This is a genomic window from Nonomuraea sp. NPDC004580, assembly GCF_040609855.1.
GTDB lineage: Bacteria > Actinomycetota > Actinomycetes > Streptosporangiales > Streptosporangiaceae > Nonomuraea > Nonomuraea salmonea.
Genome location: NZ_JBEXLH010000056.1, coordinates 1 through 55,548 on the forward strand (window position 1 = coordinate 1; position 55,548 = coordinate 55,548).

Consider the following 55,548-nt stretch of genomic DNA (forward strand, 5'->3'; position numbering starts at 1 on the left):
GGCAGCGCGACGGGCGGCAGCCGCACCTCGTCCAGGGTGGCGGCGGGGGTGGCGGGGTCGCGGACGCCGAGCAGGTCGTGCAGCAGCTTCCTGACCTGCTCGGGCAGCTCGCGGGCGCGGGCGGGGTCGCCCCAGCCCGACCACAGCATGGGTTCTCCAGTCACGTATACACTGTGACACATGACGTCGAATCGTCACAATGACGACGTGCTGGACGCGGCCCGCGACTGCGTGCTCGCCTACGGGGTGCGCAGGACGACGCTCACCGACGTGGCACGCCGGGCGGGCGTCTCGCGGATGACGATCTACCGTCGCTGGCCCGACGTGCGCACGCTGGTCGCCGATCTCATGACCAGGGAGTGGGTACGGGTGGTGTCGGAGCTCGACCTGTCCGACCCGGTGCGCGCGGTGGTGTCGGGGGTCAGGGGGCTGCGCGAGCACCCGCTGTGGCGCAAGATCGTGGAAGCGGACCCCGAGCTCCTGCTGCCGTACCTGCTCGACCGGCGCGGCGCCAGCCACGAGGCCGTGCTGGAGGTGCTCGAGCCGGTGGCCGGCGGCCCGCGCAGGGCGCGCGCGGTGCTGCTGGTGGCGCAGTCGTTCCTGCTGTCCGCGCCGACCATGCTCGACCCCGTGACCATGGACGAGCTCGACGCGGAGCTCGCCGCGCTGCTGGAGGCCTACCTTGGATAGCTCGCTGAACGCCGCCAGACGCTCCCGCGAGCTGCGCGAGGTCGCGGAGGAACGGCTGGACGTGCTGGTCGTGGGGCTGGGCGCGACGGGCGCGGGCGCCGCGCTGGACGCCGCGTCCCGGGGGTTGAGCGTAGCGGCGATCGACGCGCACGACCTGGCTTTCGGCACCTCCAGGTGGAGCTCCAAGATGGTGCACGGCGGCCTGCGCTACCTGGCCAAGGGACAGGTGGACGTCGCGTACGAGAGCGCGGTCGAGCGCGGCATCCTGCTCAGGAGGACCGCCCCGCACCTGGCCAAGGCGCACCCGTACGTGCTGCCGCTGACCGACGACGTCTCCCGCCGGCAGGCCGCGCTGGTGATGGCCGGCTACCGGCTCGGCGACGCGCTGCGCGCCGCCGCCCGCACGCCCCGCCGCCTGCTCCCCGGCCCCACCCGGCTCAGCGCGGCCCGCGCCCACACGCTCGCGCCGGTCCTGCGCGACGACGGCGGGCTGCGCGGCGGCCTGCTGTCGTGGGACGGCCGGCTGCTCGACGACGCCCGCCTGGTCGTGGCCATCGCGCGGACCGCCGCAGGTCACGGGGCCCGCGTGCTGACCCGCTGCCGCGCGCTGCGCCTCACCGGCAGCGGCGCGGAGGTGCGTGACGAGCTGACCGGCGAGGAGTTCACGATCCGGGCGCGGGTGGTGGTCAACGCCACCGGCGTGTGGGCGGGCGGCCTCGACGACCGCGTACGCCTGCGCCCGTCGCGCGGCACCCACCTCGTGCTCGCGCCCGGCGCCCTGCCCGGCCTGATCGCCGGCCTGCACCTGCCGGTGCCCGGCGAGAGCAACCGGTTCGCGCTGGTGCTCCCCCAGCCCGACGGCCGCACGTACGTCGGGCTCACCGACGAGCCGGTGGACGGGCCGGTGCCCGACGTCCCCGAGGCGCCCGAGAAGGACGTCAGAACGCTGCTGAGCGTGCTCAACGGGGTGCTTGAGACTCCGGTGACCAGAGAGGCGGTCGCGGGCGCGTACGCGGGTCTCAGGCCCCTTCTGGCGGCCGACGGCAGGACGTCCGACCTGTCGCGCCGGCACGCGGTGGTCGCCGGCGACGGCGTGGTGACCGTCGTGGGCGGGAAGCTGACGACATATCGGCGGATGGCGGAGGACGCGGTGGATGAGGCGGTCTCGCACGCGAACCTCAAGGCCCGCCGGTGCCGTACGCGGCGAATCCCGCTCGTGGGCGCCGGGACCCGGTCTCAGAAGCCGCCGCAGAAGCTGTCGCAGAAGGTGCCGCCGCGGCTGGCCGAGCGGTACGGCGCCGAGGCGGAGGCCGCGTACGAGCTGGTCAGGACGCATCCGGAGGAGGTCGGGCTGGGCCTGACGGCCGGCGACCTGCTCTGGTCGGCGCTGCACGAGGGCGCGCTCGACGAGGGCGACCTGCTCGACCGCCGCACCAGGATCGGCCTCGTCCGGCAGGACAGAGAACGGGCACTGCCGACGACACGGGAGATAGTGGACCGGGCCTCCCGCGGATAGCCCCTCCGAACCGTTAGGTTAGTCTTACCTAAGTCGGTTCGGAAGGGGTAGGGAAGTTGGCAAGGGGCTGCGAGCATCCGGCCGGGTGCCACACCGGGGAGGTGCCCACTCTGGCCAGTGCCACGGTGGGCGCCAGGCTGTGGCTGCTCGTCGAATACACCGGAACGTGGCCCTCGCGCCTGGAAAACTTCGAACTTCCTCAAGAAATCTCGGAACTCGTCCGCAGAGCGCTAGAACGCGGTATCAGGCCCCAGCTGATCCGCCGCCCCGGGAGGCGGACCCGCCAGCGGGAGCAGGGAATCCGTGTGCTAGTGGGCTACGCCGCAGGCGAGCGCCCATGGCTCGCGTCAGGCGTCATCGCAGGTCCTGACGATCTTGACCTGGACGCGCTGGTGGCCGGAGTGGTCCCCGAGTCCTGCATACTTGAAGACGAGCCGGTATTTCTGGTCTGCACGCACGCCAAGCGCAATGCGTGCTGCGCCCGCATTGGACTACCCCTCGCTCGGTCCCTGGCCGAAAAACTGCCGGACAGAGTGTGGGAAACGTCACACGTTGGCGGCGATCGCTACGCCGCCAACCTCGTGTGCTTGCCACACGGAATTTTCTACGGCAGCATGTCTCAGGCTGCTGCACTGGCAGCGGCTAACGCGTACCGGTCGGGCGAGGTCATCCTCGACCGTTTCCGGGGACGCGCAGGCATCCCTGAGCCATTGCAGGCCGTCGAGCACTTCGCCCGAGCCCATACGGGAGAGCGCTCCGTCGGCGCGGTGGCCGTGGAATCCTCCAGGATGGACGGCGACGTCACTGAAGCCATCGTGCGCTGCGGTGACGTCCGGCTCCAGGTTGTGATCGAACCATCGGCGTTCACCGCGCCGTGTGGTACGGCTTGCGCCGAGACGATCGCCACCTACCGGCTGGTTTCGCTGGACAGGCTCACGCCTGTGCGGTACGCCACGCCCGCCCTCGCCTGATCAGGGAACATCACGGCCCAAGGTTGCGTTGGAACAGTGACGCCAAAAGCGTCCAATGCGGCTCAAAACCCGAAATACCTCTCACGAAGGTGGTTTTCTCATGTCTCAGGTACGTCGGCAGCTCGCCCGCCCGCGCCCCAGCTGGGGTTGGCAGGATGATGCCGCGTGCCGGGGTGAGGACCTCGTGCTCTTCTTCGGCCCCGATGGGGAGCGGCAGCCCGAGCGTGACGTACGTGAGCGGAAGGCCAAGGCGATCTGCGCCCAGTGCCCTGTCCGCAACGAGTGCCTTGACTACGCGCTGTCCCGGCCCGAGAAGTACGGCACGTGGGGCGGTCTCAACGAAGACGAGCGCGCGAGCGAGCGTCGCCGTCGTATGCGCCGCGCGGCCAGCGCCGGCATCTCCGCCGCCTGACACACACCCGGCAGCCATCATCGCGTGATCACGCAGTTGTCCCGATGAACCGGAGCCTGGCATCCCATGCCCAGGCTCTGGCGAACCCGGTCGGGACAACTGCCTGATCAGGCCACCAGCATCCCTTCGCCATCGGGCGGGGGGATCTCCTCTTTCCTGACCGCGGATGCCAGCCGCGGCGGGAGACGCCTCATGTCCGCCGGTCCCGCCCTTCGCGTAGGAGCGGGGTCTCCGTGGCGCACGGCCCCTGCGGACCCTCATGCGTGTCGGCGCCCCTCTCGTGTCCCTGTCCTCACGGATGGCACGTTAGCCGACGCTTCCGACATTTTTCGTCACTGCACCAATTCAGCATCTTCTCCCGCATAACCCTGCCTGCTCATGGCATCATCCGCCGTGCGCCACCGATACCCTCGCGGCCATGCCGACTTCGCATGACGCATCCGCATGGGCCGACGATCTGCAAGACGTCGTGGCGCAGGCCATCCGTACACTCGCGCACGCCGGCGAGCCCGCCGCCTGGGAGGGCAGGGCGGGCTCGCTCGAATGGACGTGCTGGGAGACGGCCGAGCATCTGGCCGACGATCTGTTCGCCTACGCCGTGCAGCTCGGGCTGACCGTGCCGCCGCTCGATGTCTATGTGCCGTTCACCGGCGAGAGCCGCAGGCCCGGCGGCCCGCGCAACAGCGTGCACGCCGACCGCGCGGCCGGCGTCACCGGATTGCTTCAGGTGCTGCAGAGCAGCGGCGCGCTGCTCGTCGCGGTCGTGCGCACCGCGCCGCCGCAGGCCCGCGCCCACCACATCTTCGGCCCCGCCGACGCCTCGGCCTCGGCCGCGATGGGCCTGGTGGAGACCCTCGTGCACGTGCACGACCTCGCGCAGGGGCTGGGGCTGGCATGGACGCCGCCCGCCGGTGTCTGCGCGCGCGTACTCGACCGCCTCTTCCCCGACGCCCCGGCCGGCGGCGACCCTTGGGCCACCCTGCTCTGGGCGACGGGACGCGGCGACCTTCCCGGACGGCCGCGCCTGACGCGGTGGCGCTGGCACAACGTGCCGCCGTCACGAACCGCCTGACCGAAAAGCGGCTATGACAGACGGAGGTGTCAGACGATCAGGTCGTCGAACTCGCCGTCCTTGGCTCCCAGGACGAACGCGGTGATCTCGGCCGGCGTGTAGACCAGCGCAGGACCGTCGGGAAAGCGTGAGTTGCGCATGGCGATCTCCCCCGTGGGCAGGTTCGCGACCTCGACGCAGTTGCCGTTGGGGTTGCTCCGCTTGCTCTTGCGCCAGACGACGGGAAGGCGGCCGGCGGGCGTTCCGTTCAGGAACTCTTGCATGGGGGCAGCTCCTCGCGATCTTACGGATGCACGTGCATCCGCGTTTGCGAGGTGACAATACGGCAACACGAGAAGCTCCATATAGCGGACGACCAAAATCCCGATATGGAGTGAATCACAGGGGGCTGCGACTCAGTCGGAGAGCAGCCGCTCCAGGAAGCGCCGGGTGGCCTTCGGCTCCTCGGCCTGGACGCTCAACCGGTCCATGACCTCCATGTAGTGGTCGGAATCCTGCGGCTTGTCCAGGTAGAGGGCGCTGGTGAGCTGCTCCATGTAGACGACGTCGGGCAGCTCGCGCTCGGGGAAGCGCAGGATGCTGAACGGGCCGCCGGCCGCGGCGTGCCCGCCCCGCTCGAACGGCATCACCTGCACGGTGACGTTGCGCTCGGCGGTGATGTCGAGCAGGTGGGCGATCTGCGCGCGCATGACCTCGCGCCCGCCCAGCATGCGGCGCACGACGGCCTCGTCGATCACCGCCCAGAGGGTCAGCCCGCTCTCCAGCCGCTTCTGCCGGATAGTCCGCAGCGTCACCCGGCGGTCGAGCTCGTGCCTCGGCGCCTTCTCGTGCGCCAGCTCGATCACCGCCCTGGCGTATTCGGGAGTCTGCAGCAGGCCGGGGACGAACTGGTTCTCGTAGGTGCGGATGCTGGAGGCGGCGCCCTCCAGGCCGATGTAGACCTCGAACCAGGCGGGCAGCAGGTCGCCGTACTTGTGCCACCAGCCGGGGGCGTTGGCCTGCTTGGCCAGGGCCAGCAGCGGCTCGCGTTCGGCCGGGTCGGTGACGCCGTACAGGGTGAGCAGGTCGGCCACGTCACGCTGCTTGAAACTGACCTGACCCAGCTCCAATCGGCTGATCTTTGCATGAGATGCGCGAATCGAGTACCCGGCGTCCTCCCGCGAGATACCCTTCTCCGTGCGGAGCCTGCGCAGCTGGGTCCCCAGCAGGATCCTCAGCACCGTAGGGCTTCCCGGCGTATGGCTGAGCAGCTTCCCCTCTGTGCTCTCCGCGCTCACTCCACCGCTCCTCGGACTCTCCTGCACGTGCAGATGCGATTCGCATCCGTAAACTACGAAAAGTCTTGCATCAGTAAGCACTGGCCGTAAAGATGGGTATTGGATCACCAAACCGCGCTTCGGGGGCCAGGATGACGACTTTCGACGCTCGGCCGCAAGCCGCCATCGGTTCCCGGCCACCGGCATGGCTCTCGTCCATCCTGGTCGACGGGCGGCCCGGCGCGTGCGACGCCGTCTTCCCCTTTCAGCATCGCTCGGCGGTGGAGCCCGCGTGCGTGTCCACCGCTCGGCGCTTCGTCGACCAGACGCTCGGCACCTGGGGCGTGCTCGAAGCCGCCTTCGACATGCAACTGGTGGTGTCGGAGCTGGTGACCAACGCGATCCGGCACGGCGGCGGCGCCGCGCAGCTCCGGTTGCTGTCCCACGAGACCGAGCTCGCCTGCGTCGTCACCGACCACAGCCGTACGGTGCCGGTCGCGGCGGCGCCCGACGTCTTCTCCGAGTACGGGCGCGGGCTTCGGCTCGTCGACGCCCTCTGCTCGGCGTGGGGCTGGTTGTCGGCCGGCGGCTCACGCAAGCTCGTCTGGGCCGTCATCACCAGCTAGACGCGGCGTCGAGCAGGTCCAGCACGTCGTCGTCGTCGAGCTGCTCGAAGTGCTCGTACCACTGGCCGACCGCACGGAAGTCGACCGGCGTCGCCAGCACCACCACCTCGTCGGCCTCCCCGCGCATCGACGCCACCGTGTCCGGCGACCCCACCGGGACGGCCAGGGTGACCTTGGCGGGCTTGGCCGCGTTGACCGCCCTGAGCGCGGCCCGCGCGGTGCCGCCGGTGGCCAGGCCGTCGTCCACCACGATCACCTCACGGCCTGCCAGCTCGGGCAGCGGCCGGTCGCCCCGGTACGCGCGTACCCTTCTGGCCAGCTCCCGCCGCTCCCGCTCCACCACGTCCGCGACCGACTCGGGTGTCATGCCGAGCCGCCGCAGCAGCTCGCGGTGGAACACCGGCTCGCCGCCCTCGGCCACCGCGCCCACCCCCAGCTCGGGGGACGGCGGATAGCCGATCTTCCTGGTCACCAGCACGTCGAGCGGCGCACGCAGCCGGCGTGCGATCGGCGCCGCCACGGCCACCCCGCCCCGCGGCAGCGCGAGGATCACGGGATCACGCGCGCCCTCCAGCCGCTCCGCGAGCAGCTCCCCCGCCTGGGCCCGATCTGCGAACACCACCATGCCCTGCCCCTACCCCCTCCCCGCCACCCCTCCCCTTGAGGAGAGATGACGGGAAGAGACCCGCACACGGAGTGGCGGGGGTGCCACGCGACACTCCGCCGCCCCGCCAGCTACCGGCGCAAGGGCGGCGGGCGTGTTGCGGTCACGAGCGGCGGGCGTGTTGCGGTCAGGGGCGGTTGCGGCCGGAGCGGCGCATCTCCTTGTGGATGATCTTCCACTTGTTCTGCTGCTCCTTGCGCAGCCGCGCGTCCGTCCGCGACGCCATCCACGCCGCCTCGCGCTGCAGCTTGCGCCAGCTCTGCAGGCGGCGTTCCGGCAGGTCGCCGCGCTCCAGGGCGGCCAGGACCGCGCAGCCGGGCTCGCCGTCGTGGCCGCAGTCGCCGAAGCGGCACTCGGCGGCCAGGTCCTCGATGTCGGAGAAGACGCGATCGACGCCCTCCCCGATGTCGTAGAGGCCGACCCGCCGGATGCCCGGCGTGTCGATGACCAGCCCGCCGCCGGGCAGCGGGATCAGCTCGCGGTGGACGGTGGTGTGCCGGCCGCGGCCGTCGGCGGCGCGTACCTGCTGGGTATCCATGACCCCCTCCCCCGCCAGCGCGTTGACGAGGGTGGACTTGCCGGCCCCTGAAGGCCCGAGGATGACGGCGGTGCGCGAGCCTTCGAGGTAGCCGCGGGCCAGCTCGACGCCGTCGCCCAGCAGGGAGGACACGGCGTGCACGGCCACCCCCGGCGCGGCCGCGCGGACGTCGGCGAGCAGGTCGTCGAGGCCGTCGTCGAACAGGTCGGACTTGGTGACGAGCACGACGGGCGTGCCGCCCGACTCCCACGCCAGCGCGACCAGGCGCTCGATGCGGCCGAGGTCGGCGAAGTCGGTGGAGTGCATGGACGGCTCGGCCACGAAGACGATGTCGACGTTCGCGGCGAGCACCTGGCCCTGGCCGTCGCCGGACAGGCCGCCGACGGAGTCGCGGCTGACGCCGCCCCGCACGAACGCGGTGGTGCGCGGCAGCACCTCGTCGAGCTCGTAGCGGCCCTCGGGCAGCCAGGTGAGCGCCACCCAGTCGCCGACGCAGGGCAGCGCGACGGGATCGGTGGCCGAGGCGCGGCGGACGCGGGCGCCGTAGCGGACGTGGTGCTGCCCGTCGGCCGCGATCACCTCGGCGGCGCCGCGGTCGACACGGGAGACCCGGGCGGGGACGGTGCCGTCAGGAAGGCCGGCGGCGCGCAGGTCGGTCCAGCCGAAGGACGAAAGATCGTAAGACAACGCAGTGAAACCTTTGATCGAGAAGGTGAAAGAGAAAGAACGGGGCCGCTCAGGCGAGCGCCCGGAGGTGGACTGAAGGCATGCGGAAGACGGTGACCCGCATAGTCCTCACCTCCTCGATCAGTTGCCGAGCCGACTCTACGCAAGAGCTCCCCGGCCATGCAATCGCATCATCTTCCGGCGTTCGTTGAACCGTGTCAGGGCGGCCGGCCGTACCACCTGCCGACGGACTGAGAAAGGGGAAGCATGCGAACCAGCACGTATCCCCCGCCCTCGGCCGAGGGAGCCGCCCCGTTGGGCAAGCCGCGCTTACGCCACTGGATCCGGCGCGTACGCCCGGACGACGAGGTGGTCGTGTCCGCGCTCTACCGGGAATACCACAGGCCGCTGCTGGCCTTCGTGATCCGGCTGACCGCGGGCGATCGGCAGTGGGCGGAAGACGTGGTGCAGGAGACGATGATCAGGGCGTGGCGCAGTGCGGAGCGGCTCGACCCCGACGCGGTCTCGCTGATGCCCTGGCTCGCCACGGTCGCCAGACGTATCGTGATCGATGACCGGCGGCGAAGGGACGCCCGCCCCCAGGAGTCGGGCGCCGCACCGCTGGAGAGCCTGCCCGTGCCCGACGAGATGGAGGGACTGCTGCATCAGGTGGTCGTGTCCGAGGCGCTGAAGGCGTTGTCGCCGGCACATCGCGAAATCCTCAACGAGACGATCCTGCGGGACCGGTCGGTCAACGACGCGGCCGCCGCCCTCGGCATCCCCGTGGGCACCGTGAAGTCCCGCGTCTACTACGCCGTCCGCGCGCTCCGCATCGCACTGGAGGAGAGGGGGGTGACGGCGTGACTTCGAGGGTCGAGCACACCGACGTCGGCGCATACGCGCTCGGGCTGCTGGACGAGGACGACCGGCTGGCGTTCGAGGCCCACCTGCTGGGCTGCAACTCCTGCCGGTACGAGCTGCACGAGCTGTCCGGCGTGGCGAACGTGCTCAACGGCATCGCCCCCGTCGAGGACCCCTACCCCCCTTCCGGTGACCGCCAGGACGACGTGGTGGGCCTGCTGCGGCGCAAGAAGGCGGCCGACCGGCGGGCGCGCAGGGGGACGTTCCTGATCGGCATGGCGGCGGCGGTCACGCTGGTCGCCGGGGGGCTGACGATCGGCACCCAGCTCGACGCGGGCGACGCGGCGCCGCTCGCGCAGGGCCAGGGCGGTCGCATGGGCACCGGCATGGGCCCGGCGGAGCAGTTCTACGCCGAGGGCCGGCCGATGCAGGGCAAGGGGGCCGACGGCGTCACCGGGGGGCTGGTGGTGGAGTCGAAGGGGTGGGGCACGCACGCGGCGCTGAAGCTCGCGGGGGTGAAGGGTCCGCTGCAGTGCGAGCTGGTCTCGGTCGCCAAGTCGGGCGAGCGCAGGGTGATGACCGGGTGGTCCGTACCTCCAGCCGGGTACGGAGTGCCGGGGTCGCCTGACCCGCTCTACATGCACGGGGGCAGCGCGACGCAGCTCAAGGACATCGATCACTTCGAGGTGGTCACCTCGGGGGGCAAGCGGTTGCTCACCATCCCGGCCTGAACGGCCGTGACTCGAACCGTACGTACCAACCCATGATCGACGGGGCACTCCGGCCGGCCCCGCTCGCGACAGCGCCCCGCCGCGCACGGAGCCCGTGCGGCGGGGCGCTTCGCCGTCCGGCCGGTCTTACAGGCCGGGAGCGGGGAACTGCGAGGTCAGCTCGGTGACCTCGTGGTGCACGCGGGTGATGACGTCTTCGGCGTCGCCCTTGGCCACGGCCGTGACGACCTCGTCGATCCAGGCGCCGATCTGCCGCATCTCGTTCTCGCCCATGCCGCGCGAGGTGACGGACGGGGTGCCGATGCGGATGCCGGACGGGTCGAACGGCTTGCGCGGGTCGAACGGCACCGTGTTGTAGTTGGTCTCGAGCCCGGCGCGGTCGAGCGCCTGCGCGGCCGGCTTGCCGCCGATGCCCTTGGGCGTCAGGTCGAGCAGGATGAGGTGGTTGTCGGTGCCGCCGGAGACGAGGTCGAAGCCGCGCGAGGACAGCTCTTCCGCCAGGGCCTTGGCGTTGCGCACGATCTGGTGCGCGTAGTCGCGGAAGGCCGGCTGGGCGGCCTCGTGCAGCGCGACCGCGATGGCGGCGGTGGTGTGGTTGTGGGGACCGCCCTGCAGGCCGGGGAAGACGGCCTTGTTGAGCGCGGTGGCGTGCTCGTCGGTCATGGCCATGAGCATCGCGCCGCGCGGGCCGCGCAGCGTCTTGTGCGTGGTCGTGGAGATCACGTCGGCGTGGCCGACCGGCGACGGGTGGGCGCCGCCCGCGACCAGGCCCGCGATGTGGGCGATGTCGGCCGCGAGCACGGCGCCGACCTCGCGGGCGATCGAGGCGAAGCCCTCGAAGTCGATGGTGCGCGGGATGGCGGTGCCGCCGCAGAAGATCAGCTTCGGCCGGTGCTCGAGAGCGAGCTGCCGCACCTCGTCGAGGTCGATGCGGCCGGTGTCCTTGCGCACGCCGTAGCGGACCGGGTTGAACCACTTGCCGGTGGCCGAGACCGACCAGCCGTGGGTGAGGTGGCCGCCGAACGGCAGGCCCATGCCCATCACGGTGTCGCCGGGCTGCAGGAAGGCCATGTAGACGGCGAGGTTGGCGGGCGAGCCCGAGTAGGGCTGGACGTTCGCGTGGTTGACGCCGAACAGCGACTTGGCGCGCTCGATGGCCAGGGTCTCGACCTGGTCGATGACCTGCTGGCCCTCGTAGTAGCGCTTGCCGGCGTAGCCCTCGGAGTATTTGTTGGTCAGCACCGTGCCGGTGGCCTCGAGCACGGCCTTGGACACGTAGTTCTCGGACGCGATCAGCTTGACGGTGTCGGCCTGGCGCCGCTCCTCCGCCTGGATGAGCTGGGCGATCTGCGGGTCGACGCTAGCGAGAGAACCCATGACTCTCCTGTCATCTTGACGATCTGCGAAGACCCAGGCGCACGGCCTCCGCTCCTTTCGCTCCCTGGTGGTCGTTCCCACCTGATGCGCCAGTCGCGTCTCGCCCTAGACGATAGCGGATGTGACGAGGGCTTATCTCTTCGTGATCACCACGTTGGCGTAGTGCCCGAGGTTCTTCATGGGGTCCAGCTCGGCGCAGAGGACGGAACGGCTATTTCGCCCGGCCCACGCCCGGCCAGAGCCGGTCGACCTCCGCGTTGAGGATGGCGCCGATGAGCACGGCCAGCGCGGTGATGTAGAGCCACAGCAGCAGCGCGATGGGCGCGGCCAGCGAGCCGTAGACGGAGACGGGCGAGAACCAGGCGGCCAGCACCTCGCGCAGCACGGCCGCGCAGACGATCCACAGGAACAACGCCAGGATGGCCCCGGGCAGCTCGCGGTACCACTTCGTCCGCACCGGCACGCTGACGTGGTAGAGCACGGTCAGAAACAGCACGGAGCCGGCGATGACGACCGGCCAGTAGAGCACGTCGATGAGCACGCCGTAGTCGGCGGGCAGCGCGTCCCTGATGAGGGTCGGGCCGACGACGAGGATCGGCATGACGATGATGCCGATGATGAGGCCCACGACGTAGAGGCCGAACGACATGAGGCGGGTGCGGATGATGCCCCGCTCCTCCCCCAGCCCGTACGCCACCGAGATGAGATCGACGTAGACGTAGAGCGCCCGCGAGCCCGACCACAGCGACAGCAGGAAGCCCAGCGAGATGATCGACACCTTGCCCGCGTCGTCGCTGAGCACGTCGGTGATGAGCGGGTTGATGACCTTGTTGACCGCGTCGTCGGTGAACAGCAGGGCGGCCTGCTGGATCACCCACGCCTTCACCTCGCCGACGACGCCGGGGCCGAGCCACGTGCCGAGCTTGCCCAGCACCCCGATCAGCCCCAGCACGAACGGCGGCAGCGACAGCAGCGCGAAGAACGCGGCCTCGCCGGCCAGGCCGGTGACGCGGTAGGTGACGCCGGCGTTCGTGGCGGCGCGCACGATCGCCCACGACTTGGTGTCGAGCACCCAGCTCAGCCTGGCCCTGGCATGGGTGACGAGCCCTCGTTTGGGCCGGGGAGGGGCTTCGGTGGACGTCATGGCACCCAACGGTATTCGCAGTGACTCTGTGGGACAGCTTACGTCCCCGTCTCTGCCCTGGTCCCCCTGCACGATGCCGCTGATCGGGCCCTCAGTCGTTGTCGACGATGCGCGCCCCCAGCGGGAGAAGGGAGACCGGGATGAGCTTGATGTTCGCGACGCCCAGCGGGATGCCGATGATGGAGATGAACAGCGGGATCGACGTCACCACGTGACCGATGGCCAGCCAGATGCCGGCGAAGACGAGCCAGATGACGTTGCCGACGGTGGAGAACACGCCCGCGTCGGGGTCGCGCACGACCGTCCTGCCGAACGGCCACAGCGCGTACGCGGCGATCCTGAACGAGGCGATGCCGAACGGGATCGTGATGATGAGGATGCAGCAGATGATCCCGGCCGCGACATAGCCGAGCGCCAGCCAGAGACCCGCGAACACCAGCCAGATGACGTTCAAGATTGTGCGCATGCTCACAGGATGTCATCGATCATGCCGATCGCGTATCCGGAATGACCCTGACTCATCCCCTGGGCGCGCGGCCCTTTCCCGGAGGTCCGGCGAACGCCTGGGCGATCTCCATCCAGGCCCGCGCGGGCTCGCCGGCCGGTTCCAGGCCGGTGTCGGACAGGTGGGCGCGCTGGGTGACGGCCAGGCAGAAGCCGAGCAGGGTCCCGCGTACGGACGAGGGCGCGTCCTCGGGGCCCGCCGTCCAGGTGCCGCCGCCGGGCATCGCCAGCTCCACGCGTACGGGCTCGTCCGGCACGGGCAGGCCGCGTACGGCGAAGCTGAACGGCCTGGCGCGGAAGCCCAGCATGGCGACGTGCCGCAGCCGGTCGGTCGGCTCCCTGACGACGCCGAGCGCGTCGGCGACGTCCTGGCCGTGCGCCCACGTCTCCATCAGCCGCGCGGTGACGAACGAGGCGGCCGACATCGGCGGCCCGAACCACGGCACCCGCTCGCGCGCCCCCAGCCCCGCGAACACCTCGAGCGACCGCCCCCTGGCCGCGTCGAACCAGGCCAGCAACTCGGCGGGCGGCATGCCCCGCGACTCGGCGGCCAGGTCGTCCACCGAACCGGCGCCCGCCGACAGTGCGGCGAAGGCGTCGGGATCGGTGGCGGCCAGCACGGCCGCGTCGTCGAACCACGCCAGGTGGCTCACCTGGTCGTGCACCGCCCACCCCTCCGCGGGGGTGGGCCGCTCCCAGTCCGCGTCGTCAGGGGAGGGCAGCAGCGCGCGCAGCGCGTCGGTCTCGGCACGCAGGTCACCGATCAGCTCGGCCATGAGGTCCATAATGCAAGCGTGATCTGTGACAGCTGCAAGGACAAGCGCCACGGCGACTGCCGGGGCGGCTCCTGGTGCGACTGCCAGCATCGGGTCACGTCCCGCCCTGATCAGGACGCGACGGAGGATCTCACCGGGGACGGAGAGCTCACCGGTGAGCTCGGCGAGAGCGCCCCTGAGCCCTCCGTCAACTGGCAGCGGCAGGGATGAGACAACTCGGGGGACGAGGGGACACTATCCCACACTCTGGACCCCGTCTTGGACATCTCGGACAGCGAGAGTACTCTCGAACCATGCCAGCGGACCCCATGCTCGTCGGTCGACGCCACGTCGACCTTCAGCGTGTCCGCAGTGCCATCTGTTGCGACGCCCGCTAACCGACATCTGTTTTTTCCGCTGAGCGCGTCGCACTTCTCCTCTCCAGCCCTGCCCTCGCCGACGAGGCAGGAGGAACGTTGCGCGCGCCCATGATCAGAAGGACGCGCAATGAGCACCCCTGCCAGCCGCACTCCTGCCAGCCGGCACCACAAACGCCCGCGCGGCGAAGGCCAGTGGGCCCTCGGTTACCGTGAGCCGCTCAACAAGAACGAAGAGAACAAGAAGAACGACGACGGGCTCAACGTCCGGCAGCGGATCATCGACATCTACTCCAAGCAGGGCTTCGACTCGATCGACCCGGCCGACCTGCGCGGACGCATGCGCTGGTACGGCCTGTACACCCAGCGCAAGCCCGGCATCGACGGCGGCAAGACCGCCATCCTGGACCCGGAGGAGCTGGACGACCGCTACTTCATGCTCCGCGTGCGCATCGACGGCGGCCAGCTCGACCTGGCCCAGCTGCGTACGATCGCCGACATCTCCAACGAGTACGCCCGCGGCACCGCCGACATCACCGACCGCCAGAACATCCAGCTGCACTGGGTGGAGATCGAGTCGGTGCCCGACATCTGGGAGCGGCTGGAGGCCGTCGGCCTGTCCACCACCGAGGCGTGCGGCGACACCCCGCGCGTGATCATGGGCTGTCCGCTGGCGGGCATCGACTCCGGCGAGGTGCTCGACGCCAGCGACCAGATCAAGGAGATCTACGACCGGGTCGTCGGCAACCCGGCCTACTCCAACCTGCCGCGCAAGTTCAAGACCGCGCTCAGCGGCTGCCCGGCCCACTGCACCGTGCACGAGATCAACGACGTGGCGTTCGTCGGCGTGCTCAACGAGCGCGGCGAGGCCGGCTACGACCTGTGGGTCGGCGGCGGGCTGTCCACCAATCCGATGCTGGGCAAGCGGCTCGGCGTGTTCGTCAGCCCCGAGAAGGCGGCCGACGTGCACGAGGGCGTCGTCGGCATCTTCCGCGACTACGGCTACCGGCGGCTGCGCCACAGGGCCAGGATCAAGTTCCTGGTCAACGACTGGGGGCCGGAGAAGTTCAGGGAGATCCTGGAGACCGAGTACCTCAAGGAGGCGCTGCCCGACGGGCCCGCGCCCGAGCAGCCGCGCGACAGCCGGCGCGACCACGTCGGCGTCTTCCCGCAGAAGGACGGCAACTTCTACGTCGGATTCGCGCCCAAGGTGGGCCGGGTCGACGGCGACAAGCTGCGGCTGATCGCCGACATCGCCGAGCGCCACGGCTCCGACCGGGTGCGCACCACCGTCGAGCAGAAGATGGTCATCCTCGACGTCGCGCCCGAGCGGGTCGAGTCCGTCGTGGCCGAGCTGGAGGCCAATGACCTGCAGGTCAACCCGTCCACGTTCCGCCGCCAGACGATGGCCTGCACCGGCATCGAGTACTGCAAGCTCGCCATCGTCGAGACCAAGGCCACCGCGATGGACCTGATCGACGAGCTGGAGCGGCGCCTGCCCGACTTCGAGCAGCCGCTGACCATCAACGTCAACGGCTGCCCCAACTCCTGCGCCCGCATCCAGGTCGCCGACATCGGCCTGAAGGGCCAGCTCGTCGTGGACGAGAACGGCGACCAGGTCGAGGGCTTCCAGATCCACCTGGGCGGCTCGCTCGGCGTCAACGCGGGCTTCGGCAGGAAGGTACGCGGGCTCAAGACCACCGCCAAGGCACTGCCCGACTACGTGACACGCGTCGTGTCCAACTACGACAGCCAGAAGAAGGAAGGCGAGTCGTTCGCCGACTGGGTCCAGCGAGCAGACGAGGCCGACCTGAAATGACCGAACGAGCGGTTCCCTTCCACTGCCCCTACTGCGGTGACGAGGACCTCGAGCCCTATGAGCCCACCGAATCTCGCACGGGATCTCACGCGGGCGAGCACGGGGCGTCCGGGGCGGGAACGGGCGGCGGCTGGTACTGCCGCGCCTGCGCTCGTGCCTTCAAGCTCAAATTCCTGGGGATCGGAGTGAAGATATGACGCTCGTCGACATCGAGGTGGGGCTGAGAGATCAGCGCGGCGTGCTCGACCTGCAGGACATCGTCGAGTCCGCCGCCGAGTTCCTCGAAGGCGCCCCCGCGCGGGAGATCATCCGGTGGGCGGCGGCGACGTTCGGCGACCGGCTGTGCCTGACCTCCTCGATGAGCGACGCGCTGCTCATCGACCTGGTGAGCAGGGTCAAGCCCGGCGTCGACGTCCTGTTCATCGACACCGGCTACCACTTCGCCGAGACCATCGGCACCCGCGACGCGGTGCGCCAGGTCTACGACGTCAACGTGATCGACATCAAGCCGTCGCGCACGGTCGAGGAGCAGGACCGCGACCTCGGGCCGCGGCTGTTCGGCCGCAACCCCGACCTGTGCTGCTACCTGCGCAAGGTCGAGCCGCTCAACCGGGCGCTCGAGCCGTACCTCGCCTGGATCTCCGGCATCCGCCGCGACGAGTCGCCCAGCAGGACCGGCACCAAGGTCGTGGAGTGGGACGCCAAGCGGCAGATGGTGAAGGTCAACCCGATCGCCGCCTGGACCCAGGAGGACGTCGACAACTACATCGCCGACAACGGGGTGCTGATCAACCCGTTGCACTACGACAACTACCCCTCGATCGGCTGCGCGCCGTGCACGCGGCAGGTCGCGGAGGGAGAGGATCCGCGCAGCGGACGCTGGGCGGGCCTGGGGAAGGTCGAATGCGGCATTCACCTGTGATCCCCAGCGGGGGACCCGTCCCGTTGGCAGGCGGGGCGGCCCCCGGCCGCGTGCCACTGGTGGCGGTGGCCCACGGGTCTCGTGACCCGCGCGCCGCCGCCACCGTGGCCGCGTTGCTCGACCAGGTGCCGCTGGACGTACGGGTGGCCTACCTCGATCACTGCGCGCCCTCGCTCGGGCAGGCGCTCGGCGGGCTGCGGGCGGCCGTGGTGCTGCCGCTGCTGCTCACCGAGGCGTACCACAGCCGGGTCGACCTGCCCGCGGCGCTCAACGAGGCCCGGGCGCGCGACCCGCTGCTGCGGGTCAGCTACGGGAGCACGCTGGGCCCGCATCCGCTGCTGCTGTCCGCGCTGGAGCGGCGGCTTGGCGAGGCGGGCGTGCCGGCGGGCGACCCCGGGACGGCGGTGGTGCTGGTGTCGGCCGGCTCCAGCGACGCCAGGGCCAACGGCGTGGTGGCGGAGACGGCGCGGGTGTGGCGGCGGTCCGGCTGGTGGACCGTGACGCCCGCATACGCCTCCGCGGCGCGCCCCACCCCGGCGCAGGCGGTGACCGCCCTCCGACGGGCCGGCGCCCCCCGCGTGGTCGTGGCCCCGTACCTGCTGGCCCCCGGCTTCTTCGCCGACAAGGTCCGCCACGAAACCCTGGAGGCCGGCGCCGACGCGGTAGCCGACGTCCTGGGCCCAGCCCCAGAACTGGTCGAGATCCTCCTCGAACGCTACAAAACCGCCCTGAACCAACCGGCCGCCCTGGCCGGCTGACCTCTACGGCCAGTGGCCGAAGCCCCCTCCCCAAAGGACGCCGGCCGCCTACTGCCGAAGACAGGGCGGGGGTCAGTAGCCGGGGTGGCGGTTGTCGTTGCGGAGTTGGCGGCGGAGTTCGCGGCCCTCGGCGCGGACCTGGCGGCTCAGCTCGCGCCAGTCCTCGCCGTGGAGCCGGCGCCAGTGCTCGCGCCAGGCCGAGAAGCCGCGCTTGAGCGGCTTGGCCTGCGAGTCGCCGATCACCTTGACGTCGCCCATCACGGCGTACGCCTGCACGCGCACCACGGGGACGTTCGCCCCGAACAGCGCCTGGTCGACCTTGACCTTCTTGTCGCCCATGATGGCCATGCCGTCGAGGTCCACGCTCACGCCGTCGGGGACGATGATCTTCACGTCGCCCATCACCGCGACGGCCGTGATCTCGACCTTGTCCGTGCGCACCTCGGCCTCGCGCAGGTCGAGCACGACGTCGCCCATCACCGCGACGGCGCCGAGCTCCTGGTCGATGCGCCAGGTGCCGTGCCGCTTGGAGTCGCCCATGACGGCCACGAACCAGCGCCGCTTCCTGCCTTGAGGCATCGCGGGGGCGGGAGCGGGCGCGGCGGCGCCCGACGGCAGGTCCTGGGTGAGCAGGGCCAGCTCGGCGTGCGTGGTGGCCGTATAGGCTGCTTCGGTACGGTCGGTCAGCTCGGCGAGGGTGAGACGGCCCTCGACCGAGGCGACGCGCAGCTGCTCGACGACGGCCTCGCGCTCGGCATCGGACGCGCGGAGCTCACCGGGATCAGTCATACTCGCAACATATCGCGTCTTGCCCCCGATGCCCCTCCTCCCTGCGGAGGAAAACCTTGATACCCCGAAACATGCACATTTCGGATGAGAAGTGAACCGGTCCATGGGCGGGGCACGTATCACGCGATGACACGGACCCCGGTCTGGTCCGGGGCGCGGCCGGACCAGGCTAGGGTCCCTGTCATGCATGAGGAACAGCTCTACCGCGCGGCGTTGAACGGCGAGACCGAGACCGTCGGCAGGCTGCTCGCCAGTGGCGCCGATCCCAACAGGCCCAGCGAGGGCGAGGACGCGGGCCTGCCGCTGTGCGCGGCCGCCGCCTGGGACCGCACCGAGGTGGCCGGCGCGCTGCTGGCGGCCGGCGCCGAGGTCGGCGCCAGGGAGGCGGGCGGCTGGACGGCGCTGCTCTGGGCCGCCGCCAACGGCCACGCCAACGTCGCCAGGGTGCTGATCGAGGCAGGCGCCGAGGTCGACGTCACCAACGACGACGGCGACACCCCGCTCACCCTGGCCGCCAGGCGCGGCGCGCTGGGCGTCGTGCAGGTGCTGCTGGAGGCGGGCGCCGACCACCAGAAGTACGACGGCGACGGCGACACGCCGCTGGAGATCGCCCTCGACTGGGTCGGCGTGCACCTGGAGAGCGCGCTGCTCGACCAGGTGGAGCAGGAGGGCTGGGACTACGTCGTCGCCCGCCAATACGCCAAGGACGGCACCGAGCTGGTCACCGTGGCGGGCCGCTCGGCCGACGGCGCCGAGAGCGAGCAGGTGCAGGCCCAGCGCGGCCACGCGGCCATCGCGACCCTGCTGGAGGACGCGGCGGGCATCGAGACGCCGGTGGATCAGCTGGTGGCGCGGGCGCTGGCGCACCGCGACGTCGACGAGGACGCCGAGACCTGGTGGATCGTGGCCGACACGCTGGGCAAGCGGGCCGACGACGACACCTACGAGGCGCTGGCCAGGCTGTGCGTGAGCGAGGACGCCAGGGAGCGCGAGTTCGGCGTGGACGCCATCGCGCAGTTCGGGTTCTCCGACGGCGACAAGCCGTACCTCGAAAGGACCCTGCCGCTGCTGGAGAAGATGGTCACGACCGAGGGCAACCCGCAGGTGCTGCGCTCGGTGCTGGCCGCGCTCGGCCACCAGGGCGACCCGCGGGCGCTGCCGTACGTGCTGGACGTCATCGGGCGGCCCGATCACAAGCGCACGATCACCGACCCCATCGCGCTGGCCGACGTGCTGCCGCCCGACCACGAGGAGGGGCTGGCGCTGCTCATCTCGATGAGCGAGGACGACGACTCCGAGATCCGCGACTGGGCGACCGCCGGGCTCGCGGGGCTGTCGGCCGACACGCCGCAGATCAGGGAGGCGCTGGCGGCCCGGCTGACCGACTCCGACCTGCGTACGGTGGCCGAGGCCACGCGCGGGCTGGCCGTGCGCGGCGACGAGCGGGCCGCCCAGGGCGCTCAGCGGGTGCTGGCGGAGAGCGACGACGAGTACGCCAGGGACCTCGTCTCCCAGCCCGCCTGAGCCCGCACAGGCTCCCACAGCCCCGCTCGGCCCCCGGGCCGGGCGGGAGCCGCACCTGGGGCGTAGCCCGGGCGGTCGGCCGTCGTCCACGCAGGAGGTGCGGCCGAACCTGTCAGCCGCCGTTGAGCACGCGGGTCACCCAGTCAAGGGTGCCCGTGCTCAGCGCCTCCTCCGCCAGGCGCTTGCCCGTCGTCGTGGTGATGGCCGCGAGCGAGCTGTCGATCCACCCCTGCACGTTCTGGTGTCCCTGCTCGCGGTACTCCACGGCCTGGATGAGGCACTCCAGCTTGTCGGCGTCGCGCGCGCAGACGGCTTCGAGGCTGGCCTTCTCCTCGTACTCGCCCACGGCGTCGCGCAGCATCCCGGCCACCTCGGCGGGCACGTGGCGCACCTGGTCGGCGGTGACCTCCTCGTTGGGGGCCGGCTTGAGGTAAAGCTTGCCGACGTACGGGATGTCGGTGATGCGGGTTTCCTGCGTGTCGTGGAAGAGGCTCATGAAGGCGGCCCGCTCGGGGTTCGCGCCTTCGAGCCTGGCGATCACGGCGGCGAGCACGGCCGCGCGGAAGGAGTGCTCGGCGATGCTCTCGGGATCGCGTACGCCCGCGACCAGCCAGCCGGTCCGCTTGTAGCGTTTGAGCAGCCCGAACTCGTACATCAGGTCGGCCAGACCGGTCGTGTCGTCACCCGTCATGGGAGACCCCCTCTCGTCTCGTGCTGCCGTCCGGGGGACGCCGTGACCAGCGGTCACGGCGTCCCCCGGCGACCTGGTCGAGGATTGGCAAGCCTACGTCGCCGCTCCCCGGTTCCTGCGTCGGCCCCGGTGATCAGACCGGTGGCCGGTGCGCCGTCAGTCCCAGTCGGAGGCGCGCCAGTCGTTGCCGTAGTCGCTCTTCAGGCCGTTGCGCCAGCTGTCCCACGGCGCCCACTCGCCGCCGTGGTCGTCGTAGCGCGGCTTGAACTTGATGGGCCGCTCCTTGACCGGCTTGTACGGCTTGTACGGCTTATAAGGCTTGTACGGCTTATACGGCTTGTGCGGCTTCTGGTGCTTGTGCGGTGGCCGGTTCGGCGGCTGGTTGGGGGGCTGGTTGGGCGGCTGCTCGGGCTGCTCGGGCTCTTCCGGTTCTTCCGGCTCCTCGACCTCCGGCTCCTCCTGCTCGGGCACCTCGTGGATGGGCTCGTGGCGCCTGTCGTCGTGGTGGCGGTGGCCACGGAAGTGGTGCTCGTCGTGGAAGTCGTGGTGGTGATGATGATGGTGCCCGCCCCACCAGCGGCGACCCCACCAGTACGGGCCGCAGCGGCGGTGACCGCAGCCGAGCACCGGCTTCTCGCCTGAGGTGTAGGCGACGGCGGTGGGGACGGCGGGCGCGCCTGCGCTCGCGCCGGCGATCCCCTGGCCGACGGGAAGGAGCACCACGCCGGCCGCGGTGGCGGCGAGCGCAAGGCCAGCGATACGCCGGCGCACCGCTGGCCTATGTGGCTTATCGAAATGAACGTGCATCTATTACCGCCCTGGGTAGAACGACCCGAAATCCGAGCCCTCTTTTCTCGGAGTACTCGGACAAGGGCAGACGTACCCGCGCGCAGAATCCCGTTTACCCGCACTGATCCAAACAACCCGTCAAATCCTTAAGGTTCCGGCGAAGGGGTCGTTGTACCAGAATTTTGGGGGACCGCTGCGCCCTTCCCGGGCGCCTGTACGGTAAAAGACGCATGCTCCGCGCCTTTTCCTATAACGGATAAGTGAGAAGTGCGGATTTAGTCCGAATTCGCGGGGTTAAGGGCCGGAAAGGGCGGGGGCGGTGGTGAGCACGTCCCTGGCCAAGGACAGGTCGCCCTCCAGGTCGGCGGGGAAGTCGGCGGGGTCGCCCCGGCCGCCCAGCAGGAAACAGAAGGCCACGACGTCCGCCGTGATGTGCGCGTCAGGCTCCCCCGGCCCGGCGTCCTCGACGCCCAGCGCGACCCGCCACTCGCCGCCACCGGGGCCCGTCAGCGTCAGCAGCAGCGTGCGGCCGGAGCCGTCCAGCCCCGACAGCAGCATCGTCCACGGCAGCAGGCGCGCGCACAGGTCGGCCGTCGGATGGATGTGCTCGGGGAGGGGGTCTGGCAGGCGCACCCGCGCCGTCCGCGCGGCGTCGGCCGTGTGGATCCACGTCTCCAGGCCCCTTGCCAGGACGTGGTCCCTGACCGCGATCTCCATGCCGTCGAGCGTGGCGGGGGTGGTGGGCGGCAGCTCGGCCAGGTGCCGGCAGAGCGCGTCGGCCTGCGCCCGCCAGTCCCGCCGTGTCTGCTCGGGGCTGCGGGCCCGCTCGTACGCCTGGACGTCGTGCGTACGCCCCAGCGAGTCGGCCGCCTCGATCGGCGGCCCCAGCACAGGAGCGCCCACGGAGGCCGCCACCAGGCCGTCCTTGGCCGCCAGGTGGGCCACGAGCTCCTGCAGCGTCCAGCCCTCGACGATGACGCGCGACCAGTCGTCGTCCACGGCGGAGGCCAGCAGGGCGTCCATGGCGGCCACGCGGGCCGCGTACGGCTGCGCCCAGCCGGCGGTGGGGGCCGCGGGGCGGCGCCGGGCGCGGGCTCCGGCCAGGAGCTGAGGCCGCAACGAGTGGGCCGGCACCGCCGGGTCCTCCATCATCGCGTCCAGATAGAGACGCTCGACGGGGTCCATCACACCTCTTCCTGCGCGTACGCGGCGGCCGGGCCCGTGTGCGGCGGCCCTGGTTCCTGCACGCTTGCTCCATGTCCGCCCGATCTGTGGGGCGACCGGACGTTCGTCAGATCTCCTCCGCTCGCGCCCGATCCGTGCGAGGACCCGGCGCTCATCAGACTTCTTCCTCGGCCAGCGCGTCCGCCAGGCGGCGTAACGCCTGACGGATGCGGGACTTGGCGGTGCCCTCGGGGACGCCGAGCTCCTCGCCGACCTGCCGGTAGGTGCGCCCGCCGAAGTACGCCAGCTCGACTGCCTGGCGTAACGCCTCGGGCAGGGACGTCACCGCCCTGCGTACCCGGTCGGCCTCGTCGGCGGCCAGCACGGTGTCCTCCAGGCGGACCGGCTCCCGTTCGAACAGCCGGGGCCCGAGCGCCGACACCCGCCTGCGCTCCTCCGCGCGCACGTGGTCCACCGCCCTGCGGTGGGCGATGGTGGCCAGCCAGGCGCGCAGCGTGCCGCGGTCGGGGTCGTAGGCCAGCGGCCGCTCCCAGAAGACCAGGAACACCTCCTGCGTGATGTCCTCGGCGATCACCCGGTCCCTGGTGACCCGCAGGGAGAGACCGAAGATCAGCGAGGAGAGCCGATCGTAGACCTCCCCCAGCGCGGACTCATCGCCGCCGACCACCCGCTGGTGCAGCAGGCGATCGTCGTACGGTGCCTCCACTGGCACCACACTCCCGTGTAATCCGGACCAAGGCGGCACAGGCGCCGCGACCCGAGCATGTCATTATTCGCGGCAAATGTAGAGCGGGATGACCCCCACCGCGAGAGTCTTTCGCGCCGCGATAGTGTCGTCTTCAGGAAGCGACGGAGCACACACGGAGGGAACACGGAGGGACCACGCATGGCCACCACCCGCACCGCGACGACCCAGTGGAAAGGCGCCCTGCTCGACGGCTCGGGCACCGTCTCCCTCGACACCTCGGGCGTCGGCACGTTCGAGGTCTCCTGGCCGTCCAGGGCCGAGTCCGCCAACGGCAAGACCTCCCCCGAGGAGCTCATCGCCGCCGCCCACTCCTCCTGCTTCTCCATGGCACTCTCCCACGGCCTGGCCGGCGCCGGCACCCCGCCCGAGTCGCTGACCACCAGCGCCGACGTGACGTTCCAGCCGGGCGAGGGCATCACCGGCATCGTGCTGACCGTCCAGGGCCGCGTGCCCGGCATCAGCGCCGAGCAGTTCCAGCAGGCGGCCGAGGCCGCCAAGGCCGGCTGCCCGGTCAGCAAGGCGCTCGCGGGCACGACGATCACGCTCAAGGCCGAGCTGCTCTGACGAGCGAACGCCCTTACCGGACAGCGATCGGACCATTGCGCGACCAAGACCGCTTTCGCGTGCGACAATCGGGTCACATGCGCGAGGTCTGGCCGGGCGAGCCCTATCCACTCGGCGGCACCTGGGACGGCGTTGGCACCAGCTTTGCGGTGTTCTCCGAGGTCGCCGAGCGGGTCGAGCTGTGCCTTTTCCACGATGACGGTTCCGAGGAGCGCGTCGATCTGCCCGAGGTCGACGGCTTCGTCTGGCACGGCTATCTGCCGGGCATCCAGCCGGGGCAGCGCTACGGCTATCGCGTGCACGGGCCCTACGACCCGCCGCGGGGCCACCGGTGCAACCCGGCCAAGCTGCTGCTCGACCCCTACGCCAAGGCCATCGACGGCGAGCTGACCTGGAACCAGGCGCTGTTCCCCTACTACTTCACCGACCCGAGCCGGCGCAACACCGAGGACAGCGCCCCCTACATGCCGAAGAACGTGGTGATCAACCCGTTCTTCGAGTGGGGCAACGACCGGCCGCCGCGCATCCCGTACCACCAGACCGTGATCTACGAGGCTCACGTGCGCGGGCTCACGATGCGCCACCCCGACGTGCCGCCCGACCTGCGGGGCACGTACGCGGGGGCGGGGCATCCGGCGATCATCGAGCACCTGCTGTCGCTCGGGGTGACGGCGGTCGAGCTGATGCCGGTGCACCACTACGTCCCCGAGCACTTCCTGGTCGCCCGCGGGCTGACCAACTACTGGGGCTACAACACCATGGCCTACCTCGCCCCGCACGGCGGCTACTCCAGCGCGGGCACTCGGGGGCAGCAGGTGCTGGAGTTCAAGGCCATGGTGCGGGCGCTGCACGAGGCGGGCATCGAGGTCATCCTCGACGTGGTCTACAACCACACCGCCGAGGGCGACCACATGGGGCCGACCCTCGGGTTCAGGGGCATCGACAACGCCGCCTACTACCGCCTGCACGACGGCGACCGGCGCTACTACCTCGACTACACCGGCTGCGGCAACTCGCTCAACGTGCGCTCGCCGCACGCGCTGCAGCTCATCATGGACTCCCTGCGCTACTGGGTGCTGGAGATGCACGTCGACGGGTTCCGTTTCGACCTGGCCTCGGCGCTGGCCAGGGAGCTGCACGACGTCGACCGGCTGAGCGCGTTCTTCGACCTCATTCAGCAGGATCCGGTGATCTCTCAGGTCAAGCTGATCGCGGAGCCGTGGGACGTGGGGCCTGGCGGGTATCAGGTCGGGAATTTCCCGCCCTTGTGGACGGAATGGAACGGGAAATACCGCGACATCGTACGAGATTTCTGGAGGGGCACCCATTCCGCCCTTCCTGAGTTCGCGTCCCGGCTGACCGGCTCCGCCGACCTCTATGAGTCGTCCGGCCGCCGTCCGGTCGCCTCGATCAACTTCGTCACCTGCCACGACGGCTTCACCCTCGCCGACCTCGTCTCCTACGACCACAAGCACAACGAGGACAACGGCGAGGACAACCGCGACGGCACCAACGACAACCGCTCCTGGAACTGCGGCGCCGAGGGCCCGGTCGAGGACCCCCACATCGTGACGTTGCGCCGCCGCCAGCGCCGCAACTTCCTCGCCACGCTGTTCCTGTCGCAGGGCGTGCCGATGCTGTCCCACGGCGACGAGATCGGGCGCACCCAGCGGGGCAACAACAACGCCTACTGCCAGGACAACGAGCTGGCCTGGATCGACTGGTCCACCGTGCACACCGAGTCCGACCTGCTGGAGTTCGTCCGCGCGCTGTCGAAGCTGCGCCGCGAGCACCCCGTCTTCCAGCGGCGCCGTTTCTTCCACGGCCGCCACCCCGACGACGGCCGGCGCGACCTCGTGTGGCTGACGCCGGGCGGGCGCGAGATGACGGCCGGCGACTGGCACATCAGCTACGCCAAGTCGCTCATGGTCTATCTGAACGGCGACGCCATCACCGAGCCTGGCCCCAGGGGCGAGCGCATCGTGGACGACTCGTTCCTGCTGCTCATCAACGCCCACCACGAGAACATGTCGTTCACGCTGCCCGGCGAGGAGTTCGGCAGCGGCTGGCTGCCGGTGCTCGACACCAACCACGACACGATCGAGGACGCGTACGCCGACGAGCGCTGGTCGGCCGGCGACCTCGTCGCGGTCACCGCCCGCTCGCTGCAGGTGCTGCGCCTGCCCCGCCAGGACGTCAGGACGCCCTGAGCCGCCTCAGCCGTGAGCCGCCTCAACCCTGAGCCGCGTCAGAAGAGCTTGGCGGCGCTCGCGCTCAGGAAGACGAGCGTGAACGCGGCGACGCCGGCCAGGCCGTGCAGGGCGACGGCGAGCGCGGGGAAGCCGCGCGCGGCGGTGGTGGTGTGGCGGCCGGCGCCGAGCCAGCGGGTGAACATCACGAAGCCGAGCAGCGCGGCGGCGGCGAGGCCGGCGAACGCGGCCCAGGCCAGCACCCGGTTGCCGGTGATCAGCCCGCCCGCCCAGCAGAGCAGCGCCGTCACGGCCAGGGCCGGATGCGAGACGACGAGCGCGGCGGGGAACCGGGTGATCTTGGTCGGGCGCTTGGCGCCGGTGAGCCAGAACGACAGCAGGTAGACGCCGGCGGCTGCGGCGATCGTCCACGCCACGGCGGTGGCCAGGCTCACGGCGGCCCCTCTCCTTTGCCATCCCTATCGTCACGTTAAGCAAAGAAACGGCAAGAAGTCCGCCGTTACGCGAAAGTACTATCCGTCCCGAAACCGGGGCGGGACCGATTGTCGGTGCGCTGTGCCAAGGTAGAGGAGTGCGGCGCATCTATCCCGACATTCAGGACAACCCGGACATCGTTCAGGCGTACGCCTACCCCGAGGACCGGCCGTGGCTGCGGCTCAACATGGTCGCCAGCGTCGACGGCGCCGCCTGGCTCAACGGGCGCTCGGGGCCGCTGTCCAGCAAGGGTGACCGGCGTGTCTTCCAGACGCTGCGCGGGCTGGCCGACGTGATCCTCGCGGGCGCCGCCACCGTGCGCAAAGAGGGCTACGGCCCCGTCCCGCTGCGCGACTCATGGGCCGAGATCCGCGAGGGCAGGCCCGAGGTGCCGCCCATCGCGGTCGTCACCCGCAGCCTGGCGATCGACCTCGACGGCGAGCTGTTCACCGACGCGCCGAGCAGGACCATCGTCATCACCTGCGAGTCCGCGCCCCAGGAGCGGCGCAGGCTGGCGGCCAAATACGCCGACCTGGTGGTGGCCGGTGACGACGGCGTCGACATGCCCCTCGCCGTGGCCGCGCTGCACGAGCGGGGGCTGACCCGGGTGCTGTGCGAGGGCGGGCCGCGCATCAACGCCCAGCTCTCCGCGTGCGGGCAGGTCGACGAGCTGTGCCTGACGATCAGCCCGCTGCTGGTCGGGGGCGGCGCCGCCCGCATCCAGAACGGCACGCCCGCGCAGGTCGGGCTGCGGCTCGGCCACGTCCTGGAGGAGGACGGGGTGCTCTTCTGCAAGTACACGAGGGAGCAGAGCGATGACTGACGACTCGCCCACCGGGCCGACCACCCGGCCGACCACCCGGCCGACCACCCGGCCGACCACCCGGCCGACCACCGGGCCGACCGCTTCGGCGGCCACTGATCCGGCCGCGGAGCCCGGCGGGGTGCCCGCCGGGGAGCCGGGCGTGGAGCCGGGCGTGGAGCCCGCCGCGGGGCCGGTGGCCGAGGAGGAGCCGCAGCCGGTGCCCGATCTGCCGGTGCGGCCGCCCGTTCCGCCGATGCTGGCCAAGCCGGTGAAGGCCATGCCGAAGCAGGACGGCACGCTGTTCTACGAGCCGAAGTGGGACGGTTTCCGGTGCATCATCTTCCGCGACGGTGACGAGGTCTATCTGGGCAGCCGCAACGAGCGGCCGTTCACGCGCTACTTCCCCGAGCTGGTCGAGGCGGTGCGGGCCGAGCTGCCCGACAAGGTCGTCATCGACGGCGAGATCGTGCTGCCCATGGGCAGCCAGCTCGACTTCGACGCGCTCCAGCAGCGCATCCATCCGGCCAAGTCGCGGGTGACGATGCTGTCCGAGCGCACGCCTGCCCAGTTCGTCGCGTTCGATTTGCTGGCGCTGGGCGACGAGTCGCTGATGGAGGTGCCGTTCGCGCAGCGGCGGGCGCGGCTCGAGGCGCTGTTCCCCGAGAAGGGCGGCTCCATCAGGCTCACCCCGGTCACCACCGATCAGGGGCAGGCGGGCGAGTGGTTCGAGATGTTCGAGGGCGCCGGGCTCGACGGCATCATCGTCAAGCCGGGCGACCAGCCTTACGTGCCCGACAAGCGCACGATGTTCAAGGTCAAGCACGAGCGTACGGCCGACGTCGTGGTGTGCGGCTACCGCGAGCACAAGTCGGGGCCGATCGTCGGGTCGCTGCTGCTCGGCCTCTACGGCGACGACGGGCGGCTGCACCACGTGGGGGTGGCGGCGTCGTTCCCCATGAAGCGAAGGGCGGAGCTGGTCGAGGAGGTCAAGCCGTACATCGCCGAGCTGAGCGAGCACCCGTGGGGTCACTGGGCCGAGCAGGCGGCGGCCAACGTCGGCCAGCCGGCGGCCGGGCCGTCCAGGGGCGGGCAGCGGGTGCCCGGCGCGGTGTCGCGGTGGAACGCCAAGAAGGACCTGTCGTTCATCCCGCTCCGGCCTGAGCTGGTGATGGAGGTGGCCTACGACCAGATGGAAGGCGACCGGTTCCGGCACACCGCGCAGTTCCGTCGGTGGCGGCCCGACCGCACTCCTGAGTCGTGCACGTACGAGCAGCTCGAACGTCCCGTGCATTACAACCTCGACGACATCCTTGCCCGATAGTCGTTGTCCCGATATATCTCGTTACATGACAACAGGGGATGAGCTCAGGGCCGCCGTGTCCGCACGCCGCGATTTAGGGCCCGACTACGAAGACGCCGTCGTGGATTCGTTCCTCGACAGGATGGGCCAGGAGATCGACCGGCGAGTGGACGAGCGGCTGAGCCAGGTCACACCCAAAGGCCGCCAGGTGGCCCGCCAGGGCCCGCCCGACGGCCAACGCCTCGCCCTCGCCATCGTGTCGGTGGCCCTCGGCACCGTGTCGACCGTCGCGTTCATGGTGCTCGGAGAGGGCCGGTTCTGGCCGATCCTGGCGGTGTGGATCGGCATCATCGCCGTCAACTCCATCTTCAACGGCTCCAACTCCTCCAAGGACAAGAAGGACTGACCCCCATCCACCACCGTGACAGTGGCTCTGGGGCCGTCGTGAGTTCGGCCGGGGGTTGCATCGGGGGTGCAAGTGGGGGTTCGGCGGGCCCGCCGATGCGGGGCCGCCGATGCGGCTGGCGAGAGTCCGTGAGGCCGCTGGTGAGTGGGGTGAGGCCGCTCGTGAGGCCCGGCTTGGGGTGGTCGGGATGTCAGGTGAGCCAGATGAGGCCGGCGAAGCGGCCCGTCGGCTGCTCGCGGCGGTGGGAGTAGAGCTCTTCCGACTCGATCGTGCAGCGGGCGTCGTGGTGGACGTCGCTGACGCCTGCCGCTCTCAGCTGTGACTCGATGCCGGCGCGCAGGTCCAGGGCGGGGGTGTCCCAGGACGTGGTGGACCAGGTGGCGGGGACCTTCTCGGCGACCTGGTCGCGGAGGGCGGCGGGGACCTCGTAGCAGCGGCCGCAGGCGCCGGGGCCGATCAGTGCGACCATTCTGCTCGGCTCGGCGCCCTTGCCGGCCATCGCCGTCAGCAGGGCGGTGGCGATGCCGGCCTCGGTGCCGGGGCGGCCGGAGTGGGCGGCGCCGACCATGCGGGCCACCGGGTCGGCCACCAGCACGGCCGGGCAGTCGGCGCCCAGCGACGCCAGCGCCAGCCGGGGCTCGGTGGTGAACACACCGTCGAGCGGCGGCGGGTCGTCGCCGTACGGCTCGCTCACGTACGCCACCTCGGCGCTGTGCACCTGGCGCATGAAGACCACCGCCCGCACCCCCAGCTCGGCCACCAGGCCCGCGCGGTTGGCGCGGACGGTCGCCGGGTCATCACCGACCAGGCCGCCGAGGTTGCGCGAACCGTAGGGCGGGGCGCCGACGCCGCCGTTGCGGTCGGTGATGGCCACGTGGACGTCGGGGGCGAGCTGCATGCCCCCGATCTTAGGCGACGCCTGCCACCTTCAGCGGGCACCCTAATGTTCGATGGCGATAGAACATCTCCTACAGTTGTTCCATGGCTATCGAACATCGTCGAGGTGTCGTCGTCCTGGCACTGGCCGCCTCCTTCATGGTCTTCGTGGACGGGACGATCGTGCACCTCACCCTCGCCCAGCTCGCCTCCCACCTCGGCGCCTCGCGCGCCGAGCTGGAGTGGGCGTCAACGCCTACACGCTCACGTTCGCGGCGGTGATGCTGGGCGCGGGCGCGATCACCGACACCCTCGGCGCCAAGCGGGCCTTCGTGGCGGGGCTAGAGACGGCCGGGCCAGGCGCATGCCGTTGGTGCCGGGGGCGCTCTGCCGGAATCGGGTGTTCGTCGTGACGGCGGCGCAAGGGGCGCTGTTCAATCTCGCCTTCTACGGGCTGCTGTTCGCGATGAGCCTCATGCTCCAGCAGGGGCGCGGGCTGGGGGCACTGGCCAGTGGGCTGCTGTTCCTGCCGTTGACCGGGCTCATCGCGGTGGCCAACCTGTGCGCGGCCCGGCTGGCGCGGCGGTTCGGGCGGCCCGCCGTGGCTGCTACGACGTGAGGCGGTGCACGGTGAGCGGGCCGCCGCCGTACCGGACGATGGCCTCCTCGTCGGCGAAGGCGAGCACCCGCATCATGTTGCCGCCGTCGCTGAGCCGCACGTTCCTGCGCAGCCGGCTGACCAGGCCGGCGGGCAGCCTGGTGGTGCCGGCCTCGATCGTGTCGCCGTAGTGCGGGGCGAACGCGACGCCCGCGAAACCGGTACGCCGCAGCAGCGTGCGCACGGTCCGCGGCGAGTAGAACATCAGGTGGTTCTTGGTGAAGCCGCTCCACTTCGACCCGTACGCCTTGAGCAGCAGCGAGTTGGCGTTCACGGTGAGGATCAGCAGCACCCCGCCCGGCCCCAGCAGGCTCCTGAACAGCCGGAAGTCGTCCAGCGGCCGGGGCAGGTGGGCGAGCACCGACCAGAGCGTGATGACGTCGAAGCCGCCGGCGGCGATCTCGGGCACGTCCTGCGGGGCGCCGAAGAACGTACGGGCCCGGCTGAGCCGCTCGTTGGCCTGCGCGACCGACTCGGGCGACAGGTCCACCCCGCACGCGTCGAAGCCGCGCTGCTCGGCCAGCTCCAGGAAGAGGCCGACGCCGGAGCCGAAGTCGAGCAGGCGGCGTTCCTTGCCCTCGTCGAAGACCGGGGAGAACGCCCGCATCGTCAGGTCGTAGCGGCGCTGCCGGTTGGCGGCGTACTTGCCGGTCAGGAAATTGCTGTAGCCGGTGGCGTACAGGTCGCCGAGACGCTCGGGGCGGACGTTCGGGTTGCGGTAGAGGAAGCCGCAGGACGGGCAGCGGACGACGTGGTAGCGCCAGCCCTTGCCGCCGTTCGGCTCGAACAGCGGCTGCTGGCGCGACTCGCCGCACATCATGCAGTCGAGGAACTCCTCGATCTCGCCCAGGGAGCGGGTGCGCTCGTAGGCGGCCCGGGACACGATCGGTGCGCGCCTGGTGAGCAGGTGCCACTGCGCCTCCCTGGCGAGCCGCTCCCCCGGCCGTACGTAGACCCGCTGCCCCCACGGCACGTCGTCATAGCGCGATCCGTACGCCAGCCGTCCGAGCCATCGCTTCACCATCGCCACCACCCACCCTCGCGACCGGTTGTGCCCCGCATCTCCGCGACTATGCGCCCACTTTCGGGCGCTTTACGTGATCTTTCCAGCCCCTGGTCAGCATACTTGAGCAAGCATATGCTTGGTCGCGTGCCTGACTACCGCAACCTCATCGGCGGCGAGCTGGTACCCGCCCCGCGCATGCTGGACACGGTCAACCCCGCCACCGGCCGGCCCTGGGCCCGCATCCCCGCGTCCGGCGCCGCCGAGGCCGCCGCCGCGGTCGAGGCCGCCGGCCACGCGGTCCCCTCATGGTCGGCGCTGCCCGCCCTGGCGAGGGCGGGCTACCTGCGCAAGGTCTCCGAGGTGTTCGGCGAGCACGCCGAGGAGCTGGCCAGGCTGGAGACCCGCGACAACGGCCGCATCCTGCGCGACACGCTCAAGCGGGACCTGCCGGGCATGGCGTACCTGTGGCAGATCGCCGCCGGGCAGTGCCTCGACGCGGTCAGGGGCGACACCGTGCAGCTCGGGCCGGACGCGCTCGGGCTGACCAGGCGCGAGCCGTACGGGGTGGCCGTCTGCATCATCCCGTGGAACTCCCCCATCTCGACCTTCTCCGCGAAGGCCGCGTACGCGCTGGCCGCCGGGAACACGGTCGTCGTCAAGCCCGCCGAGCAGGCGAGCGCGTCGGTGCTGCGGCTGGGCGAGCTGCTGGCCGAGGTGTTCCCGCCCGGCGTGCTCAACATCGTCAGCGGCCTGGGCGAGGAGGTCGGCGACGCGCTGGTCCGGCATCCGGGCGTCGGCAAGCTCAGCCTCACCGGCTCCACCGAGACCGGCCAGGCCATCACCAGGGCCTCGGCGGAGGCGCTCAAGCCGATGACGTTCGAGCTGGGCGGCAAGTCGCCGAACATCGTCTTCCCCGACGCCGACCTCGACGCCGCCACCCTCGGCGTCACCGTGAACTCCGTCTACACCGGCAACGCGGGCCAGGTGTGCGTGGCCGGCTCGCGCATCCTCATCCACCGCTCCATCTGGGAGGAGATGCTCGGCCGCATCGAGCGCGCCTGCGCGGAGCTGGTGCTGGGCGACCCGCTCGACCTCGCGACGACGATGGGGCCGATCGTGTCGGCGGCCCAGTACGAGCGCGTCACGTCATACCTGGAGCTGGCCGAGAAGGAGGGCGCGCGGCTAGTCTTCGGTGGCCAGGCGGGCGCGGAGGTGGTGCCGGAGCTGCCGGGCGGCTACTGGGTGGCGCCCACGCTCTACACGAGCGAGGACAACGGGCTGCGGGTCTGCCAGGAGGAGATCTTCGGCCCGGTCGCGGTGGCCATCCCGTTCGAGACCGACGACGAGGCGCTCACGATCGCGAACGACTCCCGCTACGGGCTGGCGGCCGGCGTGTGGACGCGTGACCTGGGACGGGCGCACCGGTTCGTCCGCGACCTGCGGACCGGCACGGTCTGGGTGAACACCTTCCGCCAGATGCCTCCCGGGCTGCCGTTCGGCGGGGTCAAGGACAGCGGGTACGGCCACGACGCGGTCCTCGAGTACACCCGGGAAAAGGCCGCCATCATCAAGATTTAGTCGGATAGATTTACCCCCCATGGACGAGGGGATCATGGACCATTCCGGGCTGTCCGACGCGGCCGCGCAGTCCCGGGCCTCCGTGCTGCGCAGCCGGGCGGAGTCGTACATCGCCCTGTCGCGCCACGACGCCGCCATAGCGGACCTGACCGAGGCGATCGCGCTGGTCCCGGAGAACGCCCGCGCATGGCGGCTGCGCGGTGAGAGCCACCGGGTGATCGAGCGCCACCAGGCCGCGCTCGACGACTTCGACGAGGCGCTGAAGCTGGAGCCGGACAGCGCGTACGCGCTGGGCTCGCGCGGCCAGACCTACGCCGCGATGGGACGCCTGGAAGAGGCCATGGCGGACTTCGAGCACGCGCTCACCCTCACCCCGGACTCGTTGTGGATCCTCGAGGCGAAGGCGGACGTGCTGGTGGAGCTGGACCGGCTGGACGAGGCGCTGGCGGAGCACACCAAGATCATCTCATTGAACACGGACCTGGCGTACTCCTGGCTCGCCCGCGGCGAGCTCTACCAGCGCATGAACCTCTACAACGAGGCCATCGACGACTACACCAAGGCCCTTGAGGTGGACCCCGACTACGTACGGGCCCTCAGCCGACGCGGCGAGGCGCTGCGCATGATCGACCGCTACGACGAGGCGCTCGCCGACCTCAACCGTGCGCTGGAGCTGGACCCGGGCAACGACCGCGCGCTCGGCAGCCGGGGCGCGGTGCTGAGCGAGCTGGGCGACAACGAGGCCGCACTGAGGGACCTGGACGCCGCCATCGAGCTGGACCCCGAGTACGTCTGGGCGTTCCGGGTGCGCGGCGAGATCCACCAGGAGCTGGACCGGCACGAGGAGGCCATCGCCGACTTCACCCGGGCCCTGCACCTGGAGTTCGGCGACTGACCAGGCTCGGCGGCCGGGGCCGCGCGAAGCGGTCCCGGCCGCCCCGTCACAGCGCGAGCAGGGCGTTGACCGGCAGGCGGGCGTCCGACAGCGGCCGCATGGCGATGCGCAGCAGCGCCAGCGCGTTGTCGTCGCCCGCGATGCGGTTGGCGCTCAGCTCGCCGCACGACTGGCAACTGTGGATGATCAGCCACTCGCCGTCGCCACGGACGGAGACGCTGAGTGCCGCCATCCGGCCCCGGCAGCCCGCCCTGCGGTCACCGGGCACGCGGTGATCGACGTGCAGGCTGGTCAGGCAGTTCGGGCAGTGGTTGCGGTGCGCGGTGCCGGGCGCCGTCATGGGCACGTCGAGCCGGCAGCCGACGCAGCGGAACGCGTCCGCCGGCTCCGCGTGATGGATCTTCTTGCGTTGCTGCGGCCGCCGGCCGCCGGGTTTCCTGCGCGGCATGTCACAGATCACCGAACGCCTCGAGCGGGAACGGCGGCTGCGCCAGCGGCCTGACGGCCATGCGCATGAGGATGAGCTGGTTGTCGTCCCCGCAGATCGGGTTCGAGGTCAGCTCACCGCACCGGGTGCAGCGGTGAATGATCATCCACTCCCCGGTACGCAGCACGGCGATCGAGATGGGGATCATCCGTGACCGGCACTCGTCCTGCAGGTGCAGCGAGTGCAGGCAGCTCGGGCAGTGGTTGCGCCGGGCGCCGTCGGGGGCGTTCGCGGTGACCGTGAGGCCGCAGCGCACGCACGCGAAAGTATTGAGCAGTGGTGAATTGCCGTTGGTGGACAACCTGGGTACTCCTTGCCGGAATGGTCTTCGAAATCACGCAGCAAGGAAGCGCCCAGCGAGCCTCGCGGGGCACGCTGGTCGTACGGCCTGTCCGGTTTTCAGGGTCGTCTCGGTCAGAGGCGGGATCCGCCGGTGGCACGACTGCGAGGCGCGCTGGGCGCGGTGCCAGGCATCAAACCCTCCCCACGTGTGGCACGAGGCCACGGATACGGCATTCCACGGACGGATGGGAGCGTAACGGGGCGCGCCGCAGGATCGCCAGCCATTTTCCGCGCGACCGTCCCCCGGCGGGTTTGGCTCCGGACGGCCGTGGCAGAGGACGTACGGAACTAAAGGGGACGAAAGCCATGGGCAACCCGCAACAGCGACCACGACACCCGGAGTGATCCGACGTGACAGGCAGCCTGCAGTTCATCGGGAACGCGACCACGCTCATCCGCTACAACGGCTTCACGCTCCTGACGGACCCGAACTTCCTGCACCGGGGCCAGCTCGCCTACCTCGGCTACGGGCTGGCCGCGCGGCGGCTCACGGACCCGGCGCTGCGCGTCGAGGACCTGCCGCCGCTCGACGCGGTCGTGCTCTCCCACATGCACGGTGACCACTGGGACCGGGTCGCCCGCAAGAAGCTCGACCGGGACACCACGATCGTCACCACCCCGTCCGCCGCCCGCGCCCTGCACCGGCAGGGCTTCGGCCAGGCCGTCGGGCTGTCGAACTGGTCGGAGTACCGGCTGCACGGCCCCGGCGGCATCGTGCGGATCACCGCGCTGCCCGGCAAGCACGCGCCGGGCTTCGCCGAGTCGCTGCTGCCGCCCGTGATGGGCACGATGCTGGAGTTCTGCGGCCAGGACGAACGGGTCCAGCTGCGCCTGCACATCAGCGGCGACACGCTGCTCGACCGGCGGCTCGACGCCATCCCGCGCCGCTTCCCCGACATCGACCTGGCTCTCGTCCACCTGGGCGGCACCAAGCTGCTCGGCACCCTCATGGTCACCATGGACGGCGAACAGGGGGCGTCGTGGGTCGACCTGATCAACCCGCACACCGTCGTACCGATCCACTACGACGACTACACGGTCTTCAGCTCGCCGCTCGACGACTTCAAGCACCATATCGAGCAGGCCGGGCTCGCCGACCGGGTGGTCTACCTGAAGCGGGGCGAGACCCGCGAGCTGGCCCCGCACCGCCTCGTCCGGCAGTGAGCCGGCAACGAATCAGGTGTCGGAGCGCGCCTTGCTCGGCTGGACCCGCTTGGGCTCGCCCGGCATCTTCGGATAGTTCGGCGGATAGGGCAGGTCGCCGCGGTCGTCCTCGGCATAGAGGTCGAGCAGCGCCTCGATCGAGTACGCCGCGTCGTCGATGGCCGCGTGCACGTCGCCCACCTTCGCGAACCGGGCCGGCACCGTGCGGATGTCGAAGTCGCGCGGGTCGGCGTCGGCCAGCTCGTCCCAGGTCAGCGGGGTCGAGACGGGCGCGTGCGGTTTCGCCCTGACCGAGTAGGCGCTGGCCACCGTGCGGTCTCTGGCGTTCTGGTTGAAGTCGATGAACACCCGATCGCCGCGCTCCTCCTTCCACCACGCCGTGGTGACCAGGCTCGGGTCGCGCGCCTCGACGGCCCTGGCCAGGGCGATGCCGGCGTGACGTACTTGGACGAAGTCCCAGCGCGGCTCGATGCGCACGGCGATGTGCACGCCGCGGTTGCCCGAGGTCTTCACGAAGCCGGTCATGCCGAGCTCGGCCAGCATGTCCCTGGTCAGGAACGCCGCCTTGCGCGCCGCGTCGAACTCGAGGCCCGGCTGCGGGTCGAGGTCGACGCGCAGCTCGTCGGGGTGCTCGACGTCGGCGGCGCGCACCTGCCACGGGTGGAAGTCGATGGTGCCGAGGTTGGCGCAGTAGGCGATGGCCGCGACCTCGGTGACGCGCAGCGAGTGGGCCTTCCTGCCGCTCGGGAACGTCACCTCCACCGACTGCAGCCAGTCGGGATGCTTCGGGGGCATGCGCTTTTGGTAGATCGCCTCGGTCTGCACGCCGTCGGGGTGGCGCTTGAGGTTGGTCGGGCGGTCCTTGAGCGCCCGCAGGGCGCCCTCACCCACGCTCACGTAGTATTCGACCAGCTCGCGCTTGGTGGCGCCGATCTCCGGAAAGTAGACCTTGTCGGGATTGGTGACCTTGACGGTCCGCTCCCCCACCTCGAGCTCGATAAACGGCGATGCCATGCCCCCGAACCTACCCCTTGCGGTCAAGGACGGGCTTCAGCAGCCCTGACAGGTTTCTCCCGGCCGCCGCCCGCTTCCGTGGGCGGCGGATGGATGATCTCGGATCGCATGTCTTCTCCATGCGCGAGGCCCTGGGGAGGTTGCTTCGCGCCGGCGATCTCTCACGGGCGTCCCGGGCAGTATGGCGGTGGGACGGGGTGGGCCCGTCCCGGAGCCTCCTCGGTGGCGGGACCGAGGGCTCGACGGGACGGGCCGCCAGATCACCCTCCGCCGTTCCGGGCGCTGGCGCGCCACCCGGCCGGCCGTTCCGATCCCCAGCGGCGCCAGCACGGGCGTGGGCTGTGCCGCTCGGCGGGATCTGCGGATGATCTCACCCCTTGGCAGGAGGTGATGACACCCCCTTGCCGAGAAAGACGCGAAATTCCCTGAGAACGGATGCTTCAGCCTGCGGAGATCTCTTTTTTGCCGCATCTCGTACTCTGGAGGTATGGACAAGGTGGTCAAGAGCGAGGCCGAATGGCGGGCCCAGCTGTCTCCTGAGGAGTTCCGCGTCCTCAGGGAGGCCGGGACCGAGCGCCCGTTCACGGGGGAATACGTCGACACCAAGACCGAGGGGGTCTACTCGTGCCGCGCCTGCGGGGCCGAGTTGTTCCGCTCGGACACGAAGTTCGAGTCGCACTGCGGGTGGCCGAGCTTCTTCGAGCCGTCCGAGAGCGAGGCGGTCCGGCTCATCGAGGACCGCAGCCTCGGCATGGTCCGCACGGAGGTGCGCTGCGCGCGCTGCGACTCCCACCTCGGGCACGTCTTCCACGGCGAGGGCTACCCGACGCCGACGGACGACCGCTACTGCATCAACTCGATCTCGCTGCGGCTCGAACCCAAGGGGTGATCAGGTAACGACAGGGCGTATCGATCGTCGGCTACGGGTACGAGCACCGCGTGCGGTTTGTCCATCTTCGCCACCGGTGGGTGACGATCGAGACCATCGGGCGGGTGGTCACTCAGCGCTGCGAGGTGTGCTCGAAGACACGGGTCCGGGTCCACTGACCCGGACCCCTTCTTCCCGCTGGTCAGCGGGGGTTCGGGTAGGTGACGCGGCAGCTGCGGTCGGAGGAGCCGAGGATGTTGGCGAGCACCGGGTTGCCGTTCTCGCCGAACTCGGAGTGCACGAACACCACGGGGTTCTCGACGCCCTGCTCGTGGAGGTAGGCCAGGCCGCGCTCACACAGCCTGATGGCGGTGAGGGAGTTGTCCGCGCTCTCGGGCAGGTCGGTGTAGATGCGCAGGTAGCCGCCCACCGTGCGGACCTCTTTCAGGCGTTTGAACGCTTTATCCTTCGCGCCCCAGTTCGTGCGGAAGTACTCGGCCGCCCGGACGTCGGTGTGCCGGGAGGGGCCGTCGGCCTTGTAGTCCTTGCCGTCCTCGGCGGCCGGGCCCGCGGCCAGCACGTCCTCCGGGTTCGTGACGCCCGGCACCAGCCCGGAACTCTTGCTCGGGGCCTGCTGCTGTGGCTTGGGCGGCTCCGGCCGGCGCGCTCCCCTGCTCACCGCCTCCGCCCCCTTCGACCCCGGTGGTCTCGGGCCCGGTCGCGCCGCGCCCGTCCTGCCCTCGTGTGGCGCGCCGCCGTCCGCGGCAGGGCTCGCGGCAGGGCTCGCGGCAGGGCTCGCGGCAGGGGCGACGATCGTGCCGAGCAGCCCGTACGTGGCCGGCGCGCCGAACATCCCGTTCACCGCCAGCGCCACCACCGTGGCGCCCACGACCACGCCGGCCGCGGCCGCCGTCCGGCCCCGGACCGCACGCCTGAACGTCCCTCCGCTCCGGCGCCGCCCGGAGCGCCCCGCATGACGTCCTGCCGCGTGCCGCCCCCGCCGCCTTCCGGACCTCTCCACCAGCCCTCCAAGCCCCACCGCTGGACCGTGCGCCCCGGTCACACCTCGCCGAGCGGAGATCTCCCTGATTGTGACAAAGGGGATAGAGCACTGCAGCGAGATCGCCGATTTGGGTCTGGTTCTCTTCCCGGGGCCAGCGGACGTGGACGCCGGGAGGTGGACGCTGGGAGGTGGGCGCTGGGGAGAGCCCGCGCCCACCCGCCGGACTACGGCAGAGCGGCGACGAGCTCCTGCACCGGCTTGCGGGCGCCGGTGTAGAAGGGGATCTCGACGCGGGTGTGGCGGCGGGCCTGGGCGCCGCGCAGCGTCCGCATGAGGTCGACGATCCTGTGCAGCTCGTCGGCCTCGAACGCCAGCATCCACTCGTAGTCGTTGAGCGAGAAGCAGGCCACCGTGTTGGCCCGCACGTCGGGGTAGTCGCGCGCCATCCTGCCGTGCTCGGCCAGCATCGCCCGCCGCTCGGAGTCGTCGAGGAGATACCACTCGTAGGAGCGTACGAAGGGATAGACGCTCACGTAGGCGCGCGGCTCCTCCTCGGCGAGGAACGCCGGGATGTGCGACTTGTTGAACTCGGCCGGCCGGTGCAGCGCCATCGCCGACCAGACGGGCCTGCTGTGCCGGCCCAGCCGGGTGCGGCGGAACCTGGCGTAGACGTCCTGGAGGTCCTCGGGGGTGGGAGCGTGCCACCAGAACATGAAGTCGGCGTCGGCCCTGAACCCGGCGACGTCGTAGACCCCCCTGGTCACGACGTCCTTGCCGGCCGCCTGGTCGAGCAGCTCCTGCACCTCGGCCGCCAGGCCGTCGCGGTCGCCTGGGCACGGCTCGGTCGCCTGGAAGACCGACCACATCGTGTAACGGATCACCTGGTTGAGATCGCGGGCTTTGAGCCGCGGAGCGCCCTCTGTCATGCTGCCTATTCTGCTCTCAGGGACAGGTGGTCCAGAATCCGGGCGGCGGCCGTGCGGGCGGTGCCGATGCAGGCGGGAATGCCGATGCCGTCGTAAGCCGCCCCGCACACCGCGAGGCCCGGCTCCATCGCGACGGCCGCCCGCACCCTGGCCACCCGGTCGAGGTGGCCCACGTTGTATTGCGGCAGCCCGCCGCCCCAGCGCGTCACCCTGCTGTCCACGGGCAGGCCGCGGGCGCCCATCACGTCGGCCATCTCGGCGGTGGCCAGCGCGACCAGCTCCACGTCGTCGCGCTGCAGCAGGTGCTCCTCGCCGACCCGGCCGATCGAGCAGCGCAGGATCACCAGGTCCTTCGACAGGTGCGGCCACTTCACCGAGCTGAACGTCACCGCCTTCACCGGCCGCCGCTCCACGGGCGGCACCAGGTAGCCGCTGGTGGCGGGCGGCTCGGGGAAGGCGTCGACCGGGTAGGCCAGCGTGACGACGGCCATGCTGGCGTATTGGATGCGGGCCAGCTCGGCCGCCGCCTTGGGCGCCTCGGCCTTGAGCAGCCGGCTCGCCGCCGGGCCCGGCGTGGCCACGATGACCGCGTCCGCCTCCACCGTCTCAGGGCGCGGCACGGGGCCGGTCACCAGGCGCCAGCCGGACTCGGTGCGGTGCAGCTCCCGCACGGTGACGCCGGTCCTGATGTCGGCCTCCGACGCCTTCGCCACCGCCTCGGGCAGGCCGCCGACGCCGTTGCGCAGGGCCGTGAAGACCGGGCCCGCGTCCTTCGGCGCGTCCTCGACGAGGTGGCGGGTGGCGTTCAGCAGTGAACGCTCGGAACGTGCCACCGCCGCCACCCGCGGCATCGTCGCCTCCAGCGACAACATGTCGGCGCGGCCCGCGTAGACGCCGCCCAGCAGCGGCTCGACCAGCCGGTCCACCACCTCGGCGCCCATCCTGGCGCGGATGTAGGAGGCCACGGAGACGTCGGTGCGGACGAGCGTCGGGGGCAGGATCTGGTCGAGCGGCACGCGCAGCAGCCCGCCGGGCGAGACGATGCCGGACTTCGCCAGCTCCGCCAGATCGGCGGGCACGCCCATGACCTGGCCCTTCGGCAGGTGGCGGATGGCGCCTCGGCTGTAGACGGCGGAGCGGGTGGTGCCGGGGAAGACCAGGTCGTCGCCGAGGCCGACCGCTCTGGCCAGCTCCTTGCCCTCGGGACGGCGGGCCAGCATGGCCTCGGCGCCCGCGTCGACGCTCACCCCGGCGACCTCGGAGGCGTAGAGCTTGCCGCCGATGCGGGGGGAACCCTCCAGGACCGTCACCTCGACGCGCTCGCCCGCGCCCTGGCGGAGATACCACGCCGCGGCGAGTCCGGAGATCCCCGCGCCGACGACGACCACGTGCGCCCGTTTCCCTTCCACGCCTCCAGACGCTACCGCCTCACGCCCCCGCTCACTTGCCCGGGGCAGAAGCTCCCGGACCCAGGTAGGGGCTTGCGCTTCCGGATGCGCGCGCTTCCTCGCGGCGAGCAGCCGATGCGTGGACTACGGCGAGCGCAGCGGGTCTCGGACACGCGTCACGGCGCCCCGCCCGTGGGGGTTGCCGCAAAGGCTTGAAGGCTCAGGGGCGTCAGGCGTGTTCGTGGACCAGGTCGGTGAGGCGCTTGAGCTGGTCGGGGTCGGTGGAAGGGAGGACGCCGTGGCCGAGGTTGAAGACGTGGCCCTCGGCGGTGGCGCCACGGCGGAGGACTTCGCGGGCCTTCCTCTCCACGACCTCCCACGGCGCGAGCAGGATGGCCGGGTCGAGGTTGCCCTGCAGGGCCTTGCCGGGGCCGACGCGGCGGGCGGCCTCGTCGAGGGGGACGCGCCAGTCGACGCCCACGACGTCGGCCCCCGCCTCGCCGAGCACGCCGAGCAGCTCGCCGGTGCCGACGCCGAAGTGGATGCGCGGCACCCCGGCGACGCCTTCGAAGATGCGCCTGGTGTGGGGCAGGATGAACTCGCGGTAGTCGTCGGGTGCGACGGCCCCCACCCACGAGTCGAACAACTGCACGGCGGAGGCGCCCGCGGCGATCTGGATGCGCAGGTGCTCCAGCACGATGTCGGTCAGCTTCTCCATGAGCGCGTGCCACAGCTCGGGCGCCCCGTACATCATGGCCTTGGTGCGGTCGTGGTTCTTGGAGGGGCCGCCCTCGATGAGGTAGGAGCCGAGGGTGAAGGGCGCGCCGGCGAAGCCGATGAGCGGGGTGGAGCCGAGCTCGGCGGTGAGCGCCTTGATGGCCTCGGTGACGTAGGGGACGTCGCCGGGCTCCAGGGGGCGCAGCGCGTCGAGGCCCTTGGCGTCGCGGATGGGGTCGGCGACGACGGGCCCGACGCCCGGCTTGATGTCGAGGTCGATGCCGATGGCCTTGAGCGGCACGACGATGTCGCTGAAGAAGATGGCCGCGTCGACGCCGTAGCGGCGGACGGGCTGCATGGTGATCTCGACGATCAGCTCGGGGGTGGCGCACGCCGTCAGCATGGGCACGCCCTCGCGGACCTTGTGATATTCCGGCAGCGCACGTCCGGCCTGGCGCATGTACCAGACGGGGGTGTGCGGGACGGGCTGGCGGCGGCAGGCGCGCAGGAAGGCTGACTCGGCGAGGTTCACCTCACCAGGGTGCCATGTGGGGAGCGCGGTCAGGACACGGGTCCGAGGTGTCGGAAAAAGATGCATTGGACACCCCAAATCATGATCAGATAGCCAGATGAAGGTTTACCGGTCTGCTCGGCATCGGCATCCCCCACGGGTCCACCACACCCCATGCCCGCCCAGAGAGCCGGTCTCGACTGGGCCAAATGTTCCCCAAGCCACCGCGCGGCACCGATTCATCGACCACTTTCAGGACACGCCGAGCGCGTTGCGGGGAATTGTCAGCCGCTCATGCCAACGTCGGAGCCACGACCCGAAGAAAGGCCCCGGTTCGATGACTCGTGCGATGACCGCGTTGTGGAGTTCCCCAGAGCGCCGCAGTGAGCGCTGCCCGACCTGCGCCGGTGAGCGGCCGTTCGAGCAGCCGCCGTGCCTCGACGGGCACGAGCCCGGCCAGTGCCCCGAGTGGGCCTGCGTCGAGTGTGGTCACGCCCTCGTCTTCGGCGCCGCTGAGACCATCCGCCCGGTTCGCCAGCTGGTTACGGCAGCGGCTTGATCACGAAGGATGAGCACCCCCGTGGTCCCCTTCCGCCCGTCTTCGACCTACGCTTCGGCTATGACGCTCGGTGACCAGCCGCCGCCTCCCGCCGTGTTCGCACGGGCCGCGGAGAGCATGCGGCTGGCCGGGGTGCGGCCGGAGATCGAGCTCGAGGACCTGCCCGCTCCCCAGCGGCTGGCCCCCTACTCGGCGGCCATCGGCGCGTCGGTCTACCGCGACGACGACGAGCTGGCGGTCGGCCGGCTGATCCTCCTCTACGACCCCGACGGCCAGCGCGGCTGGGAGGGGCCGTTCCGGCTGGTGGCCTACGTCAGGGCCGACATGGAGCCGGAGATCACCTCCGACCCGCTGCTCGGGCCGGTCGCGTGGAGCTGGCTGACCGAGGCGCTCGACGCCCACCAAGCCGACTACTCCGCCGCCGGCGGTACCGTGACTAGAGCCGTGTCCGAGGGGTTCGGCAACAAGGCCGACGATCCGGTCACGACCGAGCTGGAGTTGCGGGCGTCCTGGTCACCCGCGCAGGAAGATCTGTCCGGCCATGTCGCCGCTTGGTGTGATCTGATGTGTCTGGCTGCGGGCATCCCGCCGCTCCCGCCCGACGTGGCCGCCCTGCCCCGTCGACGTGATGATCCGGAGAGTGACCGAACGAAGTGAGGGCACCAGTCAACACAGCACCTACGTCATGAGGTCGGTGAACTCATGACAGAAGAACGCACCGTGGAGCCGCTGCTGGAGCCGCGGGAAGGCATCCCTCCCGTCGTCGCCGACGCGGCCGGGCTGGCCGAGGTGGTGGAGAGGTTCGCGGCGGGCAGCGGCCCCGTCGCCGTCGACGCCGAGCGCGCATCAGGCTACCGCTACGGCAACCGCGCCTACCTCGTGCAGCTGCGCAGGGCGGGCGCGGGCACCGCGCTGATCGACCCGATCGGCTGCCCCGACCTGTCCGCGCTCGACGAGGCCGTGTCCGGGGCCGAGATCGTGCTGCACGCCGCCTCGCAGGACCTGCCGTGCCTGCTGGAGGTCGGGTTCAGGCCGCGGACGATGTTCGACACCGAGCTGGCCGGCCGGCTGCTCGGCTATGAACGGGTGGGCCTCGGCACGATGGTCGAGACCGTGCTCGGCCTGCGGCTGGAGAAGGGCCATTCGGCGGCCGACTGGTCCACCAGGCCGCTGCCCGAAGACTGGCTGCGGTACGCCGCGCTCGACGTGGAGGTCCTCGTCGAGCTGCGCGACGTGCTGCACCAGGAGCTGGCCGAGACGAAGAAGCTGGAGTGGGCGCGCGAGGAGTTCGCCGCCGTGCTCAACACCCCGCCGCCGGCGCCGCGCGCCGATCCCTGGCGCCGTACGTCGGGGATCCACAAGGTGCGCAACGTGCGGGCGCTGGCGATCGTGCGCGAGCTGTGGACCATGCGCGACCGCATCGCCCGTGAGGCGGATCTGGCGCCCGGACGGGTGCTGCCGGACGCGGCGATCGTGACGGCGGCGCTTGAGGGCCCGCGCACGAAGAAGGCGTTGACCGAAATTTCGGCATTCACCGGGCGCAGTGCCCGCCGGCACATGAGCGACTGGCTCGCCGCGGTCGCCCGCGCCCGCAACCTGCCCGACAGCCAGCTCCCCCAGCCCAGCACCCCGGGCGACGGCCCGCCGCCGCCCAACCGCTGGGCCGACCGCGACCCGGCCGCCGCCAAGCGGCTGGCCGCCGCCAGGGCCGTGGTCACCGCGCTGGCCGACGAGCACCACATGCCCACGGAGAACCTGCTGCAGCCCGACGCCGTACGCAGGCTCACGTGGGAGCCGCCCGACGTCATCACCGACGAGAGCGTGACCGAGCGGCTGCGCGGGCTCGGGGCCCGCGAGTGGCAGCTCTCCCTCACCGCCCACCCCATCGCCAAGGCCCTGGCCCGGCTGGAGACCCGCGGCGAGGCATAGCCCCGGCCCCCGGGTGGCGAACCCCACCCGGGCCCGAGGCCCCTCCCCACCCGAGCCCGAGGCCCCTCCCCACCCGAGCCCGAGGCCCCTCCCCACCCGAGCCCGAGGCCCGTCCCCACCCGGGCCAACGCCCGGAACTTATCCGAGCCCAGAGGCCGCCACGCCGTGGCCCGATTCGGGCCTTCGGCCTGCCGTGACCGGGGATCATCCGGGCGCAGGGGGCGGCGCGGCGGGGCCGGGGCTCTTGACGCCCTTGGTGGGACGGCCTTACCGTTCGGGAAAGCGCTTTCCACCTGTTGTGCCTGAAGGGATCCTCATGAGCGTGCGCACCATCGGCGTCGTGATGAACGGCGTCACCGGACGGATGGGTTACCGCCAGCACCTGGTCCGTTCCGTCCTGGCCATCAACGAGCAGGGCGGCGTCACGCTCTCTGACGGCTCCAGGGTCGCCCTCAAGCCCGTCCTGGTCGGCCGTAATGCCGACAAGCTTGCAGATATAGCTACGAAGCACGATATTTCGGATTTCACCACTGACCTCGACGCCGCACTCGCCGACGACGCCAACCTCATCTACTTCGACGCCCAGGTCACCAGCGCCCGCGTCAAGGCCGTGCTGAAGGCCGTCGAGGCCGGCAAGCACATCTACGCCGAGAAGCCCACCGCCGAGTCGACCCAGGAGGCGCTCGCGCTGGCCGAGGCCGCCGCCGCGAAGGGCGTCAAGAACGGCGTCGTCCAGGACAAGCTCTTCCTGCCCGGCCTGCTCAAGCTGAAGCGGCTGATCGACGGAGGCTTCTTCGGCCGCATCCTGTCGGTGCGGGGCGAGTTCGGTTACTGGGTGTTCGAGGGCGACTGGCAGGAGGCGCAGCGCCCGTCCTGGAACTACCGCTCCGAGGACGGCGGCGGCATCGTGCTCGACATGTTCCCGCACTGGCACTACGTCATGGAGAACCTGTTCGGCCGGGTGCAGTCGGTCTATGCGCGGGCGGTCACGCACATCCCCTCGCGCGTGGACGAGCAGGGCAACGCCTACCAGGCGACCGCCGACGACGCCGCGTACGGGATCTTCGAGCTGGAGGGCGGCATCGTCGCGCAGATCAACTCCTCCTGGGCGGTCAGGGTGAACCGGGACGAGCTGGTCGAGTTCCAGGTGGACGGCACGCACGGCAGCGCCGTCGCGGGCCTGCGCAACTGCCGCGTCCAGCACCGCTCGGCCACGCCCAAGCCGGTCTGGAACCCCGACCTGCCCGCCACCGCGCGCTTCCGCGACGGCTGGCAGGAGGTGCCGGACAACGCCGAGTTCGACAACGGGTTCAAGGTGCAGTGGGAGCGGTTCATCCGGCACGTGCTGGAGGACGCGCCCTTCCCGAACGACTTCGCCTCGGGCGCGAGGGGCGTGCAGCTGGCCGAGCTGGGGCTGCGTTCCAACGCCGAGGGCCGCAGGATCGAGGTGCCGCAGCTGTGAGGATCGAACTTCCCGGATTCGGGTCCTATCCCCTGCGCGAGCAGGCGACCTGGCCGGTCGAGAGCGCGCCGGCGCGCGGGCGCATCGCCTACGCCGCCGCGCACGTCGTCGCCGACCCCCTCGGTGACAACACGCCGGGCTCACCGGCCGCCGTGGACTGGGACGCGACCCTGCGCTTCCGCCGCCATCTGTGGTCGCACGGGCTGCGGGTGGCCGACGCCATGGACACCGCGCAGCGCAACATGGGTCTCGACTGGGCCGCGACCCAGCAGCTGATCAGGCGCAGCGCCGCCGAGGCCCGCGCGTTCGGCGATCCGGCCACGCTCGTCTCGTGCGGGGCGGGCACCGACCACGCGCCGGGCGCCGCCGACCTCGACGCGATCACGCAGGCGTACGCCGAGCAGATCGAGACCGTGCAGTCGGCGGGCGCGGGCGTGATCATCATGGCCTCCCGCCAGCTCGCCGCGGTCGCCTCGGGCCCGCAGGACTACCACAGGGTGTACGGCAAGCTGTTCGGCCTGGCCGGCCGTCCGGTGATCCTGCACTGGCTGGGCGAGATGTTCGACCCGAACCTGGCCGGCTACTGGGGCTCGCCCGACGTGGACGCGGCCACGAACTCGTTCCTGGAGCTGATCCACGCGCACGCCGGGCAGGTGGACGGCGTGAAGGTGTCGCTGCTGGACGAGGACCACGAGGTGCGGTTGCGCGCCGAGCTTCCCGAGGGCGTCAAGCTCTACACCGGCGACGACTTCAACTACCCGTCGCTGATCAAGAGCGGCTCCCACGCGCTGCTCGGCATCTTCGACGCGATCGCCCCGGCCGCCGCGGCGGCGCTGCGCACCCTGGACGCCGCCGAGTCGGCCGATGACGCGGCCGAGCGGGAGCGGCTGCTGACGGCGTACGACGAGATCCTGGCCCCGACCGTCACCCTGTCGCGCAAGATCTTCGAGGCGCCGACCTACCACTACAAGACCGGCATCGTCTTCCTGGCCTGGCTGAACGGCCACCAGGACGCGTTCGCCATGGTGAACGGCGCTCAGTCGGCGCGCTCGCTGCTGCACCTGTCGGAGGTGTTCCGCCTGGCCGACCAGGCGGGGCTGCTGGCCGACCAGGAGCTGGCCGTGCGCCGGATGCGGGCGCTGCTGGCGGTGAACGGCCTGTGAGCCTGTCGCTGAACCAGTGGACGACCCGGCGCTGGTCGCTGGCCGAGGCGGTGGACGGCTGCGTCCGTCACGGCCTGGAGGCGATCGGGCTGTGGCGGGAGAAGGTCGAGGAGCAGGGCCTCGCGGAGAGCGTCAAGCTGGTCCGCGCGGCCGGACTGCGCGTGTCGTCGCTGTGCCGGGGCGGCTTCCTGACCGCGGGCGGCCTGCCCGGCGAGGAGGGCAGGACGGCCTTCGCCCGCGCCCTGGACGACAACCGGCGGGCCATCGACGAGGCGGCCGAGCTGGAGGCATCCTGCCTGGTGATGGTCGTGGGCGGCCTGCCGGGCGTGCGACCGGGTGAGGCGCTGCCCGAGGGCTTCACTCGTGACCTGGCCGGCGCCCGGGAGCGGGTGGCCGAGGCGCTGGCGGAGCTGGCCCCGTATGCGGGCGAGCGCGGCGTCAAGCTGGCGCTGGAGCCGCTGCACCCGATCTACTGCCCCGACCGGGCGGTGCTGTCCACGCTCGGCCAGGCGCTGGAGCTGAGCCTGCCCTACCCCGAGGAGCAGGTCGGGGTGGTCGTGGACACCTTCCACGTCTGGTGGGACCCGCGCCTGGCGGAGGACGTCGCGCGGGCGGGCAGCAGGATCGCGAGCTACCAGGTGTGCGACTACCTGCATCCGCTGCCGGCGGACGTGCTGCTCGGGCGGGGGATGATGGGCGACGGCGTGATCGACTTCCCGCCGATCACGCGCGCCGTCCATGCCGCCGGGTACGCGGGCGACGTCGAGGTCGAGATCTTCAACGCCGACGTCTGGGCCGCCGATCCCGATGAGGTGGTGGCCACGATGAAGGCCCGCTACGAGGAGCTGGTGCTCGCCTGACGGTCAGGAGAGCGTGACGGTGCCGGCGGCGCCGTTCACCGTGATCTCCTGGCCGCTGCCGACGCGGTGGGTGGCGTCGGGAACGCCGACGACGGCGGGGATGCCGTACTCCCTGGCCACCACCGCGCCGTGCGACATGGCGCCGCCCATCTCCATCACCAGCCCGCCCGCCGTCAGGAACAGCGGCGTCCAGCCGGGGTCGGTGGAGGGGCAGACGAGGATCTCACCCGGCTCCAGGTGGGCGCCGTGCGGGTCGAGGACGACGCGGGCGGTGCCGGTGACCGTGCCGGGCGAGGCGGGCGTGCCGGTGAGCGCGCCGGGGTCGGCGGTGGCGGCGGCGAGCGCCTCAGGCTCGGTGCCGTCGGAGAGCAGCACCCTGGGCACGTGCCTGCGGCGCCGCTCCCGCTCGTGCGTCGCCCGCCGCTCGGCCACCAGCTCCCGCAGGTCGCCGCCCTTCAGCGCGTCCCTGGTCTCGCGCAGGTCGAGGAAGAACACGTCGTCGGCCCGGTCGAGCACGCCCAGGCCCACGAGGTGCTCTCCCACCACGAACAGACTGCGCCGGACCGCCGCGAGCGTCTTGACCAGGTAGAACTTGGGCAGTTCGCGCAGCCCGGCGTAGTGGCGGGTGCGGCCGAGCGCCCACCGCACGAAGGGGGCGCGCCACCGCGCGCGACGTCCGGCCCGCGCGGCCAGCTCGCCGATCCTCCGCTTCGCCTCCCGCGTGCCCTTCTCGAACAGCTCGGCCGGGGTGAGCCCGCCGTCCATGCGCAGGTAGTTGGCCAGCACGCCGAGGAGGTGGCCGGGCTCCTCGGACCAGCGCGGCACGCCGACGTCGATCTCGGCGACGCCGCGGTGACCGTATCTGGCGAGGAACGCGGTGACCTCGCGCTGGGCGACCGGCGGCAGCTCGCCCGCCTGGAAGCGGCGGACCAGCTCGGAGACCGGCAGCTCGCGGAACGGCTCAGGCTCGACGCGGGTGGCGAGGTGCCACAGCTCCAGGTCCATCTCGGTGGTCGGGTTGTGGGGCACGCTGCGCAGGACGTCGCTCATCTGCTCCAGCGGGACACCCGACAGCCGGGCCGACAGCGCGTAGAGGGCGTAGCCGGTGATCGCGGTCGGCATGGTCCTGATGATCAGCGGGAACAGCCGGGCGAGCACGTGCTGGGCGTGGTCGAGGCGCTGGGCGGGGGTGGCGGAGGCGGGCACGTGCAGGCGCCGGTCCAGCTCGGCGCCGATCGCCACGCTGTGGGCCAGGGCCCGGCGCGGGCTGGTCAGCGCCACCCAGAAGCGCACGGGCAGCCGCAGGTTGGCGGCGAAGCGCAGGAACCTCCGCAGGAACGGCCGCACGGAGCCGCGTGCGGGCGCCAGTCGCGGGTCCTCGAACAGGCCCTGCATGATGCTCACGGCCCTGGCCTCGCCGAGCGTCAGCGCGCGCGGCAGGATGGCGCGGCCCGGCCTGCTGCGTACGGCGGCGGTGATGTCGAGCCAGGCCCGCCCGCCCGACACCGCCATGAACCCCGCGCCGTCGAGCGGGTCGGCGGGCGCGTTCCCGGCCAGCCCGGCCCCGCCCGCGCTGATCAGCCGGAACGCCGCCACGCCCATCGGCGTCAGCGGCCCCATGACGCCCTGCACGACGTTGACCGACAGGTAGACCCGCAGCCCCGGCCGCGTGGTCTCGGGCAGGGGGTAAAGCGTGGTGATGGGCCTGGCCTGGGTGAGCCAGAGCGTGCCGGCGGCGTCGATGGCCCACTCGGTGTCCTGAGGAGCGCCGTAGTGGTCCTCGACGCGGGCGCCGAGACCGGCCAGGCGGCGTACCTCGTCGTCGGTCAGGCACAGCTCGCCCTGAGCGGTCTCGACACGTTCCGTGCCGCCGCCCGGCACCGGCCGGATGGCCAGCGCCTTGTCCCCGGCGCTGCGTTCGAGGACGCGGCCGTCGCGGAAACGGAAGCGGTCGGGGTTGACCGCGCCGGAGACCACCGCCTCGCCGAGCCCGGGGCTCGCGTCGATGACGATCTCGCGCCGCCGCCCGGTGACGGGGTCGGCGGTGAACATCACGCCCGCCACGCGGGCGTCCACCATCTCCTGGACGACCACCGCGAGCCGGACTGCGGCGTGGTCGATGCCGTTGGACTCGCGGTAGGAGACCGCGCGGTCGGTCCACAGCGAGGCCCAGCAGCGGCGTACGGCCGTTAAGAGCGCCTCCTCCCCCACCACGTTGAGGAAGGTGTCCTGCTGGCCGGCGAAGCTGGCGAACGGCAGGTCCTCGGCGGTGGCGGAGGAGCGCACCGCCACCGGCACGTCGTCCCCGAGCTCCCGGTACGCCCCCGCGATCGCCGCCCGCACGTCCTCCGGCATCGGCGCCTCCAGCAGGTGCCGCCTGGCCCGCTCGGCCGGCGCGGGGCCGCCGGTGTCGAGCCCTTCCGCGACCCGCCGGTACGCCTCCGTCGTGAGCACCCACCCGGGCGGCACCGGCAGGCCCGCCCCGGTCAGCTCGCCCAGGTTGGCCGCCTTGCCGCCCACCTCGGCGAGCATCCCCGTGTCGATCTCGGCGAAGCTCAGGATCGTCTTCATCGCGTGTCCCCCTGCCGTCCGGCGTCCTGCTCCCAGTGTCACGCTTTCCCGGCAAGAATTCAACACGCGATGAATCTAGATCTCCAAGGGGGCCCCGTCCAGGTTCCAGGAGGGGTCCACCGGCACGCCCAGCGCGCCCAGCGCCGTCGGGGCCACGTCCACCAGCCGGGGCGCGCCGAGGGCGCGTCCGCCCAGGTCGTGGCCCAGCCGGTTGAGCACCACGAAGACCGTGCGCTCCTCATCGGAGGTGCCGCCGTGGCCGCCCGCGTCCACGTGACCGTGGTCGGTGGTGACCAGCACCGTCCAGCTCTCGGAGGCGTAGGAGGGGCGGGCGCGGATCGTGTCGAGCAGCCGGCCGAGCTGGGCGTCCTGGGTGTGCAGGGCGGCGGCGTACTCGGGGCAGTGGGGGCCGAGCGCGTGGGCGACCTCGTCGGTGTCGCCGAGGTAGACGAAGACGGCGCCCGGGTCGCCGTCCGCCAGGTGGCGTACGGCCGCCGCGGTCACCTGGGCGTCGGCCGCCGACCAGCCGACGGTGTAGCCGTCGAGCACGAAGCGGTGGCCGATCGCGGGGCCGAACGCGCCGTGCTCGGCGAGCGCGTCCCAGGAGAAGAAGGCGGCGGTGGCCAGGCCGGGGCGGGCAAGGGCGGCACGCGTCAAGAAGTCCGGATATTTCAGGAAACGGGGGTCTGTGAACGCGTTGTCCACGACGCCGTGCTTGTCCGGCCAGACGCCGGTGGCGATCGACGACCAGCCAGGCCCCGAGTCCGTACGCGACGCGATCACCCGCCCGGCCTCCACCGGCTCGGGACTCTTGGGGACGACCTCGCCGGGCGACTCCGTACGCGGCGTGCCGGCCTCGCCGTACGGGAGCTTGCTGGTGCCGTACGCACCGGAGGACATCAGGCCGGTCAGGACGGGGGCGCCGAGCGCGACCAGCCGGTCGTAGCGGAGCCCGTCCATACCGACGACGAGCACCTTGTTGTTCAGAGCGGACATGCCCCCAACTCAACACCACCGACATGCCCGGCATGCCACCGGAAGGCGGTCAGGAGGAGAAGCGGCGCACCCAGCCGGCCGCGCCCGGCAGGATCTCCTCGACCGGCGCCACCTGCGGATACCAGGTGCGCTCCCACTCCAGCGACACCCACCCGTCGTAGCCGGCCGCGCGCAGCAGCTCACCCGCCTCCTCCAGCGGCACCGTGCCCGTGCCCATGGGCACCGGGGTCGTGTCCTGCTCGGAGACCGCGTCCTTGACCTGCACGTATGCGAGGTGGGGGCCCAGTTCGGCCAGCGTGCGGGCGGGCGGCTCGCCGTGCCGCCACGGGTGCAGCAGGTCCCAGATCGCGCCGGTCGTGCCGGGGCAGGCCGCCTCGGCGAGCAGCGCGGCCACGGCGGCGCCGGTCGCCATCGCGTCGTGCGTCTCGACCAGCACGCGGCGGCCCAGCTCGGCGGCCGTACCGGAGACCGCCTTGAGCCGGCGGGCGCCCACGGACGGGTCGCCGCCGCGCGGGAACACCCGCACGCCGGGCGCGCCGAGATCGGCGGCGAGGCGCAGGTCGGCGAGGAGCGCCTCGATCGCCGGCTCGTCCGGCCCCGGCTCGCAGATGCCGACATAACCGGCGAGCGCGGAGATCTCCAGACCCGCCGCCTCGATCCGCTCCCGTACGGACGCCCGCTCCCGCGCGTCCAGCCCCGCGTGCACCCCGGTGTCGGGATGCAGCCGCAGCTCCAGCCCCTGGCACCCATGCCCCGCGGCGATCTCGATCGCCCGGTCGAGGTCCTCGCCCGGCATGCCCAGCGTGCTGACCGCCAGCCTCACGGCATCCTCCTGACGCTCTCGCGGAGCACGACCTCGCCGGCGACCTCCTCGACCACCACCGGGTCGGTCTCGTTGAGCGCCAGTTCGAGTGCGCGTGCCCCCATGTCCTGCAACGGCAGCCGTACGGTGGACAGCGCGGGCACGTGATCACGCAGTGTCACGATGTCGTCGAACCCGGCCACCGACACGTCCTCGGGCACCCGCACCCCCCGCTCCCTGCAGGCCGCGAGCGCGCCCACCGCCATCACGTCGTTGACCGCGAACACGCAGGTGGCGTCGCCGACCTGCTGAGCCGCGGTGTAGCCGCCGTCGCGGTCGAAGGGCCCGTGGATGATCTGCGGCGCGGGCAGCCCCAGCTCGGCGAGCGCCGCGGCGAACCCGGCGCTGCGGTCGGCGGCGGTCACCAGGTGCGGCGGCCCGGCCAGCACCGCGAACCTGGTGTGGCCCAGCCCCGCCAGCGCCCTGGCGAGCTCGGCGGCGCCCTGCCGGTTGGCGGGCGCGACGGTGTCGACGCCGAGGAGGTCCTGTCCGACGCAGGCCGCCCGGCCGCCGCCCGCCTGGTAGCGGGCCAGCTCGTCGCGCAGCCGGCCGGTGACGGCGGGGTCGGCGACCCGGGAGCCGACGAGCAGCACGGCGCGCACCCGCTGGGCGTGCAGTGTGGAGAGGTAGGCGATCTCCTGCTCGGGGTCGCGGTGGGTGGTGCCCACCATGACCAGCAGGCCGTGGGTGGCCGCCGCGCGCATCGCGCCGTCGGCCAGGGCCGCGAAGTAGGGGTCGGTCAGGTCGTGCACGACGATGCCGATGACGTTGCTCGCCCCTCTGGCCAGTGTCTGGGCGGCGATGTTGGCCCGGTAGCCGAGCTCGTCCGCGGCCCGCTCGACGCGTGCCCGGAGTGTCGCGCCCACCTGGCGGGTGCTGCCGTTGAGCACCCGCGAGGCGGTCGCGAGCGAGACGCCCGCCTGCTTGGCGACGTCCTCAAGCGTGACCACGAGACCTCCCGGTAAGCGGTTTCCCTAGCTGCCTGGCCGGCACCTGGACCCGCATACTGCCATGTCCTGGGCCGGCGGCAACAGGATGCCCCACCGGGAAGGCGGCTCTCCACTCCGGCTCTTGAAGCGCCCTGGAGCCTCCGGGCCCGCCCTCCGGGAGGAGGCGGGCGGGCAGATCAGAACCAGGGGAAGAGGATGTCGAGCAGGCCGCCGCCCTTGTCCTCCTGCACCGGCGCCTGGGTCGCCGACTCCACCGGGTTGTCGGAGGTCGACTCCTGCGCGTTGTCCTGCTGCTGGGAGCTGGAGTCGTTCCTGTTCGCGGTCGTGTTGTCGTCGATGCGCGACGGGCCGTCGTCCGACTGACGCTCGGGCTCGCGGGTGGGCCGCTCGGTCTTCTCCTGAGCGTCCTGCTCCCCGCGCTGCGCCCTGGTCGGGGTGTCCGACGGCTCCCGGGTCGGCCGCTCGCGCGTCTGCTGCTGGGCGGGCGGGTTGCTCGCGGTGGGCCGGTTCGGCTGGCCGGCCGTGTCGCCCGTGTCGCCGGTGTCAGCGGTGTCGGTGGTGTCGCCGGTGTCGTCGGTCGCCTCGTCCGTGGGCTCGGTCTCCTCCGCGACCGGCGCCTCCTCCTCTTCCTCGGGGGCGGTGTCGGTCGGCGAGGACACCTCGCCGGCGCTGGCGCAGGAGGCGCCCGCGCACGGGTCGTCGGAGGAGGTGCCGGTGAGCATCCAGCCGGCGCCGACGCCGAGCAGCACCACCGCGGCCGCCGCGACCAGCAGCAGCCTGGTACGGCGGCGCACCTCGCCCTCGCCGTCACCGGAGTGCCCGTCGTAGGAGCCGCGCGAGCTCCTGGGCTCCCGGGGCTCGCGGGCGTCGTCGGAGTCGTCGGTCCAGCCGGAGCCGAGGAAGCCGCGCTTGGGCCGGTCGTCGTCGGCGTCGTCGTCGCGCGTGGGGTCGTAGCCGCGATCGAGCGGCAGGTACGCGTTGTCGTCCTCGATCGCGTGCGGTCCGCTGTAGTCGTCCACGCGGTTGTAGTCGTCCGCGCGGTGCGGCCCGCTGTAGCCGTCGATGGGCTGCGGTCCGCTGAAGTCGTCGGCGGCCAGGTCGTACGGTCCGCTCGGCCCGCCGAAGTCACGCCCGCCGAGCACGTCGTCCGCCGCGCCGTAGCCGGCGTAGTCACGCGAGCCCGCGTCGCGGTCGTCCTGGTCGTAGCCGGCGTAGTCACGAGAGCCCGCGTCGCGGCCGTCCTGGTCGTAGCCGCTCAGCACATCGTTGCCCCCGCCGAGCACGTCGTGCCGGTCACCGCCGGAGCCGAGCACGTCGTGCCGGTCACCGCCGGAGCCGAGCACGTCGTGCGAGTCGTCCAGCACGTCGCGCGGCGGGTCGTCGAGCACGTCACGTCTGCTCGGGTCCGGCAGGATGTAGGTCTCGTTGCCGCTGACCTGGATGGCGGGCTGCTCGTCGGTGTCATCGGTGCTCCACCGCGGAGACAGCACGTCACCCGTCATCAACTCCGGGTTCAACGACCTACCCTGCCCATCGTCGTACGGCCTGTCGTTCTCGTCGCGCGCCACGGGGAACCTCTCTAGTGCGTATTCGGACCGCGCCCCTTCCTACCACTACTT

At 71.4% G+C, this 55,548-nt stretch carries 58 protein-coding genes; 30 read left to right on the forward strand and 28 right to left on the reverse strand.

Annotated elements, in window-relative coordinates; genetic code table 11:
• Positions 1–180: 180 nt before the first annotated feature.
• From ABZW11_RS36560 to ABZW11_RS36580, 5 genes are all read left to right on the forward strand, one after another.
• Complete coding sequence (locus ABZW11_RS36560; RefSeq protein ID WP_355427655.1) at positions 181–690, forward strand: helix-turn-helix domain-containing protein; 510 nt, start codon at positions 181–183, stop codon at positions 688–690.
• Positions 683–2,206: a glycerol-3-phosphate dehydrogenase/oxidase gene (locus tag ABZW11_RS36565; protein WP_355427658.1), complete on the forward strand. Its 1,524-nt coding sequence runs from the start codon at positions 683–685 to the stop codon at positions 2,204–2,206. The genes ABZW11_RS36560 and ABZW11_RS36565 overlap by 8 nt, the downstream gene beginning before the upstream one ends.
• Positions 2,207–2,307: 101 nt before the next feature.
• The gene (locus ABZW11_RS36570) at positions 2,308–3,177 is read left to right on the forward strand and encodes a sucrase ferredoxin (protein ID WP_355427661.1); all 870 of its coding nucleotides are present in this window, start codon (positions 2,308–2,310) and stop codon (positions 3,175–3,177) included.
• A 100-nt stretch (positions 3,178–3,277) separates the two neighbouring features.
• Positions 3,278–3,589, forward strand: a complete 312-nt coding sequence (locus ABZW11_RS36575) for a WhiB family transcriptional regulator (RefSeq protein WP_080036407.1) — start codon at positions 3,278–3,280, stop codon at positions 3,587–3,589.
• Between the two features lie 418 nt (positions 3,590–4,007).
• Positions 4,008–4,661 carry a hypothetical protein gene (locus ABZW11_RS36580; RefSeq protein WP_355427664.1) on the forward strand — a complete coding sequence of 218 codons (654 nt, stop codon included), beginning with the start codon at positions 4,008–4,010 and terminating at the stop codon, positions 4,659–4,661.
• Between the two features lie 29 nt (positions 4,662–4,690).
• Here ABZW11_RS36580 and ABZW11_RS36585 read toward each other — a convergent pair whose 3' ends face one another.
• Both ABZW11_RS36585 and ABZW11_RS36590 read right to left on the reverse strand, forming a co-directional pair.
• Positions 4,691–4,924 carry a DUF397 domain-containing protein gene (locus ABZW11_RS36585; protein WP_355427667.1) on the reverse strand — a complete coding sequence of 78 codons (234 nt, stop codon included), beginning with the start codon at positions 4,922–4,924 and terminating at the stop codon, positions 4,691–4,693.
• Between the two features lie 132 nt (positions 4,925–5,056).
• On the reverse strand, positions 5,057–5,938 hold the full coding sequence (locus tag ABZW11_RS36590; RefSeq protein WP_355427670.1) for a helix-turn-helix transcriptional regulator: 882 nt from the start codon (positions 5,936–5,938) through the stop codon (positions 5,057–5,059).
• A gap of 275 nt (positions 5,939–6,213) precedes the next feature.
• On the opposite strand from ABZW11_RS36590, the gene ABZW11_RS36595 reads away from it, so the two are divergent.
• A complete protein-coding gene (locus ABZW11_RS36595) occupies positions 6,214–6,543 on the forward strand; it encodes an ATP-binding protein (protein WP_355427673.1) in 330 nt (109 codons plus the stop codon).
• Here ABZW11_RS36595 and ABZW11_RS36600 read toward each other — a convergent pair.
• Together ABZW11_RS36600 and rsgA are read right to left on the reverse strand one after the other, a co-directional pair.
• Positions 6,533–7,168, reverse strand: a complete 636-nt coding sequence (locus ABZW11_RS36600) for a phosphoribosyltransferase family protein (protein WP_355427676.1) — start codon at positions 7,166–7,168, stop codon at positions 6,533–6,535. The two genes, ABZW11_RS36595 and ABZW11_RS36600, sit on opposite strands and share 11 nt — an antisense overlap.
• Before the next feature lie 166 nt (positions 7,169–7,334).
• Positions 7,335–8,432 (reverse strand): ribosome small subunit-dependent GTPase A, encoded by a 1,098-nt coding sequence (gene rsgA, locus ABZW11_RS36605; RefSeq protein WP_355427679.1) that lies wholly within the window; start codon positions 8,430–8,432, stop codon positions 7,335–7,337.
• A gap of 354 nt (positions 8,433–8,786) precedes the next feature.
• Between rsgA and ABZW11_RS36610 the strand changes: the two genes are divergently transcribed.
• Both ABZW11_RS36610 and ABZW11_RS36615 read left to right on the forward strand, forming a co-directional pair.
• Positions 8,787–9,275, forward strand: coding sequence for a sigma-70 family RNA polymerase sigma factor (locus ABZW11_RS36610; RefSeq protein WP_355427814.1), 489 nt, complete (start codon positions 8,787–8,789; stop codon positions 9,273–9,275).
• Complete coding sequence (locus ABZW11_RS36615) at positions 9,272–10,003, forward strand: zf-HC2 domain-containing protein (RefSeq protein WP_355427682.1); 732 nt, start codon at positions 9,272–9,274, stop codon at positions 10,001–10,003. The genes ABZW11_RS36610 and ABZW11_RS36615 overlap by 4 nt, the downstream gene beginning before the upstream one ends.
• A 126-nt stretch (positions 10,004–10,129) precedes the next feature.
• Here ABZW11_RS36615 and glyA read toward each other — a convergent pair whose 3' ends face one another.
• The 4 genes from glyA to ABZW11_RS36635 all read right to left on the reverse strand — a co-directional run bounded on the left by glyA (position 10,130) and on the right by ABZW11_RS36635 (position 13,804).
• Positions 10,130–11,380, reverse strand: a complete 1,251-nt coding sequence (gene glyA, locus ABZW11_RS36620) for a serine hydroxymethyltransferase (protein ID WP_355427685.1) — start codon at positions 11,378–11,380, stop codon at positions 10,130–10,132.
• Between the two features lie 211 nt (positions 11,381–11,591).
• Positions 11,592–12,524 (reverse strand): YihY/virulence factor BrkB family protein, encoded by a 933-nt coding sequence (locus ABZW11_RS36625; protein ID WP_355427688.1) that lies wholly within the window; start codon positions 12,522–12,524, stop codon positions 11,592–11,594.
• 91 nt (positions 12,525–12,615) lie between these two features.
• Entirely contained in the window at positions 12,616–12,990 is a 375-nt protein-coding gene (locus ABZW11_RS36630) for a YccF domain-containing protein (protein WP_355427691.1), read from the reverse strand.
• Between the two features lie 52 nt (positions 12,991–13,042).
• Positions 13,043–13,804 (reverse strand): TIGR03084 family metal-binding protein, encoded by a 762-nt coding sequence (locus ABZW11_RS36635; protein WP_355427693.1) that lies wholly within the window; start codon positions 13,802–13,804, stop codon positions 13,043–13,045.
• Between the two features lie 18 nt (positions 13,805–13,822).
• Here ABZW11_RS36635 and ABZW11_RS36640 point away from each other — a divergent pair, with 18 nt between their 5' ends.
• The 5 genes from ABZW11_RS36640 (at position 13,823) to ABZW11_RS36660 (ending at position 17,659) form a co-directional block, all read left to right on the forward strand.
• Positions 13,823–14,014: a hypothetical protein gene (locus ABZW11_RS36640; RefSeq protein ID WP_355427695.1), complete on the forward strand. Its 192-nt coding sequence runs from the start codon at positions 13,823–13,825 to the stop codon at positions 14,012–14,014.
• 83 nt (positions 14,015–14,097) lie between these two features.
• On the forward strand, positions 14,098–14,181 hold the full coding sequence (locus ABZW11_RS36645) for a putative leader peptide (protein WP_311132608.1): 84 nt from the start codon (positions 14,098–14,100) through the stop codon (positions 14,179–14,181).
• Positions 14,182–14,290: 109 nt separating this feature from the next.
• The gene (locus tag ABZW11_RS36650) at positions 14,291–15,979 is read left to right on the forward strand and encodes a nitrite/sulfite reductase (RefSeq protein ID WP_355427698.1); all 1,689 of its coding nucleotides are present in this window, start codon (positions 14,291–14,293) and stop codon (positions 15,977–15,979) included.
• Positions 15,980–16,172: 193 nt separating this feature from the next.
• Positions 16,173–16,901, forward strand: coding sequence for a phosphoadenylyl-sulfate reductase (locus ABZW11_RS36655; protein WP_355427701.1), 729 nt, complete (start codon positions 16,173–16,175; stop codon positions 16,899–16,901).
• A 23-nt stretch (positions 16,902–16,924) separates the two neighbouring features.
• Positions 16,925–17,659, forward strand: coding sequence for a sirohydrochlorin chelatase (locus ABZW11_RS36660; RefSeq protein ID WP_355427704.1), 735 nt, complete (start codon positions 16,925–16,927; stop codon positions 17,657–17,659).
• A 72-nt stretch (positions 17,660–17,731) separates the two neighbouring features.
• Here the strand turns inward: ABZW11_RS36660 and ABZW11_RS36665 are convergent, their stop codons facing one another.
• Positions 17,732–18,448: a DUF1707 domain-containing protein gene (locus tag ABZW11_RS36665; RefSeq protein WP_355427707.1), complete on the reverse strand. Its 717-nt coding sequence runs from the start codon at positions 18,446–18,448 to the stop codon at positions 17,732–17,734.
• A gap of 183 nt (positions 18,449–18,631) precedes the next feature.
• Between ABZW11_RS36665 and ABZW11_RS36670 the strand changes: the two genes are divergently transcribed.
• On the forward strand, positions 18,632–19,972 hold the full coding sequence (locus ABZW11_RS36670; protein WP_355427710.1) for an ankyrin repeat domain-containing protein: 1,341 nt from the start codon (positions 18,632–18,634) through the stop codon (positions 19,970–19,972).
• A 112-nt stretch (positions 19,973–20,084) separates the two neighbouring features.
• Here the strand turns inward: ABZW11_RS36670 and ABZW11_RS36675 are convergent, their stop codons facing one another.
• From ABZW11_RS36675 to ABZW11_RS36690, 4 genes are all read right to left on the reverse strand, one after another.
• Positions 20,085–20,663 (reverse strand): HD domain-containing protein, encoded by a 579-nt coding sequence (locus ABZW11_RS36675; RefSeq protein WP_355427713.1) that lies wholly within the window; start codon positions 20,661–20,663, stop codon positions 20,085–20,087.
• A 156-nt stretch (positions 20,664–20,819) separates the two neighbouring features.
• Positions 20,820–21,386 (reverse strand): hypothetical protein, encoded by a 567-nt coding sequence (locus tag ABZW11_RS36680; protein WP_355427716.1) that lies wholly within the window; start codon positions 21,384–21,386, stop codon positions 20,820–20,822.
• 360 nt (positions 21,387–21,746) lie between these two features.
• Positions 21,747–22,637 (reverse strand): maleylpyruvate isomerase family mycothiol-dependent enzyme, encoded by an 891-nt coding sequence (locus tag ABZW11_RS36685; protein ID WP_355427719.1) that lies wholly within the window; start codon positions 22,635–22,637, stop codon positions 21,747–21,749.
• A 154-nt stretch (positions 22,638–22,791) separates the two neighbouring features.
• Positions 22,792–23,349 (reverse strand): sigma-70 family RNA polymerase sigma factor, encoded by a 558-nt coding sequence (locus tag ABZW11_RS36690; RefSeq protein WP_355427722.1) that lies wholly within the window; start codon positions 23,347–23,349, stop codon positions 22,792–22,794.
• A 174-nt stretch (positions 23,350–23,523) separates the two neighbouring features.
• Here ABZW11_RS36690 and ABZW11_RS36695 point away from each other — a divergent pair, with 174 nt between their 5' ends.
• Both ABZW11_RS36695 and glgX read left to right on the forward strand, forming a co-directional pair.
• Positions 23,524–23,949, forward strand: coding sequence for an OsmC family protein (locus ABZW11_RS36695; protein ID WP_345387252.1), 426 nt, complete (start codon positions 23,524–23,526; stop codon positions 23,947–23,949).
• A gap of 77 nt (positions 23,950–24,026) precedes the next feature.
• A complete protein-coding gene (gene glgX, locus ABZW11_RS36700; RefSeq protein WP_355427726.1) occupies positions 24,027–26,159 on the forward strand; it encodes a glycogen debranching protein GlgX in 2,133 nt (710 codons plus the stop codon).
• Positions 26,160–26,197: 38 nt separating this feature from the next.
• Here the strand turns inward: glgX and ABZW11_RS36705 are convergent, their stop codons facing one another.
• Positions 26,198–26,593, reverse strand: coding sequence for a hypothetical protein (locus tag ABZW11_RS36705; protein WP_355427729.1), 396 nt, complete (start codon positions 26,591–26,593; stop codon positions 26,198–26,200).
• A gap of 137 nt (positions 26,594–26,730) precedes the next feature.
• Between ABZW11_RS36705 and ABZW11_RS36710 the strand changes: the two genes are divergently transcribed.
• Genes ABZW11_RS36710 through ABZW11_RS36720 form a run of 3 tightly spaced genes read left to right on the forward strand, consistent with a single transcriptional unit; the run spans position 26,731 to position 29,144 of the window.
• On the forward strand, positions 26,731–27,456 hold the full coding sequence (locus ABZW11_RS36710; protein WP_355427732.1) for a pyrimidine reductase family protein: 726 nt from the start codon (positions 26,731–26,733) through the stop codon (positions 27,454–27,456).
• A complete protein-coding gene (locus ABZW11_RS36715; protein WP_355427735.1) occupies positions 27,449–28,759 on the forward strand; it encodes an ATP-dependent DNA ligase in 1,311 nt (436 codons plus the stop codon). Before ABZW11_RS36710 ends, ABZW11_RS36715 begins: the two co-directional genes overlap by 8 nt.
• Before the next feature lie 25 nt (positions 28,760–28,784).
• Complete coding sequence (locus tag ABZW11_RS36720) at positions 28,785–29,144, forward strand: hypothetical protein (protein ID WP_355427738.1); 360 nt, start codon at positions 28,785–28,787, stop codon at positions 29,142–29,144.
• 190 nt (positions 29,145–29,334) lie between these two features.
• Here ABZW11_RS36720 and pgeF read toward each other — a convergent pair whose 3' ends face one another.
• Entirely contained in the window at positions 29,335–30,042 is a 708-nt protein-coding gene (gene pgeF, locus ABZW11_RS36725) for a peptidoglycan editing factor PgeF (protein ID WP_355427741.1), read from the reverse strand.
• An 83-nt stretch (positions 30,043–30,125) separates the two neighbouring features.
• Here pgeF and ABZW11_RS36730 point away from each other — a divergent pair, with 83 nt between their 5' ends.
• Both ABZW11_RS36730 and ABZW11_RS36735 read left to right on the forward strand, forming a co-directional pair.
• Positions 30,126–30,302, forward strand: a complete 177-nt coding sequence (locus ABZW11_RS36730; protein ID WP_355427744.1) for a hypothetical protein — start codon at positions 30,126–30,128, stop codon at positions 30,300–30,302.
• 127 nt (positions 30,303–30,429) lie between these two features.
• Positions 30,430–30,639 (forward strand): hypothetical protein, encoded by a 210-nt coding sequence (locus tag ABZW11_RS36735; RefSeq protein ID WP_355427747.1) that lies wholly within the window; start codon positions 30,430–30,432, stop codon positions 30,637–30,639.
• Here ABZW11_RS36735 and ABZW11_RS36740 read toward each other — a convergent pair.
• Positions 30,629–31,702: a class I SAM-dependent methyltransferase gene (locus ABZW11_RS36740; RefSeq protein ID WP_355427750.1), complete on the reverse strand. Its 1,074-nt coding sequence runs from the start codon at positions 31,700–31,702 to the stop codon at positions 30,629–30,631. The two genes, ABZW11_RS36735 and ABZW11_RS36740, sit on opposite strands and share 11 nt — an antisense overlap.
• Positions 31,703–31,828: 126 nt before the next feature.
• On the opposite strand from ABZW11_RS36740, the gene ABZW11_RS36745 reads away from it, so the two are divergent.
• The gene (locus ABZW11_RS36745; RefSeq protein WP_355427753.1) at positions 31,829–33,262 is read left to right on the forward strand and encodes an aldehyde dehydrogenase family protein; all 1,434 of its coding nucleotides are present in this window, start codon (positions 31,829–31,831) and stop codon (positions 33,260–33,262) included.
• A 19-nt stretch (positions 33,263–33,281) separates the two neighbouring features.
• Positions 33,282–34,157, forward strand: a complete 876-nt coding sequence (locus ABZW11_RS36750; protein ID WP_355427756.1) for a tetratricopeptide repeat protein — start codon at positions 33,282–33,284, stop codon at positions 34,155–34,157.
• A gap of 46 nt (positions 34,158–34,203) precedes the next feature.
• Here the strand turns inward: ABZW11_RS36750 and ABZW11_RS36755 are convergent, their stop codons facing one another.
• Complete coding sequence (locus ABZW11_RS36755) at positions 34,204–34,605, reverse strand: RNHCP domain-containing protein (RefSeq protein WP_355427759.1); 402 nt, start codon at positions 34,603–34,605, stop codon at positions 34,204–34,206.
• 1 nt (position 34,606) lies between these two features.
• Positions 34,607–34,945 (reverse strand): RNHCP domain-containing protein, encoded by a 339-nt coding sequence (locus ABZW11_RS36760; protein ID WP_355427762.1) that lies wholly within the window; start codon positions 34,943–34,945, stop codon positions 34,607–34,609.
• A gap of 392 nt (positions 34,946–35,337) precedes the next feature.
• Between ABZW11_RS36760 and ABZW11_RS36765 the strand changes: the two genes are divergently transcribed.
• Entirely contained in the window at positions 35,338–36,150 is an 813-nt protein-coding gene (locus ABZW11_RS36765; RefSeq protein WP_355427765.1) for an MBL fold metallo-hydrolase, read from the forward strand.
• A gap of 12 nt (positions 36,151–36,162) precedes the next feature.
• Here ABZW11_RS36765 and ligD read toward each other — a convergent pair whose 3' ends face one another.
• The gene (gene ligD, locus ABZW11_RS36770) at positions 36,163–37,164 is read right to left on the reverse strand and encodes a non-homologous end-joining DNA ligase (RefSeq protein ID WP_355427768.1); all 1,002 of its coding nucleotides are present in this window, start codon (positions 37,162–37,164) and stop codon (positions 36,163–36,165) included.
• A gap of 487 nt (positions 37,165–37,651) precedes the next feature.
• Between ligD and msrB the strand changes: the two genes are divergently transcribed.
• Complete coding sequence (gene msrB / locus ABZW11_RS36775; protein ID WP_355427771.1) at positions 37,652–38,053, forward strand: peptide-methionine (R)-S-oxide reductase MsrB; 402 nt, start codon at positions 37,652–37,654, stop codon at positions 38,051–38,053.
• Between the two features lie 181 nt (positions 38,054–38,234).
• On the opposite strand, the gene ABZW11_RS36780 is transcribed toward msrB, so the two are convergent.
• The 4 genes from ABZW11_RS36780 to hemE form a co-directional block, all read right to left on the reverse strand.
• On the reverse strand, positions 38,235–39,053 hold the full coding sequence (locus tag ABZW11_RS36780) for a hypothetical protein (protein WP_355427774.1): 819 nt from the start codon (positions 39,051–39,053) through the stop codon (positions 38,235–38,237).
• A gap of 206 nt (positions 39,054–39,259) precedes the next feature.
• The gene (hemQ, locus tag ABZW11_RS36785) at positions 39,260–39,961 is read right to left on the reverse strand and encodes a hydrogen peroxide-dependent heme synthase (RefSeq protein WP_355427777.1); all 702 of its coding nucleotides are present in this window, start codon (positions 39,959–39,961) and stop codon (positions 39,260–39,262) included.
• A 5-nt stretch (positions 39,962–39,966) separates the two neighbouring features.
• Positions 39,967–41,370, reverse strand: coding sequence for a protoporphyrinogen oxidase (gene hemG, locus ABZW11_RS36790; RefSeq protein ID WP_355427780.1), 1,404 nt, complete (start codon positions 41,368–41,370; stop codon positions 39,967–39,969).
• A gap of 208 nt (positions 41,371–41,578) precedes the next feature.
• Positions 41,579–42,598 carry a uroporphyrinogen decarboxylase gene (hemE, locus tag ABZW11_RS36795; RefSeq protein WP_355427783.1) on the reverse strand — a complete coding sequence of 340 codons (1,020 nt, stop codon included), beginning with the start codon at positions 42,596–42,598 and terminating at the stop codon, positions 41,579–41,581.
• Between the two features lie 598 nt (positions 42,599–43,196).
• Between hemE and ABZW11_RS36800 the strand changes: the two genes are divergently transcribed.
• From ABZW11_RS36800 to ABZW11_RS36820, 5 genes are all read left to right on the forward strand, one after another.
• Positions 43,197–43,793 carry a DUF3000 domain-containing protein gene (locus tag ABZW11_RS36800; protein ID WP_355427786.1) on the forward strand — a complete coding sequence of 199 codons (597 nt, stop codon included), beginning with the start codon at positions 43,197–43,199 and terminating at the stop codon, positions 43,791–43,793.
• A 45-nt stretch (positions 43,794–43,838) separates the two neighbouring features.
• Positions 43,839–45,065, forward strand: a complete 1,227-nt coding sequence (locus ABZW11_RS36805; RefSeq protein WP_355427789.1) for a ribonuclease D — start codon at positions 43,839–43,841, stop codon at positions 45,063–45,065.
• Between the two features lie 316 nt (positions 45,066–45,381).
• The gene (locus ABZW11_RS36810; protein ID WP_355427791.1) at positions 45,382–46,527 is read left to right on the forward strand and encodes a Gfo/Idh/MocA family oxidoreductase; all 1,146 of its coding nucleotides are present in this window, start codon (positions 45,382–45,384) and stop codon (positions 46,525–46,527) included.
• Positions 46,524–47,690, forward strand: coding sequence for a dihydrodipicolinate synthase family protein (locus ABZW11_RS36815; protein WP_355427794.1), 1,167 nt, complete (start codon positions 46,524–46,526; stop codon positions 47,688–47,690). The genes ABZW11_RS36810 and ABZW11_RS36815 overlap by 4 nt, the downstream gene beginning before the upstream one ends.
• Positions 47,687–48,550 carry a sugar phosphate isomerase/epimerase gene (locus tag ABZW11_RS36820; RefSeq protein ID WP_355427796.1) on the forward strand — a complete coding sequence of 288 codons (864 nt, stop codon included), beginning with the start codon at positions 47,687–47,689 and terminating at the stop codon, positions 48,548–48,550. The genes ABZW11_RS36815 and ABZW11_RS36820 overlap by 4 nt, the downstream gene beginning before the upstream one ends.
• Before the next feature lie 3 nt (positions 48,551–48,553).
• On the opposite strand, the gene ABZW11_RS36825 is transcribed toward ABZW11_RS36820, so the two are convergent.
• From ABZW11_RS36825 to ABZW11_RS36845, 5 genes are all read right to left on the reverse strand, one after another.
• Positions 48,554–51,121 (reverse strand): PEP/pyruvate-binding domain-containing protein, encoded by a 2,568-nt coding sequence (locus ABZW11_RS36825; protein WP_355427799.1) that lies wholly within the window; start codon positions 51,119–51,121, stop codon positions 48,554–48,556.
• A gap of 75 nt (positions 51,122–51,196) precedes the next feature.
• Positions 51,197–52,117: an alkaline phosphatase family protein gene (locus ABZW11_RS36830; protein ID WP_355427801.1), complete on the reverse strand. Its 921-nt coding sequence runs from the start codon at positions 52,115–52,117 to the stop codon at positions 51,197–51,199.
• A gap of 49 nt (positions 52,118–52,166) precedes the next feature.
• Entirely contained in the window at positions 52,167–52,940 is a 774-nt protein-coding gene (locus tag ABZW11_RS36835) for a sugar phosphate isomerase/epimerase (RefSeq protein ID WP_355427804.1), read from the reverse strand.
• A complete protein-coding gene (locus ABZW11_RS36840) occupies positions 52,937–53,929 on the reverse strand; it encodes a LacI family DNA-binding transcriptional regulator (protein WP_355427806.1) in 993 nt (330 codons plus the stop codon). The genes ABZW11_RS36835 and ABZW11_RS36840 overlap by 4 nt, the downstream gene beginning before the upstream one ends.
• Before the next feature lie 176 nt (positions 53,930–54,105).
• Complete coding sequence (locus tag ABZW11_RS36845; protein ID WP_355427809.1) at positions 54,106–55,446, reverse strand: hypothetical protein; 1,341 nt, start codon at positions 55,444–55,446, stop codon at positions 54,106–54,108.
• Positions 55,447–55,548: the final 102 nt, after the last annotated feature.

Coding starts and splice junctions, on each gene's coding strand:
- ABZW11_RS36560 (WP_355427655.1), top strand. CDS start 181: ATGACGTCGAATCGTCACAATGACGACGTGCTGGACGCGGCCCGCGAC.
- ABZW11_RS36575 (WP_080036407.1), top strand. CDS start 3,278: ATGTCTCAGGTACGTCGGCAGCTCGCCCGCCCGCGCCCCAGCTGGGGT.
- ABZW11_RS36580 (WP_355427664.1), top strand. CDS start 4,008: ATGCCGACTTCGCATGACGCATCCGCATGGGCCGACGATCTGCAAGAC.
- ABZW11_RS36585 (WP_355427667.1), bottom strand. CDS start 4,924: ATGCAAGAGTTCCTGAACGGAACGCCCGCCGGCCGCCTTCCCGTCGTC.
- ABZW11_RS36600 (WP_355427676.1), bottom strand. CDS start 7,168: ATGGTGGTGTTCGCAGATCGGGCCCAGGCGGGGGAGCTGCTCGCGGAG.
- glyA (WP_355427685.1), bottom strand. CDS start 11,380: ATGGGTTCTCTCGCTAGCGTCGACCCGCAGATCGCCCAGCTCATCCAG.
- ABZW11_RS36625 (WP_355427688.1), bottom strand. CDS start 12,524: ATGACGTCCACCGAAGCCCCTCCCCGGCCCAAACGAGGGCTCGTCACC.
- ABZW11_RS36630 (WP_355427691.1), bottom strand. CDS start 12,990: ATGCGCACAATCTTGAACGTCATCTGGCTGGTGTTCGCGGGTCTCTGG.
- ABZW11_RS36635 (WP_355427693.1), bottom strand. CDS start 13,804: ATGGCCGAGCTGATCGGTGACCTGCGTGCCGAGACCGACGCGCTGCGC.
- ABZW11_RS36645 (WP_311132608.1), top strand. CDS start 14,098: ATGCCAGCGGACCCCATGCTCGTCGGTCGACGCCACGTCGACCTTCAG.
- ABZW11_RS36650 (WP_355427698.1), top strand. CDS start 14,291: ATGAGCACCCCTGCCAGCCGCACTCCTGCCAGCCGGCACCACAAACGC.
- ABZW11_RS36655 (WP_355427701.1), top strand. CDS start 16,173: ATGACGCTCGTCGACATCGAGGTGGGGCTGAGAGATCAGCGCGGCGTG.
- ABZW11_RS36665 (WP_355427707.1), bottom strand. CDS start 18,448: ATGACTGATCCCGGTGAGCTCCGCGCGTCCGATGCCGAGCGCGAGGCC.
- ABZW11_RS36670 (WP_355427710.1), top strand. CDS start 18,632: ATGCATGAGGAACAGCTCTACCGCGCGGCGTTGAACGGCGAGACCGAG.
- ABZW11_RS36675 (WP_355427713.1), bottom strand. CDS start 20,663: ATGACGGGTGACGACACGACCGGTCTGGCCGACCTGATGTACGAGTTC.
- ABZW11_RS36685 (WP_355427719.1), bottom strand. CDS start 22,637: ATGGACCCCGTCGAGCGTCTCTATCTGGACGCGATGATGGAGGACCCG.
- ABZW11_RS36695 (WP_345387252.1), top strand. CDS start 23,524: ATGGCCACCACCCGCACCGCGACGACCCAGTGGAAAGGCGCCCTGCTC.
- glgX (WP_355427726.1), top strand. CDS start 24,027: ATGCGCGAGGTCTGGCCGGGCGAGCCCTATCCACTCGGCGGCACCTGG.
- ABZW11_RS36715 (WP_355427735.1), top strand. CDS start 27,449: ATGACTGACGACTCGCCCACCGGGCCGACCACCCGGCCGACCACCCGG.
- ABZW11_RS36720 (WP_355427738.1), top strand. CDS start 28,785: ATGACAACAGGGGATGAGCTCAGGGCCGCCGTGTCCGCACGCCGCGAT.
- pgeF (WP_355427741.1), bottom strand. CDS start 30,042: ATGCAGCTCGCCCCCGACGTCCACGTGGCCATCACCGACCGCAACGGC.
- ABZW11_RS36730 (WP_355427744.1), top strand. CDS start 30,126: ATGGCTATCGAACATCGTCGAGGTGTCGTCGTCCTGGCACTGGCCGCC.
- ABZW11_RS36740 (WP_355427750.1), bottom strand. CDS start 31,702: ATGGTGAAGCGATGGCTCGGACGGCTGGCGTACGGATCGCGCTATGAC.
- ABZW11_RS36750 (WP_355427756.1), top strand. CDS start 33,282: ATGGACGAGGGGATCATGGACCATTCCGGGCTGTCCGACGCGGCCGCG.
- ABZW11_RS36755 (WP_355427759.1), bottom strand. CDS start 34,605: ATGCCGCGCAGGAAACCCGGCGGCCGGCGGCCGCAGCAACGCAAGAAG.
- ligD (WP_355427768.1), bottom strand. CDS start 37,164: ATGGCATCGCCGTTTATCGAGCTCGAGGTGGGGGAGCGGACCGTCAAG.
- msrB (WP_355427771.1), top strand. CDS start 37,652: ATGGACAAGGTGGTCAAGAGCGAGGCCGAATGGCGGGCCCAGCTGTCT.
- hemQ (WP_355427777.1), bottom strand. CDS start 39,961: ATGACAGAGGGCGCTCCGCGGCTCAAAGCCCGCGATCTCAACCAGGTG.
- ABZW11_RS36800 (WP_355427786.1), top strand. CDS start 43,197: ATGACGCTCGGTGACCAGCCGCCGCCTCCCGCCGTGTTCGCACGGGCC.
- ABZW11_RS36805 (WP_355427789.1), top strand. CDS start 43,839: ATGACAGAAGAACGCACCGTGGAGCCGCTGCTGGAGCCGCGGGAAGGC.
- ABZW11_RS36810 (WP_355427791.1), top strand. CDS start 45,382: ATGAGCGTGCGCACCATCGGCGTCGTGATGAACGGCGTCACCGGACGG.
- ABZW11_RS36825 (WP_355427799.1), bottom strand. CDS start 51,121: ATGAAGACGATCCTGAGCTTCGCCGAGATCGACACGGGGATGCTCGCC.
- ABZW11_RS36830 (WP_355427801.1), bottom strand. CDS start 52,117: ATGTCCGCTCTGAACAACAAGGTGCTCGTCGTCGGTATGGACGGGCTC.